Raw genomic sequence first — 57,671 nt, 5'->3', positions numbered from 1 at the left:
TCATATCGAATAATGTCTTTACTGTTAATCTTTTAATAGTTTAGTCTATAAGTTGTGCAGTAAAAGAAATTACGATGTTTTATAAAAATGTATATGGCGTTATATGTGATTGTGAATTAATACATGTAGTTTTGCTTTTAAAACGTAGGAGGATTATATAGATGTATAAGGAATTGTCTTCAGGTGTTAAAATTAGCATTACGCGTTCGATTTCAACATCTTTTGAATCATACTTAGCAGGTATTGATTGGAAAGAGGAGCGTTTTTCTATGGAAGACTTCATTGCTAGCTGGCAAACTTATTTTAAAGAAAATGCCGCATGGATCGAAAAAATCCCAGCAGATGTTTTGATGAGTACTGAATTCCATGAAGAGATGGCGCAGAAAATCGATGAAGTAATTGCAAAAATTTTAAATGAAGAACCCACAGCTAAACAAATTGAAACAATCGAGGCATTGCAAAAAGAGCTAGGTACAAATTATAGCTACAACTGTAAAGCAGAAGCAGCATACATTGAACAATTGTTAAAAGAAAAACAAAAATAGTTTGTACAAAAATCGGATAGTTCCCTCCTTTCCCGGGCAATCTATGTAGGATCACAAATACAACACATTGTATTTGTTGACATAGCATCGAGAAAGGAGGATTTTTCTATGTGGAGAATGTCATTTTTGGCAATTATTCTTGCTGCTTTATTCCTTGGAGGTTGTAACTGGGGAAACAAGGCTGTTGAAACAAGACCAGTGGAGAATGTTAAACACGACGTTCGCCGTGGTGTTGACAGAGTGGAAGACGTTGTAGAGCCGTCTAGAAGAAATGACGTTTACAATCGTGACGTAAATGGTGTTAACCGTAACACTGTTCTTCCTGAATCAGCAGCACCAGGTACAACAACAGTACCAAGAACTACAACACCAGGTACAACGACAGTACCAGGTACAACAACAGTACCAAGAACTACAACGCCAGGAACAAATGCTGATTTAAATGGTACAAATGGTTATAACAACGTACCAAATGCAAATGGCGTAGTTAAAGAAAAGATCGTTGAAGAGAAAGTAACGCGATAATTATAAAAAAGAGTGTTTCCATCTAATGGATGGAACGCTCTTTTTTTCTTTATGAAGGGGGAATAATACCGAGTGGAGGAGAAGCGAATACTCGCGAAGGAGAAGCGAATACTCGCGAAAGAAAAGTGAATACTCGCGAAGGAGAAGTGAATACTCGCGGAGGAGAAGGAAATACTCGCGGAGGAGAAGGAAATACTCGCGAAGGAGAAGTGAATACTCGCGGAAGCGAAGGAAATACTCGCGGAGGAGAAGCGAATACTCGCGAAAGAGAAGTGAATACTCGCGAAGGAGAAGTGAATACTCGCGGAAGCGAAGGAAATACTCGCGGAAGCGAAGGAAATACTCGCGGAGGAGAAGCGAATACTCGCGGAAGCGAAGGAAATACTCGCGGAGGAGAAGCGAATACTCGCGGAGGAGAAGTGAATACTCGCGAAAGAGAAGTGAATACTCGCGAAGGAGAAGTGAATACTCGCGGAAGAGAAGGAAATACTCGCGGAAGAGAAGTGAATACTCGCGGAGGAGAAGGAAATACTCGCGAAAGAGAAGCGAATACTCGCGAAGGAGAAGTGAATACTCGCGGAAGCGAAGTGAATACTCGCGGAAGCGAAGGAAATACTCGCGGAGGAGAAGTGAATACTCGCGGAGGAGACGGAAATACTCGCGGAAGCGAAGTTAATACTCGCGAAGGAGAGGGAAATACTCGCGGAAGCGAAGCGAATACTCGCGAAAGAGAAGCGAATACTCGCGGAAGAGAAGTGAATACTCGCGGAAGCGAAGGAAATACTCGCGAAAGAGAAGTAAATACTCGCGAAGGAGAAGTGAATACTCGCGGAAGCGAAGGAAATACTCGCGGAAGCGAAGTGAATACTCGCAGAGGAGAAGAGAATACTCGCGAAAGCGAAGTGGATACTCGCGAAAGAGAAGCGAAGTGAATACTCGCGAAAGCGAAGTGAATACTCGCGAAGGAGAAGAGAATACTCGCGGAAGCGAAGTGAATACTCGCGGAGGAGAAGGAAATACTCGCGAAAGAGAAGCGAATACTCGCGGAGGAGAAGTGAATACTCGCGGAGGAGACGGAAATACTCGCGGAAGCGAAGTTAATACTCGCGAAGGAGAGGGAAATACTCGCGGAAGCGAAGCGAATACTCGCGAAAGAGAAGTGAATACTCGCGGAAGCGAAGGAAATACTCGCGAAAGAGAAGTGAATACTCGCGGAAGCGAAGTGAATACTCGCGGAAGCGAAGTGAATACTCGCGGAAGCGAAGGAAATACTCGCGAAAGAGAAGCGAATACTCGCGAAAGAGAAGCGAATACTCGCGGAAGCGAAGTGAATACTCGCGGAGGAGAAGGAAATACTCGCGAAAGAGAAGCGAATACTCGCGGAGGAGAAGTGAATACTCGCGAAGGAGAAGTGAATACTCGCGGAAGCGAAGTGAATACTCGCGGAGGAGAAGTGAATACTCGCGGAAGCGAAGTGAATACTCGCGAAGGAGAGGGAAATACTCGCGAAAGAGAAGCGAATACTCGCGGAAGCGAAGCGAATACTCGCGGAAGCGAAGCGAATACTCGCGGAAGCGAAGTGAATACTCGCGGAAGCGAAGGAAATACTCGCGAAAGAGAAGCGAAGTGAATACTCGCGAAAGAGAAGTGAATACTCGCGAAAGAGAAGTGAATACTCGCGAAGGAGAAGAGAATACTCGCGGAAGCGAAGTGAATACTCGCGAAGGAGAGGGAAATACTCGCGAAAGAGAAGCGAATACTCGCGGAAGCGAAGCGAATACTCGCGAAAGAGAAGCGAATACTCGCGGAAGCGAAGCGAATACTCGCGGAGGAGAAGTGAATACTCGCGGAAGCGAAGTAAATACTCGCGAAAGTGAAGCAAATACTCGCGGAGGAGAAGTGAATACTCGCGAAGGAGAGGGAAATACTCGCGGAAGCGAAGTGAATACTCGCGGAAGCGAAGGAAATACTCGCGGAGGAGAAGTGAATACTCGCGGAAGCGAAGCGAATACTCGCGAAAGAGAAGCGAAGTGAATACTCGCGAGCAATATGGCGATACCGCACGAAGGTGAAAAACCTGTTAAATATTCTCAGGAAGAGCGGAAAAATGGCTTCATATATTCCACTAAATTTTCGGGTAATCGGTAAACACGATTTTTATAAGAACCTGTATAGGGAAATTGAAATTTTCTAAGTAAACGATTTGCAGCATCAATGGAATGAATACCGAAAAATTCACGTAGTTGTTTATTGGTGATTGTTGGTCTAACTAAGTATTGATAATCTTGTAAGGCTTCAGCGAAAATTTCTTCGCTTGCATATTGACAGTATAAACATCTCCATATTCCGCGAGCATAATGCATTTGAGATTTGTATTTGCATTTCGGACAAAGCACGCCTTGGCGAAATCGTGATGAATCAATTGCAGCCGGAATTTTCGATGGCTGATGTTTACTAAGAAGTAGTTGAGCAATTCCTGTTAGCTGTTCATCGCTTAAAATTGTTTGTGTATAATGGTTAAATAGGGAATGAAGATGTTTTTGAAGTCCTGAAACATGGAAAATCGGGATTGTATTTGGATGATTTGCAATGATAGCAGAGGAGTTAGCAATGATAACCGCACCCTCAATGGGGAGAGAATAGTTTTGGAAAATAACTTTAAGAAATTGCATATGTCGTTGGGTCTGAGTAATTGCATTGGGGAATCCTTCAACAGTTCCATCCGGCTTCGTTCGAATACATTGATGAGTAATATCGTCAAAATCGAGACGGCCGTTAATATTTTTTATTTCAACAACTAGCATAAAATTACTGCAAATGAAAAGCGTATCGAGTTGATGCGAATGCTGAGCAGAATTCATCAGAATTAAATTATGTAACACTAAAAAAGTATAGGGACATACTAATTCAAGCCATTCACGGTCTACTCTTCTTTCACCAGCAAAGCCAGCATCGAATCTTCGGAATTGCTCATTATAAAAGCTAAAATCAGGATCGTCTTCGAACAAACGCCTCTTTAAAGCCTCAAGCCATAATAATTTTACAGGCTTTTCTCTAATAGCAATTTTCAAGTGTAGTTACCTCCTATAATTTTTACATCGTATTTTACCTTAAAATCTCTACCTGTCCAATAAAAAAATAACGATGCAAATTTTTGCATCGTTAAATCAAGTTCAATCATTTTTGAGTTTTGGTCGTTCTTTCATATCGTGTGAGAAGCGGTCCAATAACTTATCTAAAGTAACGCCCTCAGCTAGTAACTCGGCTAGTAATTGCTCGGCATATTTCGAGCGTTTTGTCTTTAGCGTCCCTTTTAAAAGGACAGAGATGTGCTCGCCAATTTCTTGAACTGTATGTACGACAACCTTAAAAGGGGCAGGCTCATTATCTGGAAATGAAATAACTGCACGTACATTAAAGACAGTAGCATTCGCTAATAGTTCATCAAAAGTTGAACGATATTGCCGGTCCATAAACAGTTCGAGAATCCAAGATTGATGGCTGTTTTCCTGGTTAATAATTATACCATCGACTAAAGGGAAAGGTTGTATGCCGTCTTTTGTGACAAGGTCAAAGGAAAGCATCTTAAATGTTTTCATTATGTAATATCCTCCTAAGTCGGTCATCCTTTTTAGTATAACATATTCAATTAGCCCTGGTTACGATAGTGGCAATGCTGTGTTTTTGCACAATCTGCAAAAACAGCGAAATTGTATATTTCAACAATTAGCATTTGCTATTACAGCGAGAAGCATTCAGCCCGAAAAATCTTTTGAAAAATGAAAAGTAAAAGCCTTAATATACCCAATTTATGATTGAAAATTAAGGGAAATGATAAAAATCGACTTTTGCCAATGCTGGATTAACTTTTGTAAGATGAGAGCAATCGAAAGCAAAGGAGGTGAATCAATGAACCAAGTCGGACTGGTCGGAAGGTTAACAAAGGATCCAGTGTTACGACACTTATCTGGGAATCGCGTGCAAGCACATTTTACTCTAGCCATTAATCGCAATTACAAAAACAGTCGTGGGGAAGTGGATGCTGACTTTATTCTTTGTACAGTTTGGGGAAGGCTTGCAGAGCATATCGTCAAATATTGCGGAAAAGGCTCATTAATTGGAGTGAATGGTCGAATTCAATCAAGATCATTTTTAAATGAAGAAAGCACAAAGGTTTTTATAACAGAAGTAGTCGTAGAAGATGTCCGATTTTATCGGCTTAAGCCAAGGGATAGCGACGGGGCAGTTGTGCCTCCAAAGCCACCAGATGAGCAGGAAGGCTTAAAGGATTTTGTGCTACCTGAGGCAGAAGTACAATTGCCGGTAATATAGCAGTTCTAATTGGTACATACGGGGCAAGGAACAAGTTGTCTGATCCGCCATTCTCCTTATTACTTGCGCCGTAATCAAAATTTAGAAAGGAATGATGTCTAAATTTCATAACGTAGTTCATTGCTGAAGACCGCACAGCAATGAGCATTATTAACACAACTAAATATAAATATGAAGTAAGTAGGGGAAGAAGTAACAGTAATATCCGCTGAAATAAAAGAGCGCCAAGAACGTTGTGCTCTTGGCGCATCTACTCATTATTAAAAATCGAGCTTCATTAAATCACGAAGTTCGTCATCTTCTAACTCAGTTAACCATTGGCTTGATTGAATTAGTTCTTCTGATAATGCAGATTTTTGGGTTAGCATTTTATCGATTTTTTCTTCGATAGTACCAATTGTAACAAACTTATGCACTTGCACAAATTGTGTTTGGCCAATTCGATATGCACGGTCAGTCGCTTGATTTTCGACGGCAGGATTCCACCAGCGATCTGCGTGTAATACATGATTTGCCGCTGTTAAATTTAGCCCTGTGCCACCCGCTTTTAATGAAAGGATAAATATTGGGAAATCTCCTGCCTGAAAAGTCTCTACTAAGCGGTCACGCTGCTGCTTAGGCATTGCACCTGTTAAGAACGGTGCATCAATATTATATAGTTCACTAAAACAATGTTGTAGTAATTGCCCCATTCCGATATATTGTGTGAAAATGAGGCACTGCTCGCCGTTGTCCACGATTTCTGTAGCCATTTGCACAATACGTTCTAATTTCGTAGAACGAGTGAGCATTGATTCGGCATCCTCGAAAGGTTCTTTTAAATATAAGGCAGGATGATTACATAATTGCTTTAACTTACTGAGCATCTTTAAGACGCGTCCCTTTTTTTGAAAGCCTGTTAATTGCTCCAGCTGATCGAGCGTCTCTAATATATATCCCTCATATAGAGATGCTTGTTCAGTTGTTAATGGGCAGTACTCATGAGACTCTTGTTTATCTGGTAAGTTGAGCTGTAAGTGTGGGTCACGCTTTGTACGACGCAGTAAAAATGGTTGAATTTTTGCACGTAGCTTTTGTTTATGTGACTCAGACTCATCTCGTTCTATCGGTAAAATAAATTCTTCATTAAAGCGACCAAAGCTACCTAAATAGCCTTTATGGATAAAGTCAAAAATTGCCCATAGCTCCGATAAACGGTTTTCTACTGGTGTACCCGTTAAAGCAATATGATGCGTCCCTTGTAATTTACGAATAGCCCTTGATTGTAGCGTTTGCATATTTTTAATATTTTGAGCTTCATCTAATACAACTGTTGACCATTCTACTTCCTGTAAAAACTCTGCATCCTGTGATACCGTGCCGTAGGTAGATAAAATGACATGTGGTTTTTCTCTTCCTACTAGCTGTTTAAAAGCTTCCTCTTTTGCTCGATTCGCCTGATAATGCGTATGCACATTCAAGGAAGGAGCAAAACGAGCGAGTTCCTTTTGCCAGTTGCCTAGCACGGACGTAGGACAAATAATGATGGACGGTTTTGTATCCTCAGTTGTTTCATAAAGATGAAGCAAATAAGAAATTAGCTGAACCGTTTTACCAAGCCCCATATCATCAGCTAGGCATGCACCAAAGCCTTGCTCTCGCATGAAGACAAGCCATTCAAAGCCCTCATGCTGATAAGGGCGTAATTCTGCCTGCAAAGATGTAGGAACCGGTACTATAGGCAGTCCTTTTTTCTCAGAAAGCTGCTCCATATAGGATTTAAGCGATTTTTGCAGTTCAAATGCAAAAATAGGGTCATCTCGCATTGCATCATCGGCATCTTCTTCTTCAAGCGGTAAGGATAAATCCTCTGGTAGTTCACGGAATAACAATTCACGAACAGTCCAGCTTTCATCTTCAGCTTGCTGCATCAATGCACGCATTTCTTGCATCCAGTTTGCATCGACTCTAAACCATTCTGTACCAATACGAATGAATTCGCGTTTCTCATCTACAAGCTTTTTAAATTGTTCAGGTGAAATGGACTGTCCATTCATAGAAAACTGCCATTTGAACGTTAAAATATCATCTAGTCCAGCAACCTTCTTTGTCGCTACATTACCAGTACTGACACGAACACGCATTTTTGACTGTTTTAAATCTTTAAGCCAAGCAGGTAATACAACGTCAAAGCCGAGTGCTTGTAATCTTGCTAAATCCTCACGTAAAAATGTTCGAACTTGTAAATCGTCAAGCATAATACGGATGAAAATATCGTTACGTACATCTTCGATAGAAAGAAGATCTACAATTTGTCCTTGTTGTTGTTCAATAACTTCAGCATACATTTGCCATTTTGCCGGTAGAGCGTCAGCGATTTGTAGTGACTGCTTTCGCATGGCAGGCGTCCAGTAGTTTTTGGCTGTAGCCGTACTAAGTACTGTTTCTAAAAGCCAAACATCTGAATCTTCCTCAGGCTCACTTAAGCGTAGGGAGACAGTAACTGCACCTGCTTGTCGTTCTTGCTCTAGTGGCCAGCCACCACGCAAGAAAAATGGCATTAGCTTTGGTAAATCAGACAGTACAAGACCTGCTTGAGCTAGTTTTTGCTGTACTGCCATTTCTAATAAAGCTGTATCTTCACCCTCTATAGGGAATGTTAGCGCGGAAAAATCATCCGCAATAACTGCGTGTGACCAAAGCGAGGGCTCCTGCCAATACTTTTGTATAGAAGACGCTTTTTCTAGCCACACCTGACTTTCTGCGTTCGCACCTTGCCATTCAATAAAAGGATGCAGATAGCGCTGTGAAAAAATATCAAGGAGCTCAGAGGTTGTAACATCAATCGTACGCTCTGAACGGTTGGTTAATAAACCATAGACATTCGCTTCATAGTTAAAAAATAATGAAGAAATGAGTGAGTCTGCTTCTATTGCTGCACCATCAGCAGTAAATCCCTGTAACGTAAAATATCCTTCCTGTGCTGCATGAATACGAAGCTGTAGTTTTTTTGAAAACGGGGAAGGAGCATTTATAGTCATCATACTAAGTTTCCTTTCTCAATTTCTTCCTGTAATGCACGAAGTCGTTTATACTCTGCACGAATTGTTTGCATATATGTCTCAAAATAAGCAGTTTTTCCAGCACGTTTTGCTGCACTGCGCATACTTTTCCATATTCGTACAGCCTGCTTATAGTTCATACGTGATTTTTGTGTAATTTCAGTCATGGCGTATAGATGATATAAGGGCAATACTGTTGCAGGCGCAACCTGAAGAACATCTTTTAATCCACACATTTCTAAATAAGAAAGGGAGGAGAGATTTAACTGATGGAGAGCTGCCCATTCACGATAACGTCCTTTTTTAATAAGAAAGAACGAAAACGGTTGGAGCCCGTAAACACCAAATGCACTATATAATGTAGCTTCCTGTTCTTCCGTAAGCTGTATGTCTTCGTATAAAAGCTGAAATTGCCTTACATATTGAGCGCGTTTTACAACTGGCACTGTTTGCTGTAAAAAGACTTCGGAAAATGGTAGCATCGCACGTAAAATAATTGACTGTGCATGTGATTCACCAGCACGTTTTGCAAAAGTAGCTAGCTCAAATAGGTCCTGCATATGTTGACCATCTACATGCGCAATGCTTTCCTGTAATAAATCTTCTTTTTGTAGCAACACATAAAATAGCAGTTTTAATGACTCCAAGGAAATCTCAGGTGAAGGATTCTCAAGGTTATTTATAAGTGCTAATTCCTGTTCACGACGCGGCTTTTCATAAAAAAGCACTGCCCAAAGCAGCATATATATTTGTAATCGATCAGCAAATAATCCTTGTCGTTCCAATAAAAACTCTCGAACTGATTCCTGAATCGCATCATAAAATGGATCAGTGGCAAAAAGTCGTGATCGACCCGTTAGCTCTGTCAGTATACTTTCGAATGATTGAACACTTTGATCAATAAAATATTTCATATAAGGAGAATCCAAAGAATGTCCTTTTGTCTCATTTAAATGACGCCATATTGTATTAAAGATCGATAGCTCCATAAAAAGCTTATAAAGTGGCTGCCACTCACGTTCAAATGGCATATGCCGTTGGAGTCGCTCCATTGCATCTGTCCGTATAGCTGAGAGGCCATACCCTTCTAGAATACGCCCAGGTGGTAGTAAACGTTTCATTACTTCATTGACCATTAACTTCCAGCTTTCTGGACTTCGTTCTTCTGCTAATGATTTTAATTGCACTGATTTTTGAGCGCGCCAAGCACTTGACCAATTTTGCACCGAATCAAAATACTGATAAAGAGCAAGCAATGCGCCAACCTGATGTCTACACCATTTCAGCTGGGGACAGTTACAGCGTAGCTCCTCTTTGGCAAAATCAATTTCTACAGTAGCAGGTCTGACATCCTGTACGCTAGCATATAATGTAGAACTTGCTCCATTAAAACGTTCAAAGACAACTGATTTATTCCGTACTGAAAAAACGGCACGACGCACTAGCTCTTCGTCTTCAGAAGAGGAAGGATGTAACGCCTGTTCAGCTTCCTGTAATTTGGCAAGGATAAATTCTTGATGCTCTTTAGCTAATTGGGCAATAGACAATGCCATAACCTCACTCCTTTCAAAATGTATAGCTAGTGAGTATGTGTAAGTATGAATAAAAAAAGACTGTCCTTCCATTATACGATTAAAATGCGTACATGATAAGCTGAATGATTTGAAATAAAAAATTCAAGGGGAAGATAGTTAACAAGATAATTGATTTGTGTTAAAATCTGAATAATCAGATAAATAGGGAGGGATAAGGATGATGCAAGTTCAATATATGAAGCCATTTTACACAAAAATCACGGGAGACAAACTACGTCTCGTGTTTGCTTATCAATATTTCTCTATTTTAAAAGAGAATGAGATTTTCCATTTCATCCCCATCGAAGGTAAAGAGATGATTATCAACTTGAATACACAACAAATCGAAAATATATCTGAGGTATTTGTTTTCCAGAAAGGGAATCGTTTTATCAGACTGCCATTATATCAATTATTATTAATTACAAATGTTCATGAGCATCTAACACCGATTCTTGAAAGCGCTACTCCAAAGCCTCAGTTACCACTTGTATCTTCAGTGACTGTTGGCGAAGTAGATAATCTCATTACAGAATTGGAGCAGAAAAACATTGATTATTTAATCGATCAGGCATTACTAGATCATAATAAAGATCTCTTTTTTGAACTACTACAACAAAAGAACCATCAACTCGGAGGTTTCGAAAATTGAATACACAGTACTTTATTTAAGCACCCTTTTCACATATGAGAAGTGGGTGCTTTTATCTTCATTAGCAAGCATTTTTGTAGCGAAGGCAAAGCGTCAGTTACAGAAGACTTCCACCTCTGTGAAGATGGTGGATTTTTGTGGGTGTCCTGAAATAGAATAGCCTAGGATAAGAGCTTCACATCCTGTGAAAACGCCTTAGTGACCAACATCATGCTGATGCTACGCTTACTCAAAAACAAAACTATGTTTCTGACGCTATGCTTTCGCACATCTGTTGGCCAAAAGCCTCCGGCGGATGTCTCGGATTTTGAGAAAAATGATTCGCGCAAGCACAATCATGCCAATGCGGAATTGATATGGGTCTAAAGTCGAAAATGTAAAATTGGATTAAAAATCATTACTATATAGGACTTATTAAATTGGCATACATTACTAAAAATAGGTTAAAAGAATTTAACATAGACCGATATACATAACAATAGGGGGTGGTGAAATGATGCTTGGAAAGTGGTCAGCGACGGGGATGTCAATTTTAAATAATATGAATAGACATTACGGTGCTATGAGCAAGGCGATGCTTCGAATTTCTTCAGGCTACCGCATCAATAGTGCAGCGGATGATCCAGCGGGACTTGCGATTTCTGAAAAAATGCGTGCGCAAATTCGCGGCTTGAACATGGCAGCGAAGAATATCCAGGACGGTATATCACTTGTTCAAACAGCTGAGGGAGCACTAAATGAAGTACATGATATGATTCAGCGCATGCGTGAGCTCGCAGTCGAAGCGGCCAACGACACATTAACAAATAGTGATCGGGAGCAGCTCGATTTAGAATATCAGGAATTAAAAAAAGAAATTCAGCGCATCTCGAAGGACACTGAGTTTAATACAAAGACATTGCTAAATGGGGATTATGCTACAAATGGTATTAAAATTCAGGCAGGTGCCAACGCAGGTCAAAACATTGAGATGTTTATTGGCGATATGGGTGCTGGAGCACTTGGCTTGGACGATAAGACATCCATTGCAACTCGTGAGGATGCCAATACAGCCATTACCACAATGGACGAGGCATTAAAGCGTGTATCAAGCGAGCGCTCAAGACTAGGCGCCTATCAAAATCGTCTAGAGCATGCTTATAACGCGAATGTAAACACGGCAGAAAACTTGCAAGATGCCGAGTCCCGCATTCGTGATGCCGATATCGCCAAAGAAATGATGAATATGGTGAAGGCCCAAATTCTAATGCAAGCAAGCCAATATGTGCTTGCCATGCATATGCAGCAGGCGCAATTCATTTTAAAATTATTAGACCCACAAAAAAAATGATGAATTTCAATTTTTATTGAAATTCATCATTTTTATTTTACTTTGTGAAAACCTCTAATGCTAATTTTGCTGTTTTCTCTGCTGCATCTTGGAACGCTTGGACTTTTTGACGCATATTTTCTTGGACGGTTGTTAATTGTTCAATTACTTTTACAGTTTGTTCAAACAATAAAGTCCCGTTCCAATCATCCACTTCAACATGTCCAATAATTGGTTGATCTACAATTTCAGCAAATGCATCGATTTTTGGATCATAAGAAATCGCAATAAATGGAGTAGAGTAGATGGATGAGAAAATTAATGAATGCAATCTCATACCAATTAGCAATTTAGATTGACCAATTACCGCAATTTTTTCTTCAATTGATAAATCAGCAGGGGCTATCATACTCTTTTCCTTCATAAGTGCTGCTACTTCTTGTGAAGACTTTGCATCATGCTCACCATGCATCGGTAAGAAGACAATCTGTTCACCATGACGTACTAATTGATCTAGGCTGTCCGCTATTTTTTGCTTGTAATCTACCGTTGATGGCCAGTCACGAACACTTATAGCTATATAAGACTTTGCTGATAAGGACTCATCTGCTAGCCAGTTAGTATGGAAGGTGCTACCGTTAAGGCCGATAACTGGATCTGGCACCACTAAAGACTCGTTTTTGACACCAATCTCTGTTAAAAGAGACTGTGAGGCTTTATCTCGTACCGTTATTTTTTCTACCTTATTAAAGGCTTTGCGGACAATCCATTTACTTAAAGGATGATTGATTGGACCCATACCTTGGGCGTAAACAAATACAGGTTTTTTTAACCATTTTGCTATTTGAATGACACCCGCATAGTAAGGAATCGTCTTCATTCCTGTTTGGTCTTGCATGAGGCTACCGCCACCACTGATGAGCCCATCTGCTGTTTTTAGTACTTGTCTGATTTCGTTCATTTTCCAACGATTCACGGCCTTAACACCATATGTCTTTTCAGTGGCCGCTGGATTGTTCGATAATACAGTAATGTCTATATCACTTTGACATTTTCTTAACGCCTGGATAATGGAAAGCAGTATCGCATCATCGCCAACATTATCGAATCCGTAGTAGCCAGACAATACAACATGCATTATGACCACCTCGCGATTGCTTTAGAAATAAAACGGTAACCTATCTTGAAAATTAAGATAAACACTAGTCCTACGACAAAACCAAGTGAAACGCTATAAAGTGTACGTAATGCCGACACAGCAACAGGGATGTGTAAATGTGTAAAGGTATTAACGATAGACAAGAATCCAATAACTCCTGGTACTAGAAGGATACTGCCCCATTTTCGATTAATGCCCATCACATATAGCGCTAAAACAAAGAATGGGAAACCAATTAAGAATTCCTTAGTTCTTGGTCGAACATATAGTATATTCTCAAGCCATTGTCTAAATGCTAATTCTGCATTACTAACTGAACCAGAGTTACCTGTTCTACTGATATAGAATAATCCAATACCTGCAACGACAATTAGCAGTAAAACATGCCAATATTTTAAATCTCTATTTAATAAAGTAACGGTATTCGAAAGTGTTTTCTTTAGATTTTGATCAACTATACGGTTTAGTTCCAGCATCACAAATAATAATACACCTGCAATTGGAACAACATAAACAAGCTTAACGCCTTTAAATGCTTCAAAGCCTGTCATAAATGCATTGCCGTTTAATAACCCAATGACAATAACGATACCAATGACGCTAATACCTACTGCTTTCAGATATTGTAGTAATATCGAAGCAATATTAGTAGAGCCCTTAGCTGCTTTAATAACTGCATACGTTGGAGCCATAACTGCAATAATTAACGCGAATGCTTGTAAGAAAATAGTACTTTTCAGAAGGAAGTATCCTATGGCTAGAGCACTCATAAATACAACTGCTGTTATACGAAGAGGCATCCATTTCACTAGTTCTGACATAAGGTAAGTAAATAGTATACCTGCTAATAAGACAAGTGCTGTTACCCATGTTGGTACTTTAACAACATCAAACAGTTCTGGAGTGCCAGACTTGAAATGATTTGGCATCTGTTTTTGAACACCAGTTAAATAATCAATTGTTTCCGCCAAATTTTTCTCGGCATTACCTTTTGTTTTAATATGATAGAAGATAGATCGAATATTACGCTCTTTCACTGCACGTGTTGTACGATCAATGCTCGCATTAAGCTTTAGCTTTGTCTCTCTGTTTACATTGATGCTGTGCAAGCGAATCATATTATAATTTGTACTTTTTGCAATTTTGTCTTCGCCCTTAAGGGGATTGCTTTCAATTGTGTAGAAATAATAGCCTGCCTTACTTAGCTTTTCAACCATTGCATTACCTGAACTCTGTCCAAATCCGATTGCCTCAGTACCTGAACCGAGTAAACGGCCAGCAGAGGAATCTTTTAATTCAAGTAATTGTTTAACGATTTTTTCGTTGGCCACTTTATTAGTCGCATTTTCTACTTTAAAGATGAGGGACAGATCGTGCTTGTTGATCATGTCCATTGCATGCTTATCGTAACCAATTGGTGTTTTTAAATCATAACGATGGTTTGAACTCGGAAGAAAATAGAAAGACTCATCTCCTATTTGTACTTCTTCTGGCTGAATGCTGTCCTTAATGAGCTGTTGATAGCTTGCATCTTCAGGAACGCTAATATAGTATCCACCCTTATTAACATCAACAGCACCTTTATAAGGTGTGAAACGTAGTTGTGCCGCTAATTCACTTTCATTGTAAGTGGAAATTAGTCCTTGATGTTCCATTTCCTTTAATGTAAAAGGCTCAAGGCTAACTGATGTAAGCCCCGCATCTTTTAAAGAGGAAAGGATTTTATCCATTGTTAAATCGCTTTCCTTATTTACTGTTTGTATTTCGTCATAGGGAATAACTATTTCATATGAATTATTCGATTGCTCAGCATTCCAACGCATCATGATTCCTGGTGAAGCTATGATGAGCAATAGGACCACGATTCCCCAAAGCCATTTCTGTTTCGACATAAATTTTCTACCTCTCTTATTTATGAAAACCTTTTTCCGATAATCGGGATTTTCTTTAAATCTTGTTTATTAATGGCTTTCATTAGCCATAATAATAGGAAATAAATAACACTTCCAATTACAATTGCAACAGCTAGATAACCTGTTGCCCACACTCTTGACCACTTCTCAATATCAAACCATAGTGTAGGTAATCCGACTGCAGCTCCCATTAGGATTGAAGATAGGATGATTTTGATTGTATCTTTCCCAAATACAGTGAAGCGAATTGTACGATAAATAAAAATAGAATTTACAATAAATAAAACAAAATAAACAAATAGTGTTGCATATGCAGCCCCATCTAATCCGAAGCCTTGGATAAAGAAGATGTTTGAAAATATCTTTAGTACAACACCACTAATAATGATGATGGCTCCTGTTTTTGCAGCATTCATCCCTTGTAAAATCCCTGTACCAAGTAGTGTCAAAGATGTAAATACAGAGCTGAGGTTAATAATCGCTAACATTAAGCTTCCCTCTAAGTCTGTGAAAAGAGCAAGGTTTAAAGGTAAGGTTAATGCTAGTAACCCTAAAGCAGCTGGCCAAGAAATAAGATTTGTAATACGGTGCGTTTGCTCAATAATCCCACGTGTTTCATCTAATTTACGTTCTGCTAATTTTGTCGTAATCAGTGGAACAAGCGGTAAAATGATAGAAGACGCAAAAACAGTTGTAATTTGAACAAGCGTTAAACCTCGACCGTAAATCCCATAAAGGAAACTAATTTCGCTTGAGTCAGCTCCAGCACTTCTTAAGCCATACGTTACTGTAAAGGAGTCAACAAAGTTAAATAGTGCCATTGTGACAGAACCGATGGCAATCGGAATCGATATTTTTAAAATTGTCTTACCAAAGGATGAGAAATCGTTAAATGTATATTTCTCCTTGCTGGTCACTTTTACAGATGAGCGGAAATATTTCAAGCGTAAATAGAAGAGGGATGCAACAGCCCCAATTACAGAGCCTGCCATAACACCCCCAGCAACAATATCATTGGAATAATCCATTGCAACTAGGAAATAGGCAACAATTAAAATTAGAGCAACTCGCACTAACTGTTCAATTACCTGAGAAATCGCAGTCGGACGCATATCCCCATAGCCTTGGAAAAATCCACGATAGACAGCCATATAAGGAGCAACGAGCAATGTTAGAGCAACAACAATTAACGCAATTTTTGTCGATGGGCCCCCTAAAGCATTTGCGATTTCAGTTGAAAAGCCAAAAATGATTGCAAAACTTAAGACGCCAAAGCATAGTGCTAGGATGCTTGCCGTGACATAAATTTTCTTCACTTTATCTGTGTCTTTTTTTGCATTGGCCTCCGCAATAAGCTTTGAAATGGCAATAGGTATTCCAGCTACCGATAAATAGAGTGCCACCATATAGACTGGATACACTAAACTGAATATACCAAGTACCTCATCACCGGCTATATTTTGGAGCGGAATTCGGAAAATACTACCGATCACTTTAGAAAGCAACGTAGCAACTGTTAGGACAAGTGTGCTTTTGACAAATGTTGACTGACTCATTTTGGTGCACCCTGACCTTTAATTTTTAATGCAAAAACCTTTAAAGCAAATCGAGGAAGGACAAGCATTCTTCCAAAACGACTTGGCTGACGAAGTAGTCGGTAGAGCCATTCGAGATTTAGTTTTTGCCAGATTACAGGAGCACGTTTGACTGTTCCTGCAATAACATCAAAGGAACCACCAACACCCATAAATACACCTTTGCTAAATTGATCTAGATTTTCAGTAATCCATTTCTCTTGTCTTGGCACTCCTAATGCAACAAATACAAGGTCAGGCTTTGATGCTGCAATTTCATTCGCAATATCATTCTTGTTCCAATCAAAAAATCCATCATGATAGCCTACTATATCGACATTTGGATATGTTTGATTGATATTTTTTACGGTCTTTTCGAGCGTTTCATTTTGCGCGCCTAACAGATAGATTTTAAAGCTCTTTTTATTGCCGACTTCCAAAAGTCGTACCATCGTGTCGTAACCAGTGACACGCTCAGGAAGCGGATCACCTAGTATTTGTGCAGCTTTCACAACGCCAATACCATCTGCACAAATGTAAGTAGCTTGCTTCAAATAATTCATGACAGTAGGACTTTCATTTGCCTGCATCACGACTTCGGGATTTGCTGTAATAACGAATGTCTTTTCTTCATGTTCAATACGATTAACGAGTAAATCAACAAACTCTTGCTGATTACTATGTAAAAAGGGTACGCCCATAATCGTTACATGCTTCATATAGTGTTCAAACCTTTCTTTATTTCCTTTTTCACTTCTTTCGGCGGATGTCACGGAATCGGAAAGGAGTTCTTTGTGCAGGCACAATGTCGATTCCGGACGCAATTATGCCGAGGCATAATTGATCTGCAATCTATAATACCACAAAAGCAATATTGACAGGAAATTTTCGGTGATTGTTTGGCATTGCCGTCGGGGACAATGGTATTAGGTGAATCGTGGAGAAGAAGGGGAAGGGAAAGCGCAAATTGCATTTTTAATGTTACCTTTCAAAAGGCGGTAGAAGTAATAAGATATTATGAGTACATAAGCCTAAAAACATGAGTTTCTTCTATTATATATAGCATATAAATGTTATAGGGAAATATTGCGTATCAACATGGGGGAATCAGAGCTTTTCGTGGGTGAACATAAAGAAAGAGTGCGAATTGAAATATTCGCACTCTCTCATCTTAAATTTTTTTTGAATCAAGAGATTCATTTTTTACAATATAATCACCATGAACCCATCCAGTTTTACCATTAAAGATAACCTTATACCAGTTACCGTTTTTTACAAAATCACCATTGTCATCTACAACACCAATGATAAAGCCCTTTGGTTTTACTGTACCTAATATGGAAGACGTAGTAGATGGCTCGCTTCTTACATTTAGAGTGATGTTCATATCGACAATCTGTAATCCATTTTTCAGGCTTACATAATCATCAAATACCCATCCCTCTTGTCCATCCACTTTGACTTTGTACCAACCGCCATTTTCACCGAGCACAGTGAAAGATGTATCTTTTGGTAATTTCTTGATGATGGAAGAAGCATCCGCTGTATTCGGGTAAGTTCTCATATTTAGGTCGTTAACTGTAGCCTGTCCTGTGGCCCCAGCTAAAGCTGTATCTACCGCATATTGCTTTGCAGGAGTAGGTAACGAAGCGGGGGAAGACTGGTTTTGATAGACAGGAACGTCAAATACTAAGTTAGTCGTAGTATTAGCACCAGTTATTTCATAAATGTCATAAATCTTTTGCGCTTGGAGCACTGCCCACATAACATGAGTTGCATACTGATGGATTGTTGGGTTATCAGGATTCCAACGCATTTTATACAATGTGTCCTGCCCAGTACTAATATATTGATCTTTCACAAATTGTGCCCCACCAATAATAGCATCATTGATCGTAAACCATCCATTAGTATAAGCACGTTCAGCACCATATTTATTGGCGTTTGCATCAATGGCCCCAATGCCATATACATTGTATGTTTTCTTAATAGCAGTCAGGCTATCTCGATTTTCAGTCGTTACCATTACTGCTTTACCGTCCTTATCGAGTCCAACTTCAATACCATTTGCCAGTGCTGAAGCTCCATTGGCTGTTTCATGCAATGCATGTGATATCAAATAGATGGCATTCACACTATGATCAACACCTGACTGAATAAAGGCGTCTGCTGTACCGACTAAGTTTCCTTTATTATAGAGAACTTTTTCGTTGATCGCTTTTGCATTTAAATTAGTAACAGCCGACGATAATTTTAAAAATTGATAATAGGAAGGACTATCCTGCATAAAACTTTTAGGGTGAACATAGTATGACACTAGTGCCTCGCTGGCTGTGAAAACGCCAGCACCATCTACTTTTGGATTATTCTTTGCCTGCTTATCCACCACTGCCGTGAAGTTCTGTGAGTAGTTGGTAGTGGTATATTGCTTGCCGCCAACTTCAGGAGCAACTAAATGTATCAATCGATAGAGTACAGTAGCTGACTCAGCACGTGTTGCTTGGGCAAGTGGCGCAAATGTATTGTTCGGTTTACCAACAATCAGCCCTAACGACACGACTTCTTGTACATCGGCATAGGCCCATTTAGCGATACTAGCATTGTCATTAAACTTAAGAGGGGAAGCGGTCGTCTTAATGTTTTGGTAATCGAGAGCTCTTTTTAGCATGGAAGCCATTTGCTGACGATCAATGTTAGCCTTTGGATTAAACTTTCCTTTATCGTCGCCTTTGACTAATTGATAGTAACTGGCTTGCTTTATGACATCGTAATACCAATCTCCTTCACGTACATCTGAGAAGTTAGGTTTCGTAGATACTTCTGGTAAGTCAAGTGCTCTCACTAGAAATGCGGTGAATTCAGCACGAGTAACGGAATCATTCGGACGATAATTACCAGAATCATCACCTTTCATTAAATCGTGGGTAATAAGATAGTTCATTTCATAGTAGGCCCAGTGCTTAGATATATCTTCTGCTGCTACATTTGTAGGTGCTAAATATAACATTGCTATAAGCATGGCCCCGAAAATAGAGAATTTACTTTTCATTCTTTAGCTCCTTTCAATAGTTGATAGGATTCTATCAAGCTACCAAAAGTTTAGCATAAAAATAGGCAATCTATTGTTACAACATGGGAACAGATCCGTTTTTACAGTAATAATAATGAAGGAAAAAACATTCCTGCTTTCGTAATCACGTTATATATTTCTGTTTCTTTACAATTGTGACTAGTTATTTACGGAAGTCTTTAAAATTTGACAATTTCGTATCTATTCCAGAAAATGCTTGGATAATGTTGAGAGTCAGGTATAATAGGAAATGGTACTATATGTTACCAACCTAAATAAGGTAAAATTATTGGTGCATAATGGTTTCCATAATATTCACGGTAAAAAAATCTTCTATATCTAAATTTATGTTATAATGCTTGAATTTAGAGAAAGATAGTGTTATATTATTGGAGAAAGTGAATAAAATTACTAGAATGGTATTCTAATACTCATTTTCTAGTAAATTTACTAAAAAAATTTGCTTGTAGGTTTTTTATTATTCAATGAAGCTATAATACATACATTTTGTTAACAAGCAGTACTATAGTTTTCGTTAGGATAATACCAATTTAAAGGAAATGTTAGGGAGGAATACAATAATGGCAAAGCAAAACAAAGGCCGTAAGTTTTTCGCGGCATCAGCAACAGCAGCACTTGTTGCATCAGCAATCGTTCCTGTAGCATCAGCTGCAACAATCAAAGACTTCGACAAAGTAGCACCTTACGCTAAAGAAGCAGTTCAAGCTCTAGTTGACGCTGGAGTAATCACAGGGGATGAAAAAGGAAACTTCAACCCAACTAACACAATTACTCGTGCAGAAGCAGCTAAAATCTTCACAGGCGCGTTAGAATTAAAAGCAGAAGGTTCTGTAGATTTCAAAGACGTTAAAAAAGACGCTTGGTACTATGATGCTATCGCAGCAACTGTAGAATACGGAATTTTTGAAGGTGTTAGTGCAACTGAATTCGCACCAACTAAACAATTAACTCGTTCAGAAGCAGCTAAAATTCTTGTAGAAGCTTTCGAATTAGAAGGTGAAGCAGATCTTAAAGATTTCGCTGACGCTTCTACTGTTAAACCATGGGCTAAATCTTACCTAGAAGTTGCTGTTTCAAACGGCATTATCAAAGGTACTGAAGTAAATGGTAAAACAAACCTAAACCCAAATGCTTCAATCACTCGTCAAGAATTCGCAGTAGTATTCTCACGTGCTCTTGAGCTTGCAGATACAACTGTAAAAGTTGACAAAGTAGAAGTAGTTGACGCTCAAACTTTAAACGTAACTTTAACAGATGGTACTAAAGAAACTGTTAAATTAGAAAAAGCTTTAGAACCTAACAAAGAAACTGAAGTTACTTTCAAAATCAAAGATGTAGAATACAAAGCAAAAGTTACTTACGTTGTAACTACAGCTACAGCTGTTAAATCTGTATCTGCAACTAACCTTAAAGAAGTAGTAGTTGAATTCGACGGTACTGTTGATAAAGAAACAGCTGAAGATGAAGCTAACTACGCTTTAAAATCAGGTAAAACAATTAAATCTGTTTCTTTATCAGATGATAAGAAAACAGCTACTGTTACACTTACTGATAAACTTACAAACAACAAAGCTGATGCTATTAGCATTTCTAATGTAAAAGCTGGCGATAAAGAAATCAATGTGAAAAATGTTGAATTTACAACAGTAGATAATAAAATTCCAGAAGTTACTGGAATCAAATCTTTAGGAACTAAAGCTGTAAAAGTTACATTATCTGAGCCTGTTGAGAACTTAAGCGCAACAAACTTCACGTTAGATGGAAAAGCGTACTTCGGAAATGTTGTTATGGGTGCTGGTAATAAATCAGTTATCTTAACACCTTACACTACTTCAACTCTTTCTGTTGGCGATCACAAACTTACTGTTTCTGGTGCAAAAGACTTCGCTGGTTTTGTTTCATTAAATTCAACACATGAATTTAAAGTTGTTGAAGATAAAGATGCACCAACAATTACTGAAGCTACTGCAACACTTGAAACTGTTACATTAACATTCTCAGAAGATGTTGATATGGATACAGTAAAAGCTTCTAATGTTTATTGGAAATCTGGAGATTCTAAGAAAGAAGCATCTGAATTCGAGCGTATTGCCGATAATAAATACAAATTCGTATTCAAAGGCGCTGATAAAACTCTTCCAACTGGAAAAGTAGATGTGTATGTAGATGACGTTAAAGATTACTCTGATAACAAAATTGCTAAAGATACAAAAGTTACTGTAACTCCTGAAATCGATCAAACTCGTCCAGAAGTAAGAAAAGTAACTTCTGTTGATGAAAAAACTATCAAAGTTACATTCTCTAAAACTGTTGATAAAGAAACTGCAGAAAAAGCAGGCAACTACACAGTTACAGACAAAGACGGCAAAGTAGTTTCTGTTGATAAAGTAACTGTTGATTCAAAAGATTCTAAATCTGTAATTATTGACCTATACTCAAAAGTAAGTGTTGGTGAAAATACAATTACAATTAAGAATGTTAAAGATGCAACAAAACTTAACAATACAATGCTAGATTACACTGGTAAATTTACAAGATCAGATAAAGAAGGTCCAAAATTCGAAACTGTAATCAATGCTGATGCAAAAGCTAAAAAAGTTGTTTTAAAATTCGACAAAAAAATGGATGCAGCATCTTTAGCTGACTCTTCAAACTACCTAGTTCGTATCGATGGTGCTTTAAAAACATTAACAGATGATGTTGCTACACTTTCAGTTTCAAACGATGCTACAGTAGTAACTATTACTTTTGCAGAGACAATTAAAGGAAATGATGTTCAATTTGCTACTGGTAAAACATCTGGTAAAGCTAATATCGGTGAATTACAAGTTATGGGAGTAAAAGATACTTCTGGTAACGTTCATGATAAATTTAATGGTAAAGATAATATCATTGATTTAACAGTAGGAACTACGAAACTAGCACTTGCTAAAATCGACAAAGATTATGATGCAAAATATACAGCAGAATTAGTTGATAGAAAAACTGTAAAAGTTAAATTCTCAACAGTTATTAAATCAGCATCTTCGAATGCATTTACTTCTAATACACATAAAATTGATTCAATTCAAGTGGATGGAACTTCAACTGTTACAGTTAAATTCAAAGATGAAATTAAAACAGATGGTTCTGATTTAAATTTAGTAGCGAATTTATCTAAATTTGTTGATGTTGCTGATAACGAAGGTCCAGTTAGAGAAGAAACAATTTCTCATACTACAAACTTATTAGATTCTGTTAAACCAGTTCTTGATGGAGAACCTGTTGTTAAAGATGCAACAATTACTTTCACTTTCTCAGAAAGTTTAAAAGCTGGTGGTACTGCAGATGTTTTAGCTACAGACTTAACTGTAACTCGTGTATCTGATAATAAAGATTTAGCAATTACAGATTACAGTGTAGCTGTAAATGATAAAAAACAAGTTGTTATTACACTTAGTGACAAACGTGAAGCTGCAACTGCTTATAAAGTTACAGTGAAAAATGCTAAATATATCATTGATTCAAGTGATAAAAAGAATGCAATTGCTGATTTCAGCAAAACAACAGCTGATAAAGTTCTAACTAATGGAGCTATCGATGATAACGCTGCTGCTGAAGCAATTAAAGCATTAAACAAAGCTATTGATGCAGGTACTGCAACTACAGCACAATATAATGCAGCAAAAATTACAAAAGTTACAGATGCTAACTTAGCAGCTGTGAATAAAGCAGTTCAAGCTGGTAAAACGGCAGCAGCTAAAGACTTAACAGTAACTGAAATCCAAGCATTAGTTGATGCTCATTTAGCAGCAGAAGTTGTTGCTGGTCAAGCAATTAATAGCTTCAAACCAGTAACATTTACACAAACAGGTACTGTAGCTGGTAATGATGTTCAATATAAAACAGCAGCAGATGTAATTGCAAAGCTTCCTACTTCTGTTGAAGTTACTCTTGTTAACGGTAAAACTGTTGCTGTTCCTGTAACATGGACAGATGGTGGTACTTATAAGAGTGATGCAGTTGGTAAATATACATTTACAGCTACTTGGGGTACTTTACCGACTGACGTAAACAATAATGCTAAAGTAGTAGCTCCAACTGTTGAGTTAGAAGTAAAATAAAACTAAACAAAATGCTACTCTATAAGCTGATTTGATTCAGTGAAATGAGTGAAAATGAAAACCCCATGTCTTGCATTTAGCAGGAAACATGGGGTTTTCTTTCTAACTAATACTTCTGATTTATAGGTGAAATACCTTTAATTGGATACGGTTGATTTGCAAGTACCTAATACTTCTGTGTTCAATGCCTTTGCTGAATTACACAAAAGGGATAAAGTTAAGTAAAGTCTTACTCTGGTGGGGATCGAAGAATTGACTGTTAAACTGGTCATTCTTATAGTGGGAAACCAAAAGAATTAAAATGCAAGATGGTAGTAACCCATAGAAAACCTTGATTGGCTAAATGCCTTTTAAGGTTTTCTTTTTTTGAAGAACTATCTAATGCCGAGTAATCTCTTTCGATAAAGGAAATAAGGATAACCATTGTTACTTTAGGACGATGTTTATAGATATGCCTATAGATTATATTTCGAATGAACATTTTAAACTTTTCCTTTTATATAACTATCCCATTTTAATTTATAGGTTTAAAAAATATAAATTTGGTAAATAACTATACTAATTTATTAACCTGAAAGGAGTTAAAAGACTAAAAGTGACACAGAAATACTGGGAAAGCACTCGAGAAGATATCCCGATATTAACAAGAAAAGTTATAAATGAATATTTATTGAGTTTAAAGTTGACTAATAAGGCAGAAGCCACTATTACAAAATATCGATGGATACTAGAGAGATTCTTTTCGGAGTGTTTAGTTTCTTTGGAAGAATTAACATCGGAGGATGTACTTACATGGTTGAATAAGTTTTCAGCTGGCAAGAATACAAAAACATTAAATCTCTTTTTATCAACTCTTTCTTCATTTTTTCGATTTTGTCTAGAGGAAGAGTATTTAGAAAACATGGTAATGAAAACAAGGTGGAGACTTAAAATACCTCAAGGATTACCAAACTATTTACCTGAGCAAGAATATGCTCAGGTAAAATTGGCCGCAGAAAAATTGCCTCTTCGTGATCGAGCGTTAATTCTTTTTCTATTTTCTTCAGGATGTAGGAGGGCAGAAGTCGCGAAACTATGTATTGAAAATGTTAATTTGGATCGCAGAACAGCTGAAATACTAGGAAAAGGGAATAAATATAGACAAATACATTTTTTGGTGGAATGTGCCATTGTTTTAAAAGAGTATTTATTAACTAGAACATATGAAAAAAAAGATCCTTTATTTATGAATAAATTTGGTAATAAGCTTCAATCGAATGGGATCTATAATGTTGTCAGAAAGCTAGGGAAAATGGCCGGACTTTAAAATGCGTATTAGAATTAATCCTAAAATTAATTTTCTATCATTTAGAATAGGATAGCATGGCGAAATTAAAAAACAAAAAAAACCCCCTATCAGTCCATGTAAGAACTAATAGAGGCATTAACTTAGTAAATAGTATAGTTGATATTACAACCTGAATACCGATAAAGTAAATTATCATAGGTTTCCTGAAATTTCCTGAAGGTCAAAAATAAAAAGAGCGTAAGGAACTGCCCCATCTTCAGCGAGGAACTAGGCAAAGATGAAAAAGAAACAGGAATTTTTATAAATGGCGATATCATAGCCCAAAAATATAGTGTCCAACAGCTTTGTTCAAGTATTTTTACTTGTATTATAGTAACTCCTGAAATTCAAATCATAAGCCATTAGCATTATTTATTGGTTTATGTTTATTTTCATGAGTATCATTTCACATGATTTTTATTGATTATTTCCTGTACTGTAGTTTTAATATTGCGATCATATTTTATATCTTTAAAAGTACCTTCATATGTCTTTTTTAAAGAATCACTATTTATATCGTATAGTTCAATCGTATAATCACCTGAAGCCTTACCATTAGCAATAGTTCCATCTAAATACATATAGGCATCATATGCATTAGGAAATCCTGTACCACCGTTTGATACTTGAACGGAATGTTGAGAAAGGAACTCTTGAGTATTATCTAGGTATGAAGTAAAGATAATATCACTTACAATTTCACGGGAAGGATTAAATATATCGTCTTCCTGATAATAACGGTCTTCCGAAATAAGATCTAAATTTAGAGTTGGTAGATTTACAAAATAGTATCTATCAGAAACTTCAAATGTAGTAATAGAAACTGTTTTCGTTTTATTATTCCAGTCAACCTTCGCACCAAGTGCTTCACTAATAAAACGAAGAGGGACAAGAGTTCTACCATTAATAATCTGAGGAGGAACGTCTAAAGTAATCTTTTGTCCATTAACAGTTGCAGTCTTGCTACCAACTACTAAAGTAATTTTTTTTGTACCACGATTAGCTGTAATCGTCTTTGTTTTTGCAGTCCATTGAACTGTTGATTCTAATTCCTCGAAAATTGTTCGCATTGGTACTAAAGTTCGTCCATTAATAGCTACTGCACCTTGGTCAAATTGTATAACATCACCATCAATTTCTACTTTAATAGCAGATGCAGCTTCTGTAGAAGGTGCGAATGCGAAACTAATAACTAATAAAATAAGTGCTAGAGTTAGTCTAGTTGTAATTTTTCTGATCACTTTAAATCTCCTTTAAGCATAATTAAATTGGGTAAATAATAGACTGATAGTCAGCTAATAGCGCTGATTTAAACTGACTGACACTATCCCTTCAGTCTCTGTAGGGTGTTTTTTTGCTGTTCATTCACATAAAGGGGTTGTTTAATTAAGGACTTTCGATAGTCTCTTTTGAGGAGGCTTGAAGCCTAATTCTCCTGTTGGTTGTTGATTACTCTTATTTGTCTTTGACATGTGAGAGGTGGTAAGTTCTTTTGCAGTTCCTTACGCCTTGTAATTATTTCGTCCATTATTTCAGTTATGTATCCAACCTTTCTCTAACGCTTATTGTATTTATTATATAAGTGTTCCTCAAGTATTATTATCTTCCTACAATGGTTCTATTTAGATGGCGCCATTTGCCTATATGATACTTTAAGAAGCACTACCACCCGTAATCGTTTGTTCTTTGCACATTATATTTGGGAAAAGGGTTCGTCTATAACTTCTTTTTAGCTTTCTAGCACTACATGCAATTCAACTGAACGATATGAATGATATTTATTAAAACTTATGCTATATAAATAAGTTGATTGGAATGGAGACTGGGCGACTCCTCGGGGATCAGCGTCACAGATGAGACCCTGCAGCGAAGCGGATGTATTCTGTGCGAAAGCGTAGTGCTAACGTAGCGGCAGCAATAAAAGCGGCTCATCGGACGCCCCCAGGAAAGCGCCCAGTCGGAATGGAAATCAACCACACGCTGTGGTCTAGGCTTACAGTACCTAATTCTACTTTTTTCGATATTAATGCCACATTTTGGGCATTTTTCATGTTAAAATGGTAAATAGTGATTAGAAAAATTTATATAAAAAAGGAGATAGGAATGTTAAACAAATTAAAAGCTTTATCTATTGTTGCAACTGTTGTTTTTGCTTTTATATTTTCTGGACAAACTTCTGCGTCAGCTGCTACTGACAAAGGAATTCAGATACGAAATAATGTTACGATTAATATCGATGGAGAAACGATTCAAATCAAGGATCCAATTTTAAATAAATCGGATTTTCTTCTTTTGCCAATGAGAGCTTTGTATGAGGCGATTGGTGCGAGTGTTGAATGGAACAATGAAACACAAACTGCCACAGCTAATCGCAATGGCAAGGTTATTAATTTAACAATTGATTCTATGACAGCCTTAGTAGATGGATATGAGGTTTCAGTGGATGTTGCACCATTCATCTATAAGGAAAGAACATACATGCCATTGCGCTTTGTTACTGAAAACTTTGATGGAAATGTCAATTGGGACCCTATTACACAAACTGTTAATATTTTATTAGATGATCCTGCAGAGATCCCTCAAGAAGATCCATATATCTTACATGTAAATAATAAGCGTATTGTGATGTCAGATCCAATTGTGACGAAACAATCTAGATCTTATATTCCTGCTGATTATTTAACTGATTATTTAGATAATTCAGCGGGTAATTGGTTGCCAGATAAATCATTTGAATTACAAATTGCTGGCATGAGCTTTGTTTTCAAGGACGGTAGTAATAACGTTCTGATCAACAATGAATCTGTAACAATAGAAGAACAGCCGTTTATTCAAAAAGGGAAAATGTACATTCCTATTACTTTTGTTGTCAATTCATTAGGAGGAAACCTACGTTATATTAGCGAAAAAAGAGAAATGTATATTTATGTTTATCGCGCTATGTATACAAGTGACTTCCTAGAAAAATCTTTTGGATCTACATCTTATCCTCAACCTGTTCCTTCTGCTCGATTAGAAGGAGACCGTGATTTGATGATCAGTGATAATCCAGAAAATTTAACGCACGATCTACTACCTAAATCAAATGCTACGCTTGCACAATATCATGTAACACCTACTTCAGCTACAAATAAGCATCGAATATTTGGCTGGCATTTAAATAAGCTAGGAGAAACGGTGAATATTGGTATTACGATCGAGAATACTTCAAGCTCTGAAAGTATTAAGGTCAGCAGTGCTAAAGGTATTACTCAAATGTCTGGGAATAATTGGGTAGGTCATGATATTGGTTTATCGATTGCAGATGCAACGTTAAATGGAAAGCTTAAAAAATCTGACAGTACAGGTGTTGTTATCGCACCAGGAGAAACAAAGGTGATCGAAACGTTCGAGATGTTCCCTGATTATGTCGTTGGATTTTTACATGATATAGACATCCAAGCAGTTAATGGTGGAAGTCCAGATTATATGATTCGAACAGTATTAACGAAGACTAATAGTGATTTAACAAAGATCAAAACGGACGCTGTGGCAATTGATGAATATGCGAAGCATCCACGAGGTGCTTGGCCGAGTGCTACTATTCTAGCAGATTTTCCAGCCTATACAGTAGATACACCAGAGGTTGGTTATAACATTTCAAATGGACGAACAGATCATTTGCAAACGACAGAAAATTCACTGTCACAAATCAATGGTGCACTAGGGAATCCTGGTCACTTCGGTATGAATTATAAGGTATCGATCCCACTTATCAATGATACTGGAGAGTCAAAAACGATCAAGGTTAAGTTAACTGGTCGAGGTGGCTTATACAGTGGTGCAGTGAAGTTCAATGGCAAAGTGTACTTAGTGCCTTCGTTGCGATCAAGCTCAGAATATGTTGAATTTGAATATAAGATGAAGGGTTCTTCAGAAAAGATTGAGCTAGAATTAATGCATGCAGGTGGAGTAAATCTTCCAGTAGCTATTTATGTAGAGACAAAATAAATGAAGTTCCTGGCACGAATGTGTTTCACAACATGTTTCGTGCCATTCTTTTAACTTCTTTCAGCAAATGTATTATGTAGCGAAAGCGAAGTGACGGCTGGTAGACTGATTGTTAATTCTATGCTTCCTTCTCAATATATGGCGAAACCTATAAGAAAAGAATTAATAGACATATTTAAGTGATTAAAGAAGAAGCTCATAGGGTCTTGGAAAATCCTAAGATTTCCATACATCTTTTGCAGGAATAGTATTTAGGTGCCAGTACCTAAATCGACTTTTTTCGATAATGATACCACGTTTTGGACTTTTTTCATGTTAAGATGGTTTGTAGATTAATTATGGAAAAAGGAGTTTAAGATGTTTAGTAAATTTAAGGCTTCATGTATGATTACCACAGTTGCTTTGGCCACGATATTACCTGTACAACCCTCTGCATCAGCTGCTAGTAACAATGGGATTCACATCAAAAATAATGTTTCTATTAATATCAATGGTGAGACTCTCAAAGTGGCTGATCCGATTGTAAATAAATCTGATTATCTTTTTTTACCAATGAGAGCTTTGTATGAGGCGGTTGGTGCCAGTGTGGATTGGAAGAAAGAAACACTTACTGCGTCAGCTATTCGAAATGGCAAGTTGGTTGATTTAACAATAGGTTCAAATACAGCCTTAGTTGATGGACAAAAGATGCCAATGGTTGTTGCACCATTTATGTATAAGGACCGTACTTACATGCCATTGCGTTTCGTCAGTGAAAATTTTGGTGGTAACGTGAACTGGAATCCTACTACACAAACTGTCGATATCTCATTAACAGATGAGACACCAGGAAAACCTCAAGGGGATCCATATATTTTACATATTAATAATGAACGCATTGTGATGGAGGATCCAATTATCGTAAAGCAATCGAGGTCCTATATCCCGGCTAAATATATATATGATAACTTAGAAGATTCTTCTGGCACGTTGTTACCTGATAACTCGTTTGAATTGCAAATTGCGGGAATGAGCTTTGTTTTTAAGGAAAATAGTAGCCAAGTTCTAATAAACGATGAAGTTGTGACAATGGAAGCAAAACCATTTATGCAAAATGGGAAGATGTATGTTCCTGTTAGTTTTATTGTCAACGCATTAGGTGGGAATTTACGTTATATTGAAGATAAAAGAGAATTGTATCTTTATGTCTATCAATATATGTATACAAGCTCCTTCCTTGAAAAATCTTATGGTGCTACATCAAAGCCTGGTATTGTTCCTTCTGCTCGTTTAGAAGGAGATCGTGATTTGTTAATTAGTGATAATCCAGAAACGTTAACGAGTAAGCTGATTCCTAAATCTACCGCTACGCTTGCCCAATATCAAGTGAAAGCAACATCAGCTACAAATAAACATCGAGTATTTGGCTGGCATTACAATACGTTAGGGACAGATGTACAAATCGGTATTACAGTTCAAAATACTTCTAGTACTGAAAGCATCGAAGTAATCGACTCTAAAGGTACTAGCCAACAAACGGGAAATAGCTGGGTTGGCCATGATATTGGTTTAACCATTGCTGATGCAACGTTAAATGATAAGCTTAAAAAATCTAGTAGTAAAGGGATTGTCATCGCACCAGGAGAAACAAAGGTGATCGAATCATATGATTTGCTCCGTGATTATATCATTGGTTTTTTACATGATTTAGATATTAAAGCTGTCAATGGTGGGACTCCAGAGTATACGATTCGAACAGTATTAACAAAGAATAATAGTAATTTAACAAGCATTTTATCAGATCCTGTTCCGATTGATGTATCTGCGAAGCATCCAAGAGGTGCCTGGACGAGCTCTACTATTCTTGCAGAACTTCCTGCTTATACAGTAGATTCACCAGAAGTAGGCTATAACATTTCAAATAGTAGTACAGATCATTTTCTAACAACAGAAAATTCACTTTCTCAAATCAATGGAGCAATCGGGAATCCTGGTCATTTCGGAATGAACTATAAGGTGTCGATTCCGCTTGTTAATCAAACTGGAACAACAAAAACGATCAAGCTTAAATTAGCTGGTCGAGGCGGCATATACAGTGGTGCAGTAAAGGTCAATGGCAAAGTGTATCTAGTACCTACATTGAGAGTTGGTACAGAATATGTTGAATTACCGGATTACATTATGCAAGGTTCATCAGAAAAGCTTGAGTTAGAATTCATGCATGCGGGCGGAGTAAATCTCCCAGTAGCTATTTATGTAGAAACAAAATAAATGAAGTCCCTGGCACGAATGTGGTTCACAATATGACTCGTGCTATACTTTTTGATTCGGAGTGAAAAAATTGGTAAGAAAACTAGTAACGATTGTTGTAGTATTTTTCGTTTTAATGCTATCTGTAAATCCAAGTTATGCAAATGCAGCCGTTTTTGATAATAAAATAAAAGAAGAAAAGAAAGAAGTATCGCCACAAGTAACTCATATACAGCAGACCTATAGTTCTAATAATATTCGTGAGTTTGTAAATGTGTTAGATGTTAATTTAAATAATACATATACAAAACTTGAAGTAGGTGTACCAAAACCTATTAACTCACTTCAAACAACGACGAATATGGCAAAGCAAAACACATATGATGGACATCGTGTTGTTGGAGCTGTCAATGCTTCATACTTCTTAGGAAATGGCATGCCTGCCAACTTGTTAGCTGAAAAGAATGAAATCATTAACTATGGTATTTTGGGAGATACATTTGATAGTCCAACACAAAAGCCTGTTGCTTTTGGGGTATCAAAAACAGGGAAGGCGATAGCAGGCTATTATTCTACTAAGCTATCCTTTCAAGTAAATGGTAAAAGTTATCCGATTGATCTTATTAATAGTGAAAGAACGACTAATAAAACAGTATTATACACACCTGATAAAAAAACAACAGGGTCAAATAATTGGGGTATAGAAATAGTTGTCTCAAATGCTAGTCAAGATATGAAAGTATTACATTTCGGAGATAGCCTCTCAGGGACGGTTTCAAAAGTAACTGCGTACGGTGCAGAGGGGAATTCAGCAGTACCTTCAGATGGCTTTGTTATTTCGGTGCAAAATAAAGAGCTGGCAACTGAACTTAGCCAAATTGCTGCAGGTACAAACATTGACGTGAATCTAGCTATTGATGAAAAATGGATGGATGCTCAGTTTATTTTAGCTGCAGGACCTATGTTAGTGAATAATGGTAAAATAGACATTTCTATGCCAACGAGTTCTTCATTTGCATCAGCTCGCAGTCCTCGTACTGCAGTGGCAGTAGATGCAACTGGTACAAAAGTGTTTGTTGTTACAGTAGATGGTAGATTAACTGGTCATAGTAATGGCGTTAATTTAACAGAGTTAGCTTCATATTTAATCTCAATGGGTGCTACTTCGGCCATCAACCTTGATGGAGGCGGCTCTACAGCGATGGTTGTTAGAAATCCAGGTGGCAATTTTGCGAACCTTGTGAACGTCCCTTCAGATGGTGGTGAACGTCGTGTATCAGCCATTTTACAGGTTGTCAATACAGCGCCTCTAGGGAAAGCAAAATCCATTACGTTAAACAATGTGAACCAAGTCATGAAAGGTTCATCTGTTGACATGAAAGTGGTTAGTGCCTACGACCAATACCTAAATCCTATGACAATCAACCCGTCTAACATGAAATGGTCGGTTGAAGGCAATATCGGTAAGATGGATGGTGCAACCTTTACAGCTACACAAAAAGGGGAAGGCAAAATTATCGGTGAGTATGACGGTGTGCGAACATCAACAACTGTGAAAGTTGTTGATTTATCACAAGAAAAACCTATTTTACTAGATAGCTTTGATAATGCTTCATCATGGACGGTGGAAGTTGCAAAAGCAAATGCTTCCATCACAAATGCTAAAGACTATGCTAGACAGGGAACTGCTAGCTTAAAGCTAAATTATGATTTTACAACATCAGGAACAGGTACAAAAGCAGCATATATGGTAGCTAAAACACCGATTTCTATTACAGGAAAGCCAAATAACATAGGCGTTTGGGTGTTTGGAGATGCTGGGAAGCAGTGGCTTCGAGGGGTGCTTGTAGATGGTTCAGGAGCAAAGCGCACAATTGACTTCACTAGCCAAGGCGGTATGGACTGGAATGGCTGGAAGTACGTCACAGCGAAGATTCCAAATGATGTTACACTACCATTGAAATTCGAACGATTATACGTTGCACAGCCTACAGCCTCTCTTCAAAAGAAAGGACAGCTATATTTCGATCAATTACAGGCTGTGTATCAAGACAATCATGAGGAATTAGTCTATACAGATGTAACGAAAGGCCACTGGGCTTTTTCAGATATCCAAAGTTTGAATAATAAATCCCTTATTAAAGGATACTCGAATGGAACATTTAAACCAGAAGCATCTATTACGCGTGCAGAGGCAGCTACTATTATTGCAAGGGCTCTCAATTTAACAACAACGAAGGCACCAAGCTTTAAAGATGTCAGCAAGGACCATTACGCATACAATGCCATTGCTGCTGTAGAGCAAGCCGGGATTATTAAAGGGCAAGAAGTAGGGAAGTTCAATCCGAACGGACAGCTTACACGTGCTGAAATGTCAGCGATTTTAACAAGAGCTTATAAATTAACAGGCACAAGTAAAGTAAACTTTACGGATATTAAATCGACGCATTGGGCGTATAGCGATATCCAAGCGCTTGTAGCAAATAACCTAACAAGCGGCTTCCCAGATAATACATTCAGACCAGACATACAAATTACACGTGCACAATTCTCAAGCTTCTTAAATAGATGCTTAGAATTAAAATAATAAAAGCACTTCAAACAAAACCCTGTAGGATTGAACTACAGGGTTTTGTCATGTAGCAAGGTTTCAAAAGCATTTGTGGCTGTCACATAAAACACTCATAGCGAGCTATCAATTTATCACTGTTTTAGTTTTGTGTGTGTATCTTTTTTGCTCTTTTGCAGGTGGATGTCGATAAATATTAAAAGTTGGTTGATAAAACGAAAAAGTTAGTCGATAAAATTCAAAAGTTGGTTGATAAAACAAAAAAGTTAGTCGATAAAATTCAAAAGTTGAGTGATAAAACGTAAAAGTGTTCGATAAAACACAAAAGTTGGATAATGAATTATTAAAACGTGCTGTCGCTTTGTTAGCACTACGCTTTCGCGCAAAAAACACTTATGGCCCGAGTGGCTCATCGAACGCACCCAGCCGGAACGAAAATCAACCCTCCTTTTGCCGAAAAGCCAGCCATACTAGGTTTTGTTTATTATGGAGAGTAACTAAATATTTATTTACAATCACCAATGAAAAAATCCGCCTAGATTTCTGTGAGAAGAGCAAACCGTTGCTGCTCTTTTTTGCCCACAGAAATTGAAGCGGATTTTTATTATATGCCGTTTGCTAACTAGCAACACTTAGTTAAAAAATAATATATTTAACATAGTGTTTCCAATCTAAGTCCTTGAAATGTTTCCATTGGATTTTCTCGACAGGCATTGTACGGAAGGCATAGGCTGAAAGATTACGTTTTTCATCGGATAGCATAGGTGTTCCTTCATCTAAACTGTCAGTAAAAATAGCTGACTGTGCAGTTTTGAAGTCAACATGAATAACCTTTTGCTCAATTTTGCCGTCCTGTCCAATAATGTATATTTTTTTACCTTTCTTTTTAGTAGCTTGCACCCACGATTTATCTATTTTATAAGAATCAGATGCTTCGTTGACAATGATGGAGGCTTTGCCAGTAGTCGAAAATGGAATGTCCTCCATTGCATCATCTTGTTGCAACACTACTTCATAATTCGTTGGTTGAGGTAAGGCTGCTGTTTTTGCAAGTTCGTTACCCCAAATAGAAGAATCGTTTGAAGCTATCATTTGTTTTTCTAGTACTGTACCAGATAAGGAATCCTTCAAATGTTTTACTTTAAAATCAACGGTTTGTCCTTCCGACACTTTTTGCCATTCATCCTCTGATAAATATGCGAGCATCGTTTTTTCAGTAGAATAGATTTCAAATGTGACTGTTCCAGCTTCCTCCTTAATGCTTGCAATAACACCGTCCACTGGGCTAACCATACCTTGGCGAGACTGTATTTGTTCAATTTGTGCATCCATTAGCGCAATTTGACGATTTGTTTCGGCAATATGTTGATTCAAAATGGCTACTGCTGCCGATGGTGAACTTTGCTGTCCTAGCTCCAATTTTAGTGTGACAGATAATGTGCCGTTTATTTGGTCCGTATTGACGGAACTTTTCGGATCAGATGTATCACTATAATCACTCTCGATTTGCGAGAGTGCATCTTCTAAATCACTTAGTTCACTTTCATAGGCTGTACGTTCTGCCTCAAGCTTTGTTAACTCACTATCTACTTCTTCTGTTTTATAGGTAGCCAGTAAATCAGAAGGTGTTACATTTTGGCCACGCTTAACATTCACCGCTGATAAGCTTGTCGCATCGGCTGTGATCGTGTATGTTTCAGCGGGCGCTACAATCGTTTCTTTATTGACACGTTCTGTATTTGTACCTTTATAGGCTCTTTGAAATTCATCGATAAAGTAGGATCGTGTAATTTTGCTATCGTCTTTAAAGACAAAATAAGCATTTACGCTGACTAATAGCATTGTCAACACGATGGCCAAGCTTGTCCAAGGTTTTGATTTGAAAAATGCCATTATCCTAACCCCCTAGTAATCCATTCTTTAATTGGTAAAACACTAATCATACCGACAAATAAGGCCATAAATAATTGTATACCAATAATTTTTACTAATAATATTTTTCTACTCGCCTCTTCTTCCCATTTAGAAAGGAAAGTGAATTGTACAACAATTGTTAGCATAGTTGCCACTGTCAACTGATTGAGTGTAAATAAGACGTAATCTGTACTCATCACCTGCACTGCAAGGGGAGCTAAAGAAAAGAATGAAAAGAGTGTTGTATAGCCAGTTACATAGAAAACAGCAAATAATATTGTTTTTTCGATTAATAAAAATGTGACAACATATAATTGGACTTTTTTAATCCATGTATACGGAATGTCTGTTAAAAGGTGTAAAAGGTAGGTAACACCGTAGTAATGGAAGCAAAAATAGACAATAGCCCACAAAATGGCACCAAGCATCGAAAGTAAACGAGCTACGTAGTATTCATTATGTAAATCCATTGCGAACAATGACGTTAAATTTTCAGTACCCATCCCCCAAAACTCACGTGCAGTGAATAACAGAATGAATAAAATGAAAACCGTCAAAGAACGTTTTTTGTATCCAATAATCTCGCCTTCTTCTACGATTTTAGTAAAGTAGGTTGGATTTTTTAAGCTATGCCAAAATTTATAGTGGTAAAACATATACAGCTCCCTTTCTTTCAAAATAGTAAATATCAAAGTTGTAGTATACACCTTGTTAAACGATATTGACATATAAAAATAGCTGTTTTTGTCCAATAATTCCGTGAAAAAAACACTTTATGAAACTACATGTCGAATGGTGAAAAACATCATATAAAACTATTGTATAGTATAATTGAAAAAACTTCCTGTATTTCTAGCTAGTTATTATGAAAAATTATTTTGTTGCGCTTTATATTGTAAATAATGGCTTGAAATCGCATGAATTACACCGATACAAAAGTAATGAATTGTAATGAAAATGACCACAATCATTTTCCTATACATAAAAAATGAAAGGGTGGTTCCATTGAATCGAAAATTGACGGCGGGAGTCATAACGAGTCTATTACTAGCACCTACGGCTATAGCGAATGCACAGGAAAGTGATGCACAGACTCGTGTACCACAAACAGAGCAAGTTGCCAACTTTAACGGGGTAGCTGCAGCAACGACAAAAGAACAAATGATAGCACAATTTGCGAAGCTTTCTGAGAATTCGACAGCAGATGAAATGGTTATTGCAAAGGGTGATGTAGCAAACCTAAGTACGACAGATTTTAATAGTGAGGAGATTACGTTTATTCAAGCGAAGTATGACTATATTGTCGCGCAACGTCAACTTCTAAGCAAATTAAAGGAAATCGGGACGAGTATCAATGGGTTATCCTATACAAGTAAGACATTTATAGGTGATGTTGCAACTTTAGAAGATGCATATGTTAAATTTTTAGGCAGTGAATCAGAAACTAATTCATACCTAGATGTCCAAAAAAAATTCGCAACAGCTGTCAACTCAGCACTGTCAAATGGAGCTAAAGATATTGCTTCGACTATTCGTGGCACAGCCTTACAATATGGCTATGATGAGGCTGCACGCAATGCCTATTTTAAAGCAAAGGGAGCAGATATTGCTAAGCTGTTTAAATTAAAGGAAGACGCAGCTGCGGTATTACCAGCAACTAAAGAACTTGAGGATTTCGTAGCTCAATTAAAGCAAAATCCAAATGACTTTGCAGCCATTTCAGCTGCGTCGGAAAAAGTTACGACAGCTTATAATGCACTAACAGCGGATCAAAAGAAAGTGATCGTAGCCTATAATCCAAATAACGATTCTGTAACACCTTATAAAAAGTATACGGATGCCTTATCAAATTTATCTTCGGCTACTAAAGCGGTGCAAAGCGTGGAAAAATTAATCGATGGCTTAGATCCTGGATCTTCTACTTTTGAAAGCAAAACACTTGCTGCCAAGGCTGCCTTTGACAAGCTTGGTGAAGGTGAAAAAGCATTAGTGCAAAAAAGAGATAAATTAGAGTTATTTTTCCAATATGCTGATTTATCGAAGCAAGTAAATGCACTAAATTCATCGATGAAGGATTACAAAGCACAAGTAGAGGCATTACAAACTAAAGTAGCTGCGTTAAATGCCGGGAATAGTAGCGATGCAGCAGCGTTGGATGCAATTAAAAACAAGCTAGAGACTAAATTGTCCCAACTTGCAAATGAAGAAAAAGCAGTAGCAGACGTTATCGATCAAATTGCTAATTTAAGTAGCTCTAAAAATCTAGTAGTGGATATGCTAACAGCACGCTCCGCCTATAACGCACTTCCTTCAGGAGCTAAAAGCCGTGTGACAAACATTAAAATCCTAACAGATTTAGAGAAATCACATAAGGCTGTTGTCAATGTTATTGATCTTTATGAAAAATTAGATCCAGCATCTAAAAGTTATATTTCAAAAGCGAAATCTGCTTATACAGCTTACGCAAAACTGGACGAGACAAAACGAGGGTATGTCAGAAATTATAATAATTTAAATGATGTGATCACTGTAACAGAAGTGATTGTTCAAATAAATGCCCTAAATCCATCTCAAAAGACGTATAAAGACAATGTGGCGAAAGCAAATGAAGCGTTTAATAAATTAGCCGAAGAACAAAAATTGAAGGTAGTAAATAGTGGTGAATTAACAAAAGCACAGGGCTATATCGATACAGCCAAGGCATTTGATGATCGTGTCTTAGCATTAGCAAATGAACACCCAGATACTTTTGTGGCGAAGGTAGCTGCATTATCTGCAGAGTACAAAATAATGGATAAAAATGCGAAGAAACTAGTAGAGCAGGCAAAAACCTTAACCGATTACGAGAAAAATAATAAAGCTGTTATTAAGGTTATTCAAATGATCGATGCCTTAAATCCAACAAGTAAGGATTATACAAAAAAAGTACTCGCTGCGCGTAAGGCATATAATGCATTGGATGAAGTATCGCAAAAACGTGTGACGAACTATGCGAATCTAACTGCGGTTGAAGATGTGGCTTCATTGATTGGCCTAATTTCATCAATAAAGCCATCAAGCAAGACATTCTTCCAAGATATGAAAACAGCACGTGAGATGTATGATGCGCTACCTCAAGAGAAGCAACAAGTGATCATTAATTACGATGCACTAGTAGCAGCAGAAAATGAGCAAGGAGTAGCACATAAGGTTGTTGAGCTTATTGATTCAACTAAAGAGCAGGGTGCAGACTATTTAACGAAGCTTATGAATGCGCGTGTTGCGTATGATGAGCTAACTTCTAATCAAAAGAGATTAGTGACAAATATTAAAGATTTGACAGAACGTGAAAAAGCGGTAAAACCTATTTTAAATGTGATGGTGCAAATTAATAATTTGGATCCGTCCTCAAATAATTTTGTCAGCAAGGTCAATTCTGCGCGTAAGGCGTATGATAATTTAAGTAAAGATCAGAAAAAATATATCAATAATATTGATATTCTACAAACCTATGAGCCCGTTTCAATGGTTATTGAATTAATTAGTAAACTGAAATCTTCAAGTAATACATACCTTGAGGATACAATTCGTGCACGTTCGCTTTATGATGCGCTAGCGCCAGATATGAAGCAATATGTTACAAACTATTACTTATTACAAGCAGCAGAAACAAGCATTTTAGGTGCGGGTAATGTTATGCAGATGATTAATGATTTACCGTCTGTAGATCCGAAGCAGTATGTAAAACGTATTCAGGAAATTCGTGCAGCTTATAACGCTTTACCAAAGGATCAACAAAGAGCCGTACAAAATTACAAAGTGTTACAAGATCAAGAGAATCTTTTGAAACCTGTCATAAGTGTTGTAGAGGATATTGATAGACTACTTACTGCCAAAGACATGAATAGTCAATATCAAAAGATCTTAAAAGCCTTTGATAAGCTTAATGCCGAACAAAGACGATACGTTTATAATGACGACCTATTATTATCATTAGATAACGTAATAAAAGTATATAAGAACATTGCTAGTTTAAATCCAAATGACAAATTTTACTTTGGTATGGTTGAAGCAGTACGAAAAGAGTACGATAGCTTAAATACGACAGATAAGCAAAGGATTACTAATTATTCGATCTTGTTAGAAGCGGAGAAAAGTATGGCCGATGTAAAGAAAGTCGTTGAATTAATTGCTGGCCTCTCACCTACCTCTTCAACGTATTTAGAGGATGTAGCGAATGCAGTCGCAGCCTATAAAGCTTTAGATTCAAAATTAAGAGGGCAAGTCATCAATTACGATGTATTAAAGAAAGCTGAAAAGGATGCAGAGGCTGTTCGAAAAGTAGTTGAAGCTATCTCTGTTATTGATCCAGACAACTCGTCATTTGAGAAAAAGGTGTTAGCCGCTCAAAAACTATATAACTCACTTACGCTGGAGCAACAGGATTTAGTATATAACTATCGCATTCTTGAAGAATATTTAAAAATGATTTAACTTCTTTCAGCAATTGTTTTATGTAGCGAAAGCAAAGCGTCAGCTACAATTGTTTTATGTAGCATTAGAGAAACATCAGTTACAGATCTCCCATCTCTATAGGTGATGAGATGAATGCAGTTTTAAGTCACTTTTCATCGGGTGTCCAAACATCCATTGAAATAGAGGAACTCAGTCTAAGAACGCCACGTCCTGTGGCAACGACTGAGTGACCAACATCTTGCCGCTGCAGCTACGCTTTCGCACAAAAAACATCTGTTGGCCCAAAGCCTCCGGCGGATGTCACGGAATCGGAAAGGAGTTCTTAGGGGATGTTAGCCTAAAATCATCGCATCCATGCGATAACGGCTAACTGACCTGCATCGGTGCCGCTGCCGCTACGCTTTCGCGCAAAAAACATCTGTTGCTGCTGCTGCGTTAGCACTACGCTTTCGCACAAAGAACATTTGCAGGCCTAAGCACAAAGCCGATTCCGGACGCAATTATGCCTAGGCATAATTGATTATTATTAATAAGAAGGAGTTTTCCCAATGCATATTTTGGGAAAACTCCTTCTATACTATATAAAACTAATTAATAAAGTTATAGCCTATGAAATTCCCAAAAAAAGTGAAACTTTATCAATGAAGAAATCGTATGTAATAGGGAGTATTATTACAATGTTTGAGGGTTCATTTAACTTCTTTCATCGGGTGTCCAAATATCCGCTGAAATAGAGGAACTCAGTCTAAGAACGCCACGTCCTGTGACAATTTATCTGCGCGAAAGCGAAGCGGCAGCAATAGGTTTTCTTTCTGTCGGAAAGCGAAGCGACAGCAACAACAACAACAACAACACACGACTGAGTGACCAACATCACTTTGGCCCAAAGCCTCCGGCGGATGACACGGAATCGGAAAGGAGTTCTTAGGGGATGTTAGCCTAAAATCATCGCATCCATGCGATAACGGCTAACTGACCTGCATCGTACAGGCCTAAGCACAAAGCCGATTCCGGACGCATTGTTTATCTGCGCGAAAGCAAAGCGGCAGCGGCAAATGTTTTCTGCGCGAAAGCGAAGCGGCAGCGGCAATTATGCCGAGGCATAATTGATACAATATAAATATAGGAGGTAGCCATGTTTAAAAGGATTATAAGTATATTGGTACTTTCAATTGTTTTACAAGCTACAACTATTGGGAATTTATTTGGGATTAGTAAGGCAGACGCGGCATCCACTAAAGCTGTTGATGTGTCTAGTTCATACTGGGCAAGTTCGTCGATTCAACATATGCTATCGAAGCAATATATGACTACATATACAGACAATACATTTAAGCCGGAGCAAGATATTACAAGGGCAGAGGCTGCATCTGCAATTGCTCGGTCTATTCAAACAAACTCAGATACTTCGATTTCATTACATTTCAAAGATGTTTCTGCTTCACATCCATATTACAAGGAAATTCGGAAACTTGTAGAATTAGGTGTTATACAAAACAGTGATGCCTTTCATCCAAATGAGCCTTTAAAGCGTATGGAAGTTGCAAAAATGCTAGCACTAGCCTATCAGTTTAAGGTGGATGATAAGAATAAAAGTAAATTTAACGATGTTACTCGAACACACTGGGCAAAAAACTTTATTGAATCACTAACAGACATGGGGATTATTGGAGGAATTGATTCCAAGCATTTTGCACCCGATAAATTAGTGACACGGGCACAATTAGCAGTTTTTGTTGAACGCAGCATAAATTTTCAGCAAAAAATAAAGCAGCTTGAAGTAGCTTATGATTATTTATCAAAGGATTATATACCAACACTAAATCTTTCGACAGCTTGGTCAAAAGAGGTAATTCGGTTAATTAATGAGGAAAGGGAAAAGAATAACCTAGCGCCTGTTGTCTATGACTCGAAACTGACGCAAATTGCAATTATAAAAGCGCAGGACATGGTTAAACGTAATTATTTTGAGCACGTGTCCCCTTATTATGGCGCCCCTTGGGATTTAGCGACATTATTTGATTATTCCTACACGAGCTTCGGGGAGAATATTGCAAGATATATCAATTCGCCTGAAACAGTAGTAAAAGCTTGGATGCTTTCTCCAAATCATCGAGATAATATTATGAAGGAGCATTATACAAATACAGGTGTTGCAATTTCACAGGATAGCAAAGGAAATTATTATTGGGTTCAAATGTTTTCGAGTCAATAATTGGTTATGTAACAAAGAGTTGCTAATATTACATTTGTGTTACGGATGTTAGAAATAACCAATAAATTTTACCATTTTTAACGCTGATGATGCCAAGAAACGTTGGTATATCAGCGTTTTTATTCATTCTAAAATCGTTACACAATTGAAAAATTAAAATACCACCTTTTATGATAGTCTATTTATAGGCAAAAAAGTTTAGAGGGGGTATAACAAAAGTATGAATAAGAAATGGTTATTACCGATTTTTGCATCTTTCATGTTATTTTCAACAACTCATATAGACTCAGCTGAAGCAGCGACTAAATCAGAAGTCACTGAAACAGCTTCTAAATACTTAGGTACTCCATATAAATACGGTGGGACAACGACAAGCGGTTTTGATTGCTCGGGCTTTACTTCTAAAGTATTCGCAGATTTAGGCATCACATTAAACCGTACGTCAGGCGGTCAATACCAACAAGGAACAGCAGTTGCTAAAAGTGATCTTCAAGTTGGAGATTTACTATTTTTCAATACAAGTGGCAGTGGTATCTCACATGTATCTATATACATAGGTGACGGTAAAATGATCCACTCTCAAACTAATCAAGGCGTTAGTTATTCGAATGTAGACGATCCATATTATTGGGGTTCTCGTTACGTAGGTGCTAAGCGTGTGGCTACATTTGATGAGGAACAAAAAGCTGAAGTAAAGCAAGCAGCGATTGACTTTACAGTATATGCTTCACGTGCGGAAGTTGCTGGGCAAATTGCGAAGGCTTTAAACTTAGATACATCTGATAAAAATAGTGGTTTTATCGATGTAAAACCAACACATGAGCGTGCAGGTGCTATTGCAGCTGTTGCAAAATTAGGTATTTTTGAAGGTGATGTTAATGGTAAATTCAATCCTTCTTCACCAATTACTCGTGCACAAATTGCTAAAGTATTAGTTTTAGCTTTCGGACTTGAGAATGCTAGTCAAGAAGTAACATTTAGTGATGTACCAAAAGATAGCTGGGCTAATGAATATGTTTCTATTCTTGCATCTAACGGTGTTACAAACGGAGATGGCAATGGCCACTTTGGTATGGATGAATTACTAAAAATCAAAGAATTAAAAGTGTTTATCGAAAGATTACAACAATAATTTTTTAGAGAATTTTCATTGATTGCAAGAAAAGATCTTTTAAATAGCTTATAATTAGAGGAGAGTTTGCAATAGCAGACTCTTCTATTTTTATGATAATTTCACAAAAAAGGAAGTGATTCAGAAAAAGAGCCTTGAACAGTGCTAATGTATGATGAATTATTTAGTTAATTTTGTTAGAATGAATACTTTAAGAGAACAGGAAGGGAGGAAATAAGACAGTGAACTTTAAAAAAATTAGTCTTATTTTATGCGTCTTATTCATTTCAGCTTCTATGTTTACTATACATAGTGCAAGTGCAGATACAACTACAAATATAACATTTGCAGATGTAACTAAAAATCACGAAGCTTATGAAGAAATCAATTATTTAGTAAATTTGGGTGTAATACAAGGATATTTTGTAAATGGGAAAAGAGTCTTTGCCCCAAATGAATCTGTAACAAGAGAACAAGTGGCAAAAATGGTTGTCGTTGCCTCAGGGAACAAACCATTAGTCGTGAATAAATCTAGTTTTTCAGATGTAACAGCAGGTACTGAAATGTCCGGCTATATCGAACGTGCCATACAATTAGGATTATTTTCAACGAATACACAAGGCAAGTTCTTACCAAAAAAGCCTATAACTCGTGATGAAATGAGTTATGTATTAACAAAGGCATTTAACTTGGATACAAGTGAATTTGAAAACATCGATTCACCATTTTCTGACGTAGGTATTACAAACCCTTTCGTTAAATATGTAAATACAATTTACTATAATGGTATCACAAATGGAACTGGTGATAAGTACTTACCAAACAATACTGTTACACGTGCACATTTTTCATTATTTGTAGCACGTGCAAAAAATGAGAAATATCGTTTAGAGCTACCTGTTAAAGGGACATCTGTACCTGACACAAAAGAGGTTATAGGGCTTGTCCAAGTGACGACAGATGGTCTAAATATCCGCAAAACGAAGGATAGTTCTTCAGAAGCAAACATTGTTGGCAAAGTCAATAAAGGCGGAAAACTATCAGTATATCAAGTTGAGGACAATTGGTTAAAGGTAACATATAAAGGTGCATATGCTTATATTTATAAAGATTATGCAAAATTTTTAGATGCAAATGGCAATGAATTAGGGACTGTCCAAAAAGAAGTGACAACTAAAGGAGCTATTAACTTATATGTTAAAGCAACCTCGTCGTCAAAAGTAATTTCAACTATTAAAGGTAATGTAAAGTTACCAGTTTACAATACTGTTGGTGGCTATTATTTAACGCAAGTAAATGGTTTACCAGGTTATATTGTAGCGAACAGCACAACAGAAACAGAAGAGCAACCAAATCCAAATCCAAATCCAACACCGACTCCACCTACAGCCTCAGGAGATGTTTTAGGACGAGCTACTGTTGGAAACCTTAATGTCCGTAGTGAAGCAAATACAACTTCTTCCGTGTTATTTAAGCTTAACAAGGGAGACTCTGTAAAAGTTAACGAAATTAAAGGTTATTGGGCGAATATTGAATATAATGGTAAGACAGGTTATGTTCATAAATCCTTTTTAAAATTATTAAATCAAAATGGTAAACCGTTGCAAAATCGTATTATTATCCTAGATCCAGGTCATGGTGGTAAGGATCCAGGCACGGTAATGGGTTCTAACTCTGAAAAGAACATTACATTAAAAGTGAGTACACTTGTTAAGCAAAAGCTTGAAAATGCTGGCGCAAAAGTATACATGACTCGTACTGGTGATACGTATCCTACCTTACAAGATCGAGTAGACTTTACGAATGCAAACTATGGTGAGATTTTCGTAAGTGTGCATGTAAACTCTGCTGCTAATACCTCAGCGCAAGGTACTGAAACATATTATGCTATTTCAACAGGAGATATGTATCAGGAAGATATTGATTTAGCCACATTTGTAAATAATCAAATTGTAAACAATTTAAATATGAAAAATCGTGGCGTTAAAGAACAGCAATATTATGTAATTCGTAATATGATCATTCCATCTATTTTAGTGGAACTCGGCTTTTTAACAAATGATGAAGACCGCAATAAAATGACAAATGATCAATACGTAAATTTATTTGCAGATTCTATTTATAATGGAATTTTGCAATACTACAAAAAACAATAATCGATAAACAGAGAAACTGTCCCAAAGGTGATTGACTCACTTTTGGGACAGTTTTTTATTGTTATGTTTTTTAGTAAGAGAGCCAAAAGGATATGGGCGTGCTATGAAGACTTTTTTAAGTTTATCCATTTAATGAATATTTCAATTTGCATCGGTTTCGGTACAGTTTAGATTTCCTGTACACTTATTCTCATCGAAAAAGGCTGTCCCGAAAATAATCGGAGACAGCCTCTAATTGCTACTTCACGGTATTAATGATTTTAACATAGTCTTTACTGATGTAGGCTGATTCCGGATGGATTTTATCAGAAATTACCTGATACCAGCCATTAGCTTCTATGCCTGTTACAATAATCGGCATTCCAACTTTGTTAAATGTGTAAAGTGGACTTTGACTTGTTGATGCATCTGGACGAACATTTAGGCCAGTTGTTGTCGTAATGCCAATTTTGTATGGATTTTTTGCATCTTTATAACCTAATGCTTTTTCGGCACGGTAGTAGTGTCCGGCAATTTTAGCACCCCAAAATGGATCTGATGCATACTTAACGTTAAAACCGACTGCCTTAGAGCCAACCACTGCACCATTCGTGTAGGGACCACCTGGTGTAATGTAATTTGGCTGCAAGAACTTTTCAACAAGTTCATTAATATTGGCTTTAACACTATCAAAGTGTTTATTTGCTGGATTCGTGTCATATACATATAAACCAAATAAGTTGTTGAGATCTTGAGCCTGGGCACTCATACCATATGCACTCTCATGCTGGGCAAGCGATAAAATTGTCATGGCATTAATGTGAGCATTTGCTTCTATTTCTTTTAATACTTCCCCTAAACCGATTAACTTACTTTTCTTTGTCGCATCCTTATAAAGACTAGCCCCTGAACTTTCAACCTCAGCTAACTTTTGCAAAATGTAATTATTTATTTCCTCTGCTGTATATTGAGTTTTTGCACGCGCAGGTAAAAATTGATAGTAATTATAGGCTTCACCTTTCGAAGAGCCACTAGCATTTGTGAAATTAAAGCCATTCCAGCTAAAGTATTTTTCGCCTTGCTTCATGAAGTCTGGCGCTTTTCCATACACATAGCTAGATGAATATTTGTTTGATTTATAATCATATAAAGTATGTTTAATTTCACCATTCTCGTTCGTATAGTAAGAACGACCCTTACTTAAAGCAGATGGGATTAGTGTGACATCGGCATGTTTTAAATACCCAACATGACCTGCTAAACGAACTTTTACTTGTGTCGCATCACTGCTTAAATACTCCATTTCTGTATTAGCAGCAACAGCGATTTGGTCTTTAATTGTTTCAGATTTTAGTGCTACATAATTATTAGTTACAACATAACCTGATGACATTTTCATAATCTTATCATTGAGTGTAATGACAAGTGTATTTTTTGACAAAGCTTTTTCAGCAGCGTCAAAGCTAGAGAAGGCTTGGTTACCAACAAGAGTGCCATTGGAAATTTCTTTTACGATGAACTTAGTAGAGTCACCATTACCAGTATCACCGTCAGTATTGCCATTGTTTCCGTTGTTTCCGTTATTCCCTGAATTGCCGTTATTGCCGTTGTTGCCATTATTACTAGAGTTACCACCATTATTTTTAACATCGTCAGCTAGATGTATCAAGCGTAGTACAAAAGTAGATGCCTCGCCAATTGTGGCATTATCTTTTGGTAAAAATAAGTTATTAGAGCTACCTTTAATAAGCCCTAATTGTGCACCTATAGCAATGTCTTGGCGGAAGTCTTTAAAAATAGCTGCATTATCGTTAAAAGTGATGGATGACGTACCTTTAGGGATTTTTAGATAATCAACAGCTCTAATTAGCATAACAGCCATATGCTCTCTTGAAATATGTGCATCTGGTTTAAATGAACCATCTGTATAACCTGTGATAATACCAGCAGTAGCAGCTAGCTTAATATCCGTTGCAAATAAATATGTATCTGGAACATCTGTAAAAGTAATAATATCTTTTTTCTTAAGGTTTAAAGCTTTTGATATGTAGGTAGCAAATTCACCGCGTGTGACAGTGTCATTTGGACGATAGCTTCCATTTGCATCTTGCTTTAATGCACCTTTGGAAATTAAATAACGTAGACCACTTTCATGCATATGTCCTGAGAGCTCATCAGCATATGCCATGTTGGGTTGCCAAATGAGCAAGCTAACAAGTGCCATTACCACCGTTATTATTGATAGTTTTTTCATAGTTTTTTTAACCTCCTAAGCTCCTATTATTTTACCAAAGTTGGAGAATTAAGATAAGGGTCAAATGTTAGATATAACATAAAATATACCAACAAAAATTTACCATTAACTATACTTTTGAGCTATGTTTATGGAAATCGATAGAGGCTTTGTAAAACAATGAATCAATTCGGAAGAATAATTTATGTTGAAGGTATTCCATTGTTTTAGTTAAAAGTGTACGAATAGTTGCTGCAGCTTTGAAAAATATGTCCGCACGAAAGCAAAAAAACTCTCTCACCGATATTAAGTTATGAAAGCTACTTAAATGGTGAGAGAGTTTTTTTAATTTTTCATTGTTATACGTTGATAAAAACCTTGCTGCATTTTGTTAGTTTTTTGTGTCTTTGGATGGGCAAGGAGCATATATTCTCGCCCTGCAGATAAAGGTTTTGATGGGGTTACAATTAATGAATGGCCATCTACTTTAGCTGTAATAGGCACTTCATTACCACCTAAAGCAATTAGCTGAATCTTATCCTCAGATATTTGTGAAGAAAGTGCAAAAGGTACTTTCACAGTTAATTTTTTAGTATCCGAAACATTTTTTAAACTTGCAAGCTCTTTATAATCTGTATACTGTGCTTTAATTGCATCATAATGTGCCTGGAAAATAGGAGCAGTCTTTGTTTGGATGTTCGGTTTTACCCCAACGTCATTAATTGTTTTCCCTAATGGACCTGTAAAATTACCGATTGTAAGCTTTAAATAGCTACCATCCTGCAGTTCAAAAAAGCCTTGCATACAGCCTTTTCCATATGTAGTTTCTCCATATAATATAGCAGATTGCTGATCTTGTAATGTTGCTGCTAACATTTCAGAGGCGCTAGCACTATAGCGGTTTACGAGAATACGTGTATCAGCTGGGAATTTTTCATTTTGATTGACTGCACGTACTTTATATGAGGCATGTGCTTCTTCCAGTAAAAAGGCAATTTTCGCTTTTGGGAAAAGCCCTGTAATCTCCTGAGCCGTTGTTACATAGCCTCCGCCATTGTTTTGTAAATCCAATATAAAAGAAGTTGCGCCACGCTGTTTTAACTGAACTAGCGCATCCTTTACAAGCTTTGCACCATCTTCTGAGAAGGATGACATAGCAATATATCCAACATTCCCAAATAGTAATCCAGATTCCACATTCGGTAATGTGAATTTCTTTCTTGTAATGGTTGAAGTAGAAGTAGTACCATCTGCATGTCGCAGTGTCACTTCTATTTTAGTGTTTTCATCACCAACTAATAGGGATGAGGCTTCTTGAGTCGAGCTTCCTGCTACGGATTGCCCGTTAATGGCAATAATAGTGTCTCCAGCAACTAAACCAGCATCAAAGGCACCGCTATTCTCAAACACTTGTAAAATATGAATGCCATCTTCATGCTCTTCCATGATTACACCAATCCCAATTGTTGAAAGTTCGATGCTATTGATAAATTCCTCAAATTCCGTTTTCGTAAAATACGTAGAATAAGGATCTAGCATATCGATAATTTCAGGAATTGTTTTAGCTTTTTGCAAATCACCATGGATAGTTCCAACATAATTTTCCTCAATAATTCCCTTAATTTCCTTTACAAGCTGTTGTTCATTGCTTGCAGCAGAAGCATTTGTAAATGGAAAGATGAAAAAGCTTAGAACGAATACAAAAGACCACAATACTTTTTTCATAGGACACCTCTTTTCAAATTATCTTTATTATACATGAATTTCCATATAACCGTTAATATTAAAAGAAAGGGATTACCTACAAAAAAAGAATCTGCTAGCCTTTTGCGAAAAAGAAAGTTTATGCAAGATTCCTAGACAGTCGTTGTCTACAAGAAGCTTGAGACTTATTCGCAAAAAGAAAGCAGATTCTAATTAGATGAAAAACTTTTATTTTTTTATTAGCTTATGAATAATAAAGCCGATAAGCGCTCCGATTATTGCAGGTACAAACCATGCCAAACTTTGCTCGTATAATGGTAAAGCTTTTAAAATGTTCACATAAGGTGTGATTGTAATTTTCATTTCCTTTAAACCATCATTCAGACTAACGAAGAATGTAGGAATTAATGCTAAAATGTATACAATTTTTCCACCTTTAAAGAAGTTATCGAAAAGCGACAGAACCATTAACACCATCGCTAGCGGATAGATGATTAATAATACAGGTAGTGATGCGCTAATAATTGTAGAAAGACCTACGTTTGTTATAGCGGCACTGAATATTGTGAAAATTACTAAAAACGTTTTATACGAAACTTTAGGAAATAGTTTATTGAAAAATTGAGCATTAGCAGTCAGTAAACCTACAGCAGTAGATATACACGCTAGTAAAATTGTTGTTGATAATATGATACTTCCAAGATTACCAAAAAGGGCTTCAGCCGACTTCGCAATAATAGTACCACCATTATCAAAAGTACCAATTGCATCAACACTAGTGTTACCAATTTGTCCAAGTGAGATATAGACAAATGATAAGCCAAGAGCGGCAACAATTCCCGCGAAAATTGTCGTTTTGACTTGCTTTTTAGTATCTGACATACCCATGTCGCGCAATGCTTGCAAAATAACAATTCCGAAAACAAGTGCACTTAGTACATCCATTGTTAAGTAGCCTTGAACAAAGCCTTCTGTCAACGGTGACGAAGTGTATTTTCCAATAGCTGCCCCTGGTTCACCCATTGGGGAAATAAAGCTTTTAATCGCTAAAAGTAAAATAACGGCTAAAAGAGCAGGCGTTAAAATTTTCCCTACACGATCGACAAGCTTTGAAGGGTTGATAGCTAAGAAAAGTATAAAGGCAAAAAATATTACAGAAGTAATGAAAAGTGGTGCCCAATGATCAGTTGCTGCCTCTGGGAGAAATGGGGCGATCGCAATTTCATAGGATACAGAACCTGTACGGGGTACTGCGAAAAATGGTCCAATCGCTAAATAAACGACTGATGTAAAAATAACACCAAAGGTAGGGCTGACACGATTAGCAAGTATTTGAAGATCGCCACCTGCTTTCGCAATAGCAACAATTGCCAATAACGGTAATCCAACACCTGTTATTAAGAAACCAATCATTGCTGTCGTTATATGTTCACCAGCTTGTTGACCTAATAATGGGGGGAAGATAATATTTCCAGCACCTAAAAATAAGGCAAATAATAGTAAACCTACTGCCAAATTTTCCTTGATGAAATGCAAAATATTTTTCATAAAAATTAAAACTCCTTTAAAATTGAAAAGATTAAACTTTCTAAAAATTTTAAATACAGAAGTGTATGTTATCATACGAATACTAATCTTGCAATTAATATTCTATTATAATTTGTAAGAATCTGTCGGAATCGGTAAGATTCATAAATTGTTTGAAAAATAGTCACTTTTTCCGATATCTGATTTTTAAAATATCTAGTATGATAGACACACAAGGAAATATTTTAGCACGAACGGAGGCAAATTGATATGAAAAAGACAAAAAAATTAAGAATCCTTGCTTTAAGCACTATTGCTACTTCTTTTTTAGCATTACAGACTGCAGAAGCAGCTACATATACCGTGCAAAAAGGAGATACTTTAGCTAAAATCGCTTCAAACCATAAAGTAACAGTACAAGACATAAAAACTTGGAACAATTTAAAGAATGATATGATTTATGTCGCACAAAAGCTTGAAATTTCAAACTATGCTACTAATGACACGGTAAAACCTTCAAATCCATCAACAACAAATCCATCAACAACAAAACCGACAACACCATCAAAAACGACAGCTGTTTCCCATACAGTAGTGAAAGGCGATTCATTATCCAAAATCGCTAAGCAATATAATGTGACAATAAAGGAAATTAAAGACTGGAATGGACTAACGGCAGACACTATCTACATTGGACAGGTGTTAAAATTATCTTCAGAGTCTTCAGTATCCGAGAGTGAAACAGTACATAATAACGGAACTTCAGGTGCGGGAACATCATCAGGAACGTCTAAAGATTCTACAGCTAATGGACAAGCTGTTAATAAGAAAACAGTAGATGTAGCTAATTCATTAGTAGGAACACCATATCTCTACGGTGGCAACACACCTGAAGGTCTAGATTGCAGTGGCCTTATTTACTATGCCTTTAATCAAGGTGGTTTAAAAATTGGAAGAGAAAGTAGCGAAGGATATTTTAACGGTAATACAACACAAGTTAACAATCCGATAGCGGGAGATTTAGTGTTCTTCCAAAATACGTATAAAGACGGTATTTCTCATATGGGAATTTATATAGGTAACAACAAATTTATCCATTCCGGGACAGACGGTGTTGAAATTTCGGACGTTACATACTCTTACTGGTCTACAAGATTAGTAGCTTATAAACGATTCGACGCAATAAAATAAAGTAAAAGCGATTTTTGCAAATACATGCAGAAATCGCTTTTTTCATGGAGCTAGTCAGGATCGATGAAAGGAGATCAACACCTTTACGGGAGAGATGTGAATACTCGCGCGGGGAGATCGAATACTCGCGGAGGGGAAGGAAATACTCGCGGAGGAGGAGTGAATACTCGCGAAGTGGGAGTGAATACTCGCGCGGTGGGAGTGAATACTCGCGGAGTGGGAGTGAATACTCGCGCGAGGGAAGGAAATACACGCGGAGAGGGATCGAATACTCGCGGAAGGGAAGGAAATACTCGCGAAGGAGAATCGAATACTCGCGGAGGGGAAGGAAATACTCGCGGAGGAGGAGTGAATACTCGCGCGGGGGGATCGAATACTCGCGGAGGAGGAGTGAATACTCGCGGAAGGAGAGTGAATACTCGCGCGGAGGGAGTGAATACTCGCGCGGGGAGAGTGAATACTCGCGGAGTGGGAGTGAATACTCGCGGAGTGGGAGTGAATACTCGCGCGAGGTGATCGAATACTCGCGGAAGGTGATCGAATACTCGCGGAGGGGGATCGAATACTCGCGCGGAGGGAGTGAATACTCGCGGAAGAGGAGTGAATACTCGCGCGAGGTGATCGAATACTCGCGGAAGGGGAGGAAATACTCGCGCGGAGGAATCGAATACTCGCGAGGGGAGTGAATACTTGCACGGAGGGAGTGAATACTCGCGCGAGTGATCGAATACTCGCGTGAGGAGAGTGAATTCTCGCGGAGTGGGAGTGAATACTCACGCGAGTTGATCGAATACTCGCGGAAGGGAAGGAAATACTCGCGAAGGGTGATCGAATACTCGCGGAAGAGGAGTGAATACTCACGCGAGTTGATCGAATACTCGCGGAAGGGAAGGAAATACTCGCGAAGGGTGATCGAATACTCGCGGAAGAGGAGTGAATACTCGCGCGAGTTGATCGAATACTCGCGGAAGGGAAGGAAATACTCGCGAAGGGTGATCGAATACTCGCGGAAGGGAAGGAAATACTCGCGAAGGGGAATCGAATACTCGCGGAAGAGAAGCAATAATCGGAAGGCAGAGAAATACCCAACAAGGGAAGTAAATACCCACGCAAGGCAATAAAAAAATCCCTTCTTTCTATGAAAAAAGAAGGGATTTCAATATTTATTCCGCATTAACGGGCAGTAATTTGTACCGAAAGCGAAGCGTCAGGTACAAGTCTCTCCTTCAAATGCAGGGAGATTAACTGCCCGTATAATCGGATTGGTGAAGTACTGATTAAAGTTTCATTTTATTGTGTTACGCGTGCTGTCCAACGAGAAAGGTCGGCATCTTTTGCGTCAACAAGCTCTGCAGGGAAGACAAATGTCCAAGGCTTTGTTGAGTTCGGTTGTACAGATAAAACCGGATCCATTGTAAATGAACCATTAGCGATTTGTTTACCTGTTGCATCTATAATTTCTAGCGGTAATTGTTCTAGATTAATAGCTTTATTGTGTCCATTACGGATAAAAATCGATACATTGAGATTGCCATTATCAGCTAGTTTTGCTTGTAAGCCAGTGAAGTTTACTTCAGTTTCACCTAACTTTGGTAAAGTATCGACGATTTTGGCTAGCTCTTCTTTTTGAGCTGCAGGTAATTGTTTTTCCCATGATGGATCTAATTCTAATTGATGACCACGAAGGGAAACAAGATTGAAGGCAATTTTCCAACCATCTTCAGGAACTTCATCTACTTTAATTGTAGATTTTTCAAATTCAAACACCCATGGGCGAGCGCTTTCTGCTGGAATTGTGCCAAGTGCTTTAAAATCGAATTTTTTAGATGCTACAAGCTCATCATTTTTATCCATGATGAAAAGCTCAATTTCTCCTAGCTCGATTGCTTGTGCTAAGGATGAGCGGAAAAATGCACGAACAAGCCATTTACCAGAGCGTTTGCTTTCTTCAATACTAATAGAAGAAAGAGATAATTGATTTGGTTTCAATGGTTCTAGCTCATTTGCAAGGAAGTTGAAAATGTATTTTTGCTCCTGTGGTACATCCCAATCTGGATGGAATGAAAGTTTTGTCTCAACATCGCGATTGTCGCCTGAATTAGTTGAAGCGTTTCCTAGTAAGTCTTTTGAGTCAATTGTGTTTTCTTGAACGATTTTGTCTGATTTTTTAAAGAATGAAAATAAGCCCATTATTGTACCTCCTGTTGTGCTTCAATTGTTTTCATGAAGCCAGTAATCTCTATAATAATAGAACGACGTAATTCTTGGAAATTCTTACCGAATAACTCAAGTCCTTCACGTTGGTAAATTCGCATTGGATCTTCTTGTTGGTAATGACGTAAACCAATACCTTCTTTTAAATGAGCCATTACCTCCAAATGTCTCACCCAGCCACTATCTATGTGACTAAGCATGATTTGTGGAAGAACAGCTATTACTTGTTCATTTTCAGCGAATTGCTCTATACGATTGAGCAGTTCTTGTTCAGCAGGTTGAATGTCAGCTAAAATTTGTTTTACTTTGCCCACTTCTCGGTCAATTGTGACAGGTGTAATGAAAAGTGAGTTAAGTGAGCTCTCCATTTGATCATAATCCCATTCAATGGAACTAATTTCTTCTGGTGCGGAGTCAAGAACAGCAAACTCAACCGTTTCACGAAGCATTTTTTTAAGCTCGCCCATCAAGTCTTCCCCAGCTAAGATTTTGTCTCGTAGACCATAAATAACTGTACGTTGGTCGTTGATAACATCGTCTAATTTTAGGTTGTATTCACGCATACCGTATTGGGAGCCCTCAACAATTCGTTGTGTACGGTTAATGAGTTCTTGAGCATCTTTATTTTGAATAATGCCGTCTTCGTTGACAATCATTTTTGCTGAGAATTTTTCAACTTCGTCTTTTGCGTAACGGCGGAACATATCATCTTCAATAGAGAGAATGAAGCGGCTTTCACCTACGTCGCCTTGACGACCTGAACGACCACGTAGCTGATTATCTACACGGCGGCTTTCATGCTTTTCGGTACCGATGACATATAGACCACCAAGTGCATGAACTTCATCGCCTAATACGATATCTGTACCACGACCAGCCATGTTGGTAGCTACAGTAATACGACCTTTTTGACCTGCTTGAGAAATAAGCTCAACTTCTTGTTCCACTGTTTTTGCATTTAGTAATTGGAATTTTAAGCCTGCTTTTTTCAAGGAATCAGCAACTGTTTCAGATTGCAGTATTGACGTTGTACCAATTAAAACAGGTTGTCCCTTTTCGTGACGACGTTTAGCTTCAGCTGCCACATACTTATACTTATCTTCTTGTTTGTTGAAAATAATATCAGGCTGATCGACACGTTGACGAGGACGGTTTGTTGGAATTTGAATAACTTCCATGCCGTACACTTCTCGAATTTCTTTTTCCTGTGTTTTCGCAGTACCCGTCATCCCAGAAAGCTTCGGATACATACGGAAATAGTTCTGAATTGTGATTTGTGCCTGTGCTTTATTTTCTTCAGTAATCGTTACACCTTCTTTAGCTTCAATCGCTTGATGTAAGCCATTAGATAGTGAACGACCTTCTAAAATACGACCTGTGAACATATCAACAAGCTCGATTTTGTCATCCTTTACGATGTAATCAACATCACGTTCAAACATGACATGTGCACGAACTGCTTGGATAACATAATGGAAAAGTGATTGGTGCTCTAAGTCATACAGATTATCTATATTGAATGCAGCCTCAACCTTTTCAATACCTTTATCTGTTAAGGAAGTAGCTTTCGTTTCATCATCAAAATCATAATCTTCATCTTTTTTAAAGCGTTTTGCTAACATAGATGCGATGCGATGTAATTCATCGTTAGATGGCATTTTACCAGCGATAATCAGTGGTGTTTTTGCCTCATCAATAAGCACACTATCTACTTCATCAATAATGGCGAAGTGATAAGGACGCTGTACTTTATCAGCTAAGCTATATGCCATATTGTCACGCAAGTAATCGAAACCGAATTCAGTCCCGACACCATATGTAATATCTGCATTATAGGCTTCCTTTTTTTCGTCTGCTTCCATCATTGGTAAATTTAAACCAACTGTTAAGCCAAGGAAACGGTGAATCTGTCCAACGAGCTCATAGTCACGTTTAGCTAAGTAATCATTAACAGTAATAACATGAACACCTTTGCCTTCTAATGCACGTACATATGAGGGAAGGGAAGCAACAAGCGTTTTACCTTCACCTGTAGGCATTTCAGCGATATTGCCTTCAGTTAAAACAAGACCACCAATAAGCTGCACGTCAAAATGACGCATTCCTAATACACGTTTTGAGGTTTCGCGTACAACAGCAAATGCGTCTGGGATGATGGATGTAATAGGCTCACCTTGTTGTAAGCGATCTTTGAAAATAAAAGTCATTTCTCGTAATTCCGCATCTGACTTGTTGACATATGTTTCTTCGAGATTATTAATTTGTTCTACTATTTTATAGTAGCGTTTCAATTGACGAGCACTTGTTTGCTCTTTATTACTTTTGAAAATTGAGAACATGGATATACGCTCCTTTAAAGTTGTCTAAATGCTAGACACTACATTATTCTATCAAATTTTACGAAAGGTGACTACATTTGGCATGTAGCATTCTTCCAATCTAAAAAAAGAGGGATAATATTTGTGAAATGGTGGAAAATAAATAGAAAAAGTATATTTCGGCGACTGTTCGTGCTATAATCAATTTGGATTTAAATGTAGATTATTTTTTGAGGAGGAGAGACATGCTCTACGTGTCTATAATAGCAGCTTTTGTTGCTTCAATTTTGTTAACTCCACTAGTTAAACGATTAGCGTTCAAAATAGGTGCTGTCGACGCACCGAACTACCGAAAAGTACATGCACGAATTATGCCAAGACTTGGGGGATTGGCGATCTTCCTTTCTTTTTTAATAGCTGTAGCTATATTTCAGCCGATTTTGATAATCAATGAAAATGGTAGTAATTTTTTACTTGCAATTATTATTGGTGCTTGCATTATCGTAGCAACAGGTGTCGTAGATGATATGCGTGAAATTTCCGCAAAGGCAAAATTAGTTGGCCAGCTTATTGCGGCACTTATCGTTATTTTTGTAGGTGGCATTCAAATTGATATGATTACCTTGCCATTTGTAGGTGAGTTAAATTTTGGAATGCTAAGTATCCCTTTGACAATTCTTTGGATTGTTGGAATTACAAATGCCATTAATTTAATCGATGG

General features: G+C 37.5%; 39 protein-coding genes (1 of these 39 only partly in view). 22 read left to right on the top strand and 17 right to left on the bottom strand.

Annotated features, from left to right (window positions below):
* Nucleotides 1-161 precede the first annotated feature (161 nt).
* The 5 genes from JNUCC51_RS08460 to JNUCC51_RS08440 all read left to right on the top strand — a co-directional run bounded on the left by JNUCC51_RS08460 (nt 162) and on the right by JNUCC51_RS08440 (nt 3,104).
* Nucleotides 162-545, top strand: a complete 384-nt coding sequence (locus tag JNUCC51_RS08460) for a hypothetical protein (protein ID WP_100545233.1) — start codon at nt 162-164, stop codon at nt 543-545.
* A 108-nt stretch (nt 546-653) separates the two neighbouring features.
* The gene (locus JNUCC51_RS08455; protein WP_337991618.1) at nt 654-1,070 is read left to right on the top strand and encodes a hypothetical protein; all 417 of its coding nucleotides are present in this window, start codon (nt 654-656) and stop codon (nt 1,068-1,070) included.
* A 29-nt stretch (nt 1,071-1,099) separates the two neighbouring features.
* Complete coding sequence (locus JNUCC51_RS08450) at nt 1,100-2,002, top strand: hypothetical protein (protein ID WP_337991617.1); 903 nt, start codon at nt 1,100-1,102, stop codon at nt 2,000-2,002.
* The gene (locus JNUCC51_RS08445) at nt 1,999-2,700 is read left to right on the top strand and encodes a hypothetical protein (RefSeq protein WP_337991616.1); all 702 of its coding nucleotides are present in this window, start codon (nt 1,999-2,001) and stop codon (nt 2,698-2,700) included. The genes JNUCC51_RS08450 and JNUCC51_RS08445 overlap by 4 nt, the downstream gene beginning before the upstream one ends.
* On the top strand, nt 2,697-3,104 hold the full coding sequence (locus tag JNUCC51_RS08440; RefSeq protein ID WP_337991615.1) for a hypothetical protein: 408 nt from the start codon (nt 2,697-2,699) through the stop codon (nt 3,102-3,104). The genes JNUCC51_RS08445 and JNUCC51_RS08440 overlap by 4 nt, the downstream gene beginning before the upstream one ends.
* Before the next feature lie 56 nt (nt 3,105-3,160).
* On the opposite strand, the gene JNUCC51_RS08435 is transcribed toward JNUCC51_RS08440, so the two are convergent.
* On the bottom strand, nt 3,161-4,141 hold the full coding sequence (locus JNUCC51_RS08435) for a nuclease-related domain-containing protein (protein WP_337991614.1): 981 nt from the start codon (nt 4,139-4,141) through the stop codon (nt 3,161-3,163).
* 102 nt (nt 4,142-4,243) lie between these two features.
* On the bottom strand, nt 4,244-4,669 hold the full coding sequence (locus JNUCC51_RS08430) for a YwpF family protein (protein WP_049668043.1): 426 nt from the start codon (nt 4,667-4,669) through the stop codon (nt 4,244-4,246).
* 310 nt (nt 4,670-4,979) lie between these two features.
* Here JNUCC51_RS08430 and JNUCC51_RS08425 point away from each other — a divergent pair, with 310 nt between their 5' ends.
* Nucleotides 4,980-5,402: a single-stranded DNA-binding protein gene (locus tag JNUCC51_RS08425; RefSeq protein WP_100545227.1), complete on the top strand. Its 423-nt coding sequence runs from the start codon at nt 4,980-4,982 to the stop codon at nt 5,400-5,402.
* 260 nt (nt 5,403-5,662) lie between these two features.
* Here the strand turns inward: JNUCC51_RS08425 and JNUCC51_RS08420 are convergent, their stop codons facing one another.
* Both JNUCC51_RS08420 and JNUCC51_RS08415 read right to left on the bottom strand, forming a co-directional pair.
* Nucleotides 5,663-8,425 carry a DEAD/DEAH box helicase gene (locus JNUCC51_RS08420; protein ID WP_337991613.1) on the bottom strand — a complete coding sequence of 921 codons (2,763 nt, stop codon included), beginning with the start codon at nt 8,423-8,425 and terminating at the stop codon, nt 5,663-5,665.
* Nucleotides 8,422-9,996, bottom strand: a complete 1,575-nt coding sequence (locus JNUCC51_RS08415) for a hypothetical protein (protein WP_337991612.1) — start codon at nt 9,994-9,996, stop codon at nt 8,422-8,424. Before JNUCC51_RS08415 ends, JNUCC51_RS08420 begins: the two co-directional genes overlap by 4 nt.
* A gap of 199 nt (nt 9,997-10,195) precedes the next feature.
* Here JNUCC51_RS08415 and JNUCC51_RS08410 point away from each other — a divergent pair, with 199 nt between their 5' ends.
* Both JNUCC51_RS08410 and JNUCC51_RS08405 read left to right on the top strand, forming a co-directional pair.
* Nucleotides 10,196-10,669, top strand: a complete 474-nt coding sequence (locus JNUCC51_RS08410) for a transcriptional regulator (RefSeq protein WP_337991611.1) — start codon at nt 10,196-10,198, stop codon at nt 10,667-10,669.
* A 496-nt stretch (nt 10,670-11,165) separates the two neighbouring features.
* Entirely contained in the window at nt 11,166-11,999 is an 834-nt protein-coding gene (locus tag JNUCC51_RS08405) for a flagellin N-terminal helical domain-containing protein (protein ID WP_337992206.1), read from the top strand.
* A gap of 37 nt (nt 12,000-12,036) precedes the next feature.
* On the opposite strand, the gene csaB is transcribed toward JNUCC51_RS08405, so the two are convergent.
* The 5 genes from csaB to JNUCC51_RS08380 form a co-directional block, all read right to left on the bottom strand.
* Nucleotides 12,037-13,116: a polysaccharide pyruvyl transferase CsaB gene (gene csaB, locus JNUCC51_RS08400; protein ID WP_337991610.1), complete on the bottom strand. Its 1,080-nt coding sequence runs from the start codon at nt 13,114-13,116 to the stop codon at nt 12,037-12,039.
* Nucleotides 13,116-15,029, bottom strand: a complete 1,914-nt coding sequence (locus tag JNUCC51_RS08395; protein ID WP_337991609.1) for a DUF5693 family protein — start codon at nt 15,027-15,029, stop codon at nt 13,116-13,118. The genes csaB and JNUCC51_RS08395 overlap by 1 nt, the downstream gene beginning before the upstream one ends.
* Nucleotides 15,030-15,049: 20 nt before the next feature.
* Entirely contained in the window at nt 15,050-16,606 is a 1,557-nt protein-coding gene (locus tag JNUCC51_RS08390) for a putative polysaccharide biosynthesis protein (RefSeq protein ID WP_337991608.1), read from the bottom strand.
* Entirely contained in the window at nt 16,603-17,343 is a 741-nt protein-coding gene (locus JNUCC51_RS08385) for a WecB/TagA/CpsF family glycosyltransferase (RefSeq protein ID WP_337991607.1), read from the bottom strand. Before JNUCC51_RS08385 ends, JNUCC51_RS08390 begins: the two co-directional genes overlap by 4 nt.
* 452 nt (nt 17,344-17,795) lie before the next feature.
* The gene (locus JNUCC51_RS08380) at nt 17,796-19,673 is read right to left on the bottom strand and encodes an S-layer homology domain-containing protein (RefSeq protein ID WP_337991606.1); all 1,878 of its coding nucleotides are present in this window, start codon (nt 19,671-19,673) and stop codon (nt 17,796-17,798) included.
* 602 nt (nt 19,674-20,275) lie between these two features.
* On the opposite strand from JNUCC51_RS08380, the gene JNUCC51_RS08375 reads away from it, so the two are divergent.
* The gene (locus tag JNUCC51_RS08375; protein WP_337991605.1) at nt 20,276-23,818 is read left to right on the top strand and encodes an S-layer homology domain-containing protein; all 3,543 of its coding nucleotides are present in this window, start codon (nt 20,276-20,278) and stop codon (nt 23,816-23,818) included.
* A 595-nt stretch (nt 23,819-24,413) separates the two neighbouring features.
* The gene (locus JNUCC51_RS08370) at nt 24,414-25,124 is read left to right on the top strand and encodes a tyrosine-type recombinase/integrase (protein WP_337991604.1); all 711 of its coding nucleotides are present in this window, start codon (nt 24,414-24,416) and stop codon (nt 25,122-25,124) included.
* A 422-nt stretch (nt 25,125-25,546) separates the two neighbouring features.
* On the opposite strand, the gene JNUCC51_RS08365 is transcribed toward JNUCC51_RS08370, so the two are convergent.
* Entirely contained in the window at nt 25,547-26,386 is an 840-nt protein-coding gene (locus tag JNUCC51_RS08365) for a copper amine oxidase N-terminal domain-containing protein (RefSeq protein WP_337991603.1), read from the bottom strand.
* Between the two features lie 862 nt (nt 26,387-27,248).
* Here JNUCC51_RS08365 and JNUCC51_RS08360 point away from each other — a divergent pair.
* From JNUCC51_RS08360 to JNUCC51_RS24780, 4 genes are all read left to right on the top strand, one after another.
* Nucleotides 27,249-29,135 (top strand): stalk domain-containing protein, encoded by a 1,887-nt coding sequence (locus tag JNUCC51_RS08360; protein WP_337991602.1) that lies wholly within the window; start codon nt 27,249-27,251, stop codon nt 29,133-29,135.
* Between the two features lie 357 nt (nt 29,136-29,492).
* Nucleotides 29,493-31,385: a stalk domain-containing protein gene (locus JNUCC51_RS08355; protein WP_337991601.1), complete on the top strand. Its 1,893-nt coding sequence runs from the start codon at nt 29,493-29,495 to the stop codon at nt 31,383-31,385.
* Nucleotides 31,386-31,455: 70 nt separating this feature from the next.
* A complete protein-coding gene (locus JNUCC51_RS08350; protein WP_337991600.1) occupies nt 31,456-33,951 on the top strand; it encodes an S-layer homology domain-containing protein in 2,496 nt (831 codons plus the stop codon).
* Nucleotides 33,952-34,136: 185 nt separating this feature from the next.
* The gene (locus JNUCC51_RS24780) at nt 34,137-34,238 is read left to right on the top strand and encodes a hypothetical protein (RefSeq protein WP_443136980.1); all 102 of its coding nucleotides are present in this window, start codon (nt 34,137-34,139) and stop codon (nt 34,236-34,238) included.
* 331 nt (nt 34,239-34,569) lie between these two features.
* Here the strand turns inward: JNUCC51_RS24780 and JNUCC51_RS08345 are convergent, their stop codons facing one another.
* On the bottom strand, nt 34,570-35,826 hold the full coding sequence (locus JNUCC51_RS08345; protein ID WP_337991599.1) for an HlyD family secretion protein: 1,257 nt from the start codon (nt 35,824-35,826) through the stop codon (nt 34,570-34,572).
* On the bottom strand, nt 35,826-36,503 hold the full coding sequence (locus tag JNUCC51_RS08340; RefSeq protein WP_337991598.1) for a hypothetical protein: 678 nt from the start codon (nt 36,501-36,503) through the stop codon (nt 35,826-35,828). The genes JNUCC51_RS08345 and JNUCC51_RS08340 overlap by 1 nt, the downstream gene beginning before the upstream one ends.
* A 349-nt stretch (nt 36,504-36,852) precedes the next feature.
* Between JNUCC51_RS08340 and JNUCC51_RS08335 the strand changes: the two genes are divergently transcribed.
* The 4 genes from JNUCC51_RS08335 to JNUCC51_RS08320 all read left to right on the top strand — a co-directional run bounded on the left by JNUCC51_RS08335 (nt 36,853) and on the right by JNUCC51_RS08320 (nt 45,784).
* Nucleotides 36,853-40,320 (top strand): rhoptry family protein, encoded by a 3,468-nt coding sequence (locus tag JNUCC51_RS08335; protein ID WP_443136979.1) that lies wholly within the window; start codon nt 36,853-36,855, stop codon nt 40,318-40,320.
* Nucleotides 40,321-41,437: 1,117 nt separating this feature from the next.
* A complete protein-coding gene (locus tag JNUCC51_RS08330) occupies nt 41,438-42,517 on the top strand; it encodes a CAP and S-layer homology domain-containing protein (RefSeq protein ID WP_337991597.1) in 1,080 nt (359 codons plus the stop codon).
* A gap of 220 nt (nt 42,518-42,737) precedes the next feature.
* Complete coding sequence (locus JNUCC51_RS08325; protein WP_337991596.1) at nt 42,738-43,649, top strand: C40 family peptidase; 912 nt, start codon at nt 42,738-42,740, stop codon at nt 43,647-43,649.
* A gap of 221 nt (nt 43,650-43,870) precedes the next feature.
* Nucleotides 43,871-45,784 carry an N-acetylmuramoyl-L-alanine amidase gene (locus tag JNUCC51_RS08320; RefSeq protein ID WP_337991595.1) on the top strand — a complete coding sequence of 638 codons (1,914 nt, stop codon included), beginning with the start codon at nt 43,871-43,873 and terminating at the stop codon, nt 45,782-45,784.
* 238 nt (nt 45,785-46,022) lie between these two features.
* On the opposite strand, the gene JNUCC51_RS08315 is transcribed toward JNUCC51_RS08320, so the two are convergent.
* The 3 genes from JNUCC51_RS08315 to brnQ form a co-directional block, all read right to left on the bottom strand.
* Nucleotides 46,023-48,017 (bottom strand): S-layer homology domain-containing protein, encoded by a 1,995-nt coding sequence (locus tag JNUCC51_RS08315; protein ID WP_337991594.1) that lies wholly within the window; start codon nt 48,015-48,017, stop codon nt 46,023-46,025.
* 324 nt (nt 48,018-48,341) lie between these two features.
* On the bottom strand, nt 48,342-49,721 hold the full coding sequence (locus JNUCC51_RS08310; RefSeq protein ID WP_337991593.1) for a S41 family peptidase: 1,380 nt from the start codon (nt 49,719-49,721) through the stop codon (nt 48,342-48,344).
* 207 nt (nt 49,722-49,928) lie between these two features.
* Nucleotides 49,929-51,248, bottom strand: coding sequence for a branched-chain amino acid transport system II carrier protein (gene brnQ, locus JNUCC51_RS08305; RefSeq protein ID WP_337991592.1), 1,320 nt, complete (start codon nt 51,246-51,248; stop codon nt 49,929-49,931).
* Between the two features lie 249 nt (nt 51,249-51,497).
* Here brnQ and JNUCC51_RS08300 point away from each other — a divergent pair, with 249 nt between their 5' ends.
* Genes JNUCC51_RS08300 through JNUCC51_RS08290 form a run of 3 tightly spaced genes read left to right on the top strand, consistent with a single transcriptional unit; the run spans nt 51,498 to nt 53,539 of the window.
* Nucleotides 51,498-52,418 carry a C40 family peptidase gene (locus JNUCC51_RS08300; protein WP_337991591.1) on the top strand — a complete coding sequence of 307 codons (921 nt, stop codon included), beginning with the start codon at nt 51,498-51,500 and terminating at the stop codon, nt 52,416-52,418.
* Between the two features lie 44 nt (nt 52,419-52,462).
* Complete coding sequence (locus JNUCC51_RS08295; protein WP_337991590.1) at nt 52,463-53,104, top strand: hypothetical protein; 642 nt, start codon at nt 52,463-52,465, stop codon at nt 53,102-53,104.
* Between the two features lie 33 nt (nt 53,105-53,137).
* Nucleotides 53,138-53,539: a hypothetical protein gene (locus JNUCC51_RS08290; protein WP_337991589.1), complete on the top strand. Its 402-nt coding sequence runs from the start codon at nt 53,138-53,140 to the stop codon at nt 53,537-53,539.
* 169 nt (nt 53,540-53,708) lie between these two features.
* On the opposite strand, the gene JNUCC51_RS08285 is transcribed toward JNUCC51_RS08290, so the two are convergent.
* The gene (locus tag JNUCC51_RS08285) at nt 53,709-54,608 is read right to left on the bottom strand and encodes an accessory Sec system S-layer assembly protein (protein ID WP_100545328.1); all 900 of its coding nucleotides are present in this window, start codon (nt 54,606-54,608) and stop codon (nt 53,709-53,711) included.
* A complete protein-coding gene (secA2, locus tag JNUCC51_RS08280; protein WP_337991588.1) occupies nt 54,608-56,971 on the bottom strand; it encodes an accessory Sec system translocase SecA2 in 2,364 nt (787 codons plus the stop codon). Before secA2 ends, JNUCC51_RS08285 begins: the two co-directional genes overlap by 1 nt.
* Before the next feature lie 224 nt (nt 56,972-57,195).
* Between secA2 and JNUCC51_RS08275 the strand changes: the two genes are divergently transcribed.
* A protein-coding gene (locus tag JNUCC51_RS08275) for a glycosyltransferase family 4 protein (protein ID WP_100545326.1) crosses the window boundary here: on the top strand, nt 57,196-57,671 show its 5' end (the start). 589 nt of this gene lie beyond the right edge of the window; only the first 476 of its 1,065 coding nucleotides appear in the window; the start codon lies at nt 57,196-57,198; its stop codon lies beyond the right edge, outside the window.

The sequence above is a fragment of the Lysinibacillus sp. JNUCC 51 genome (assembly GCF_015999525.1).
Taxonomy (GTDB): Bacteria; Bacillota; Bacilli; order Bacillales_A; family Planococcaceae; genus Lysinibacillus; species Lysinibacillus xylanilyticus.
The sequence above is the reverse complement of the archived record's forward strand: the minus strand, read 5'-3'. Positions and strand labels throughout refer to the sequence as shown.

Coding starts and splice junctions, on each gene's coding strand:
- JNUCC51_RS08385 (WP_337991607.1), bottom strand. CDS start 17,343: ATGAAGCATGTAACGATTATGGGCGTACCCTTTTTACATAGTAATCAG.
- JNUCC51_RS08415 (WP_337991612.1), bottom strand. CDS start 9,996: ATGGCATTGTCTATTGCCCAATTAGCTAAAGAGCATCAAGAATTTATC.
- JNUCC51_RS08375 (WP_337991605.1), top strand. CDS start 20,276: ATGGCAAAGCAAAACAAAGGCCGTAAGTTTTTCGCGGCATCAGCAACA.
- secA2 (WP_337991588.1), bottom strand. CDS start 56,971: ATGTTCTCAATTTTCAAAAGTAATAAAGAGCAAACAAGTGCTCGTCAA.
- JNUCC51_RS08310 (WP_337991593.1), bottom strand. CDS start 49,721: ATGAAAAAAGTATTGTGGTCTTTTGTATTCGTTCTAAGCTTTTTCATC.
- JNUCC51_RS08430 (WP_049668043.1), bottom strand. CDS start 4,669: ATGAAAACATTTAAGATGCTTTCCTTTGACCTTGTCACAAAAGACGGC.
- JNUCC51_RS08395 (WP_337991609.1), bottom strand. CDS start 15,029: ATGTCGAAACAGAAATGGCTTTGGGGAATCGTGGTCCTATTGCTCATC.
- JNUCC51_RS08455 (WP_337991618.1), top strand. CDS start 654: ATGTGGAGAATGTCATTTTTGGCAATTATTCTTGCTGCTTTATTCCTT.
- JNUCC51_RS08390 (WP_337991608.1), bottom strand. CDS start 16,606: ATGAGTCAGTCAACATTTGTCAAAAGCACACTTGTCCTAACAGTTGCT.
- JNUCC51_RS08300 (WP_337991591.1), top strand. CDS start 51,498: ATGAAAAAGACAAAAAAATTAAGAATCCTTGCTTTAAGCACTATTGCT.
- JNUCC51_RS08315 (WP_337991594.1), bottom strand. CDS start 48,017: ATGAAAAAACTATCAATAATAACGGTGGTAATGGCACTTGTTAGCTTG.
- JNUCC51_RS08355 (WP_337991601.1), top strand. CDS start 29,493: ATGTTTAGTAAATTTAAGGCTTCATGTATGATTACCACAGTTGCTTTG.
- JNUCC51_RS08410 (WP_337991611.1), top strand. CDS start 10,196: ATGATGCAAGTTCAATATATGAAGCCATTTTACACAAAAATCACGGGA.
- JNUCC51_RS08360 (WP_337991602.1), top strand. CDS start 27,249: ATGTTAAACAAATTAAAAGCTTTATCTATTGTTGCAACTGTTGTTTTT.
- JNUCC51_RS08420 (WP_337991613.1), bottom strand. CDS start 8,425: ATGATGACTATAAATGCTCCTTCCCCGTTTTCAAAAAAACTACAGCTT.
- brnQ (WP_337991592.1), bottom strand. CDS start 51,248: ATGAAAAATATTTTGCATTTCATCAAGGAAAATTTGGCAGTAGGTTTA.
- JNUCC51_RS08345 (WP_337991599.1), bottom strand. CDS start 35,826: ATGGCATTTTTCAAATCAAAACCTTGGACAAGCTTGGCCATCGTGTTG.
- JNUCC51_RS08295 (WP_337991590.1), top strand. CDS start 52,463: ATGGAGCTAGTCAGGATCGATGAAAGGAGATCAACACCTTTACGGGAG.
- JNUCC51_RS08460 (WP_100545233.1), top strand. CDS start 162: ATGTATAAGGAATTGTCTTCAGGTGTTAAAATTAGCATTACGCGTTCG.
- JNUCC51_RS08405 (WP_337992206.1), top strand. CDS start 11,166: ATGCTTGGAAAGTGGTCAGCGACGGGGATGTCAATTTTAAATAATATG.
- JNUCC51_RS08450 (WP_337991617.1), top strand. CDS start 1,100: ATGGAACGCTCTTTTTTTCTTTATGAAGGGGGAATAATACCGAGTGGA.
- JNUCC51_RS08285 (WP_100545328.1), bottom strand. CDS start 54,608: ATGGGCTTATTTTCATTCTTTAAAAAATCAGACAAAATCGTTCAAGAA.
- JNUCC51_RS08380 (WP_337991606.1), bottom strand. CDS start 19,673: ATGAAAAGTAAATTCTCTATTTTCGGGGCCATGCTTATAGCAATGTTA.
- JNUCC51_RS08340 (WP_337991598.1), bottom strand. CDS start 36,503: ATGTTTTACCACTATAAATTTTGGCATAGCTTAAAAAATCCAACCTAC.
- JNUCC51_RS08330 (WP_337991597.1), top strand. CDS start 41,438: ATGTTTAAAAGGATTATAAGTATATTGGTACTTTCAATTGTTTTACAA.
- csaB (WP_337991610.1), bottom strand. CDS start 13,116: ATGCATGTTGTATTGTCTGGCTACTACGGATTCGATAATGTTGGCGAT.
- JNUCC51_RS08425 (WP_100545227.1), top strand. CDS start 4,980: ATGAACCAAGTCGGACTGGTCGGAAGGTTAACAAAGGATCCAGTGTTA.
- JNUCC51_RS08325 (WP_337991596.1), top strand. CDS start 42,738: ATGAATAAGAAATGGTTATTACCGATTTTTGCATCTTTCATGTTATTT.